This window comes from Pseudomonas sp. FG43 (assembly GCF_057809175.1).
Map to the genome: position 1 here is coordinate 169306 of NZ_JBMDJL010000009.1, position 57464 is coordinate 226769.

General features: G+C 58.0%; 53 protein-coding genes, 1 pseudogene and 1 riboswitch (2 of these 55 only partly in view). Of the genes and pseudogenes, 21 read left to right on the forward strand and 33 right to left on the reverse strand.

The genetic code is table 11. The features are described from left to right. Positions 1 to 87, reverse strand: a riboswitch (cobalamin riboswitch); it reaches 119 nt to the left of the window's first position. Between the two features lie 112 nt (positions 88 to 199). The 5 genes from ACODS3_RS13280 to ACODS3_RS13300 all read right to left on the reverse strand — a co-directional run bounded on the left by ACODS3_RS13280 (position 200) and on the right by ACODS3_RS13300 (position 5222). Further along, a complete protein-coding gene (locus ACODS3_RS13280; protein WP_489034678.1) occupies positions 200 to 2605 on the reverse strand; it encodes a TonB-dependent siderophore receptor in 2406 nt (801 codons plus the stop codon). An 82-nt stretch (positions 2606 to 2687) separates the two neighbouring features. Then, complete coding sequence (locus ACODS3_RS13285) at positions 2688 to 3626, reverse strand: FecR family protein (RefSeq protein ID WP_489034680.1); 939 nt, start codon at positions 3624 to 3626, stop codon at positions 2688 to 2690. Further along, complete coding sequence (locus tag ACODS3_RS13290) at positions 3623 to 4153, reverse strand: sigma-70 family RNA polymerase sigma factor (RefSeq protein ID WP_201005272.1); 531 nt, start codon at positions 4151 to 4153, stop codon at positions 3623 to 3625. Before ACODS3_RS13290 ends, ACODS3_RS13285 begins: the two co-directional genes overlap by 4 nt. Before the next feature lie 146 nt (positions 4154 to 4299). Continuing rightward, complete coding sequence (locus tag ACODS3_RS13295) at positions 4300 to 4785, reverse strand: GNAT family N-acetyltransferase (protein WP_201005271.1); 486 nt, start codon at positions 4783 to 4785, stop codon at positions 4300 to 4302. Between the two features lie 38 nt (positions 4786 to 4823). Then, complete coding sequence (locus ACODS3_RS13300; protein WP_201005436.1) at positions 4824 to 5222, reverse strand: hypothetical protein; 399 nt, start codon at positions 5220 to 5222, stop codon at positions 4824 to 4826. 183 nt (positions 5223 to 5405) lie between these two features. Between ACODS3_RS13300 and ACODS3_RS13305 the strand changes: the two genes are divergently transcribed. The 5 genes from ACODS3_RS13305 to ACODS3_RS13325 are packed head-to-tail and all read left to right on the forward strand — an operon-like array spanning position 5406 to position 13862. Beyond that, positions 5406 to 7373 carry a hypothetical protein gene (locus ACODS3_RS13305; protein ID WP_489034683.1) on the forward strand — a complete coding sequence of 656 codons (1968 nt, stop codon included), beginning with the start codon at positions 5406 to 5408 and terminating at the stop codon, positions 7371 to 7373. Further along, positions 7366 to 11391 (forward strand): AAA domain-containing protein, encoded by a 4026-nt coding sequence (locus tag ACODS3_RS13310; RefSeq protein WP_489034685.1) that lies wholly within the window; start codon positions 7366 to 7368, stop codon positions 11389 to 11391. The genes ACODS3_RS13305 and ACODS3_RS13310 overlap by 8 nt, the downstream gene beginning before the upstream one ends. Next, complete coding sequence (locus ACODS3_RS13315) at positions 11391 to 12185, forward strand: hypothetical protein (RefSeq protein ID WP_489034687.1); 795 nt, start codon at positions 11391 to 11393, stop codon at positions 12183 to 12185. Before ACODS3_RS13310 ends, ACODS3_RS13315 begins: the two co-directional genes overlap by 1 nt. After that, the gene (locus ACODS3_RS13320) at positions 12182 to 13363 is read left to right on the forward strand and encodes a hypothetical protein (RefSeq protein ID WP_304575079.1); all 1182 of its coding nucleotides are present in this window, start codon (positions 12182 to 12184) and stop codon (positions 13361 to 13363) included. The genes ACODS3_RS13315 and ACODS3_RS13320 overlap by 4 nt, the downstream gene beginning before the upstream one ends. Continuing rightward, complete coding sequence (locus tag ACODS3_RS13325; protein ID WP_304575078.1) at positions 13347 to 13862, forward strand: hypothetical protein; 516 nt, start codon at positions 13347 to 13349, stop codon at positions 13860 to 13862. Before ACODS3_RS13320 ends, ACODS3_RS13325 begins: the two co-directional genes overlap by 17 nt. A 55-nt stretch (positions 13863 to 13917) precedes the next feature. Here the strand turns inward: ACODS3_RS13325 and ACODS3_RS13330 are convergent, their stop codons facing one another. From ACODS3_RS13330 to ACODS3_RS13385, 12 genes and pseudogenes are all read right to left on the reverse strand, one after another. Continuing rightward, positions 13918 to 15417: a tyrosinase family protein gene (locus ACODS3_RS13330; protein ID WP_304575077.1), complete on the reverse strand. Its 1500-nt coding sequence runs from the start codon at positions 15415 to 15417 to the stop codon at positions 13918 to 13920. A gap of 106 nt (positions 15418 to 15523) precedes the next feature. Then, positions 15524 to 16024, reverse strand: a complete 501-nt coding sequence (locus ACODS3_RS13335) for a hypothetical protein (RefSeq protein WP_489034690.1) — start codon at positions 16022 to 16024, stop codon at positions 15524 to 15526. A 103-nt stretch (positions 16025 to 16127) separates the two neighbouring features. Beyond that, the gene (locus ACODS3_RS13340) at positions 16128 to 16895 is read right to left on the reverse strand and encodes a methyl-accepting chemotaxis protein (RefSeq protein ID WP_374063433.1); all 768 of its coding nucleotides are present in this window, start codon (positions 16893 to 16895) and stop codon (positions 16128 to 16130) included. 90 nt (positions 16896 to 16985) lie between these two features. Continuing rightward, positions 16986 to 18068 (reverse strand): annotated as a pseudogene (locus tag ACODS3_RS13345) (HAMP domain-containing protein); the annotation flags it as partial. A gap of 156 nt (positions 18069 to 18224) precedes the next feature. Further along, the gene (locus ACODS3_RS13350) at positions 18225 to 19019 is read right to left on the reverse strand and encodes an IclR family transcriptional regulator (RefSeq protein WP_201019188.1); all 795 of its coding nucleotides are present in this window, start codon (positions 19017 to 19019) and stop codon (positions 18225 to 18227) included. A gap of 73 nt (positions 19020 to 19092) precedes the next feature. Then, on the reverse strand, positions 19093 to 19665 hold the full coding sequence (locus ACODS3_RS13355; protein ID WP_489034692.1) for a sarcosine oxidase subunit gamma: 573 nt from the start codon (positions 19663 to 19665) through the stop codon (positions 19093 to 19095). Positions 19666 to 19667: 2 nt separating this feature from the next. Further along, positions 19668 to 22574 (reverse strand): 2Fe-2S iron-sulfur cluster-binding protein, encoded by a 2907-nt coding sequence (locus ACODS3_RS13360; RefSeq protein WP_489034694.1) that lies wholly within the window; start codon positions 22572 to 22574, stop codon positions 19668 to 19670. Further along, complete coding sequence (locus ACODS3_RS13365) at positions 22571 to 22876, reverse strand: sarcosine oxidase subunit delta (protein WP_201019191.1); 306 nt, start codon at positions 22874 to 22876, stop codon at positions 22571 to 22573. Before ACODS3_RS13365 ends, ACODS3_RS13360 begins: the two co-directional genes overlap by 4 nt. Before the next feature lie 13 nt (positions 22877 to 22889). Beyond that, a complete protein-coding gene (locus ACODS3_RS13370) occupies positions 22890 to 24131 on the reverse strand; it encodes an FAD-dependent oxidoreductase (RefSeq protein ID WP_489034696.1) in 1242 nt (413 codons plus the stop codon). Continuing rightward, positions 24113 to 25018 carry a bifunctional methylenetetrahydrofolate dehydrogenase/methenyltetrahydrofolate cyclohydrolase FolD gene (gene folD / locus ACODS3_RS13375; RefSeq protein WP_304575071.1) on the reverse strand — a complete coding sequence of 302 codons (906 nt, stop codon included), beginning with the start codon at positions 25016 to 25018 and terminating at the stop codon, positions 24113 to 24115. Before folD ends, ACODS3_RS13370 begins: the two co-directional genes overlap by 19 nt. After that, positions 25015 to 25881, reverse strand: a complete 867-nt coding sequence (gene purU, locus ACODS3_RS13380; RefSeq protein ID WP_201019194.1) for a formyltetrahydrofolate deformylase — start codon at positions 25879 to 25881, stop codon at positions 25015 to 25017. Before purU ends, folD begins: the two co-directional genes overlap by 4 nt. Before the next feature lie 268 nt (positions 25882 to 26149). Beyond that, entirely contained in the window at positions 26150 to 26755 is a 606-nt protein-coding gene (locus tag ACODS3_RS13385) for a helix-turn-helix domain-containing protein (RefSeq protein ID WP_201019195.1), read from the reverse strand. A 287-nt stretch (positions 26756 to 27042) separates the two neighbouring features. Between ACODS3_RS13385 and glnT the strand changes: the two genes are divergently transcribed. The 5 genes from glnT (at position 27043) to ACODS3_RS13410 (ending at position 32918) form a co-directional block, all read left to right on the forward strand. After that, the gene (gene glnT / locus ACODS3_RS13390) at positions 27043 to 28377 is read left to right on the forward strand and encodes a type III glutamate--ammonia ligase (protein WP_201019196.1); all 1335 of its coding nucleotides are present in this window, start codon (positions 27043 to 27045) and stop codon (positions 28375 to 28377) included. Positions 28378 to 28506: 129 nt separating this feature from the next. Then, positions 28507 to 29412, forward strand: a complete 906-nt coding sequence (locus tag ACODS3_RS13395; protein ID WP_198723726.1) for a class II glutamine amidotransferase — start codon at positions 28507 to 28509, stop codon at positions 29410 to 29412. Positions 29413 to 29423: 11 nt separating this feature from the next. Then, positions 29424 to 30107: a protein glxC gene (locus ACODS3_RS13400; protein ID WP_489034700.1), complete on the forward strand. Its 684-nt coding sequence runs from the start codon at positions 29424 to 29426 to the stop codon at positions 30105 to 30107. Positions 30108 to 30122: 15 nt separating this feature from the next. Beyond that, the gene (locus ACODS3_RS13405) at positions 30123 to 31445 is read left to right on the forward strand and encodes an FMN-binding glutamate synthase family protein (RefSeq protein WP_489034702.1); all 1323 of its coding nucleotides are present in this window, start codon (positions 30123 to 30125) and stop codon (positions 31443 to 31445) included. 147 nt (positions 31446 to 31592) lie between these two features. After that, a complete protein-coding gene (locus ACODS3_RS13410) occupies positions 31593 to 32918 on the forward strand; it encodes an ammonium transporter (RefSeq protein WP_304575068.1) in 1326 nt (441 codons plus the stop codon). A 65-nt stretch (positions 32919 to 32983) separates the two neighbouring features. On the opposite strand, the gene ACODS3_RS13415 is transcribed toward ACODS3_RS13410, so the two are convergent. After that, complete coding sequence (locus ACODS3_RS13415; RefSeq protein ID WP_201019200.1) at positions 32984 to 34021, reverse strand: LLM class flavin-dependent oxidoreductase; 1038 nt, start codon at positions 34019 to 34021, stop codon at positions 32984 to 32986. Positions 34022 to 34203: 182 nt separating this feature from the next. After that, a complete protein-coding gene (locus ACODS3_RS13420; protein WP_489034705.1) occupies positions 34204 to 35646 on the reverse strand; it encodes a glycosyltransferase family 39 protein in 1443 nt (480 codons plus the stop codon). A 454-nt stretch (positions 35647 to 36100) separates the two neighbouring features. Between ACODS3_RS13420 and norR the strand changes: the two genes are divergently transcribed. From norR to ACODS3_RS13435, 3 genes are all read left to right on the forward strand, one after another. Further along, complete coding sequence (gene norR, locus ACODS3_RS13425; RefSeq protein ID WP_201019202.1) at positions 36101 to 37651, forward strand: nitric oxide reductase transcriptional regulator NorR; 1551 nt, start codon at positions 36101 to 36103, stop codon at positions 37649 to 37651. A 125-nt stretch (positions 37652 to 37776) separates the two neighbouring features. After that, on the forward strand, positions 37777 to 38001 hold the full coding sequence (locus tag ACODS3_RS13430; RefSeq protein ID WP_038399834.1) for a DUF6555 family protein: 225 nt from the start codon (positions 37777 to 37779) through the stop codon (positions 37999 to 38001). A gap of 97 nt (positions 38002 to 38098) precedes the next feature. After that, positions 38099 to 39577, forward strand: a complete 1479-nt coding sequence (locus tag ACODS3_RS13435; protein WP_489034708.1) for an MFS transporter — start codon at positions 38099 to 38101, stop codon at positions 39575 to 39577. Here ACODS3_RS13435 and ACODS3_RS13440 read toward each other — a convergent pair. The 9 genes from ACODS3_RS13440 to ACODS3_RS13480 form a co-directional block, all read right to left on the reverse strand. Continuing rightward, positions 39543 to 39767 carry a hypothetical protein gene (locus ACODS3_RS13440; RefSeq protein ID WP_201019204.1) on the reverse strand — a complete coding sequence of 75 codons (225 nt, stop codon included), beginning with the start codon at positions 39765 to 39767 and terminating at the stop codon, positions 39543 to 39545. The two genes, ACODS3_RS13435 and ACODS3_RS13440, sit on opposite strands and share 35 nt — an antisense overlap. A 116-nt stretch (positions 39768 to 39883) precedes the next feature. Continuing rightward, positions 39884 to 40078 (reverse strand): hypothetical protein, encoded by a 195-nt coding sequence (locus ACODS3_RS13445; RefSeq protein ID WP_201005243.1) that lies wholly within the window; start codon positions 40076 to 40078, stop codon positions 39884 to 39886. Positions 40079 to 40149: 71 nt separating this feature from the next. After that, positions 40150 to 40620 (reverse strand): YqhG/Tai3 family protein, encoded by a 471-nt coding sequence (locus ACODS3_RS13450; RefSeq protein ID WP_489034710.1) that lies wholly within the window; start codon positions 40618 to 40620, stop codon positions 40150 to 40152. 198 nt (positions 40621 to 40818) lie between these two features. Next, positions 40819 to 41721: a pyridoxal-phosphate dependent enzyme gene (locus ACODS3_RS13455; protein WP_304575065.1), complete on the reverse strand. Its 903-nt coding sequence runs from the start codon at positions 41719 to 41721 to the stop codon at positions 40819 to 40821. A 199-nt stretch (positions 41722 to 41920) separates the two neighbouring features. Beyond that, on the reverse strand, positions 41921 to 42706 hold the full coding sequence (locus tag ACODS3_RS13460) for an alanyl-tRNA editing protein (protein ID WP_201019207.1): 786 nt from the start codon (positions 42704 to 42706) through the stop codon (positions 41921 to 41923). Positions 42707 to 42744: 38 nt separating this feature from the next. Further along, a complete protein-coding gene (locus tag ACODS3_RS13465) occupies positions 42745 to 43059 on the reverse strand; it encodes an AzlD domain-containing protein (RefSeq protein WP_304575064.1) in 315 nt (104 codons plus the stop codon). Beyond that, complete coding sequence (locus ACODS3_RS13470) at positions 43059 to 43793, reverse strand: AzlC family ABC transporter permease (protein ID WP_201005233.1); 735 nt, start codon at positions 43791 to 43793, stop codon at positions 43059 to 43061. The genes ACODS3_RS13465 and ACODS3_RS13470 overlap by 1 nt, the downstream gene beginning before the upstream one ends. 10 nt (positions 43794 to 43803) lie before the next feature. Beyond that, positions 43804 to 44649, reverse strand: coding sequence for a class I SAM-dependent methyltransferase (locus tag ACODS3_RS13475; protein ID WP_304575063.1), 846 nt, complete (start codon positions 44647 to 44649; stop codon positions 43804 to 43806). A 93-nt stretch (positions 44650 to 44742) separates the two neighbouring features. Then, complete coding sequence (locus ACODS3_RS13480; protein WP_201019211.1) at positions 44743 to 45462, reverse strand: serine O-acetyltransferase; 720 nt, start codon at positions 45460 to 45462, stop codon at positions 44743 to 44745. 136 nt (positions 45463 to 45598) lie between these two features. Between ACODS3_RS13480 and ACODS3_RS13485 the strand changes: the two genes are divergently transcribed. Beyond that, a complete protein-coding gene (locus ACODS3_RS13485) occupies positions 45599 to 46426 on the forward strand; it encodes a helix-turn-helix transcriptional regulator (protein WP_489034714.1) in 828 nt (275 codons plus the stop codon). 36 nt (positions 46427 to 46462) lie between these two features. On the opposite strand, the gene ACODS3_RS13490 is transcribed toward ACODS3_RS13485, so the two are convergent. Beyond that, entirely contained in the window at positions 46463 to 47083 is a 621-nt protein-coding gene (locus ACODS3_RS13490) for a LysE family translocator (protein ID WP_201019213.1), read from the reverse strand. Positions 47084 to 47248: 165 nt separating this feature from the next. Between ACODS3_RS13490 and ACODS3_RS13495 the strand changes: the two genes are divergently transcribed. After that, positions 47249 to 47731, forward strand: coding sequence for an Lrp/AsnC family transcriptional regulator (locus ACODS3_RS13495; RefSeq protein WP_201019214.1), 483 nt, complete (start codon positions 47249 to 47251; stop codon positions 47729 to 47731). An 18-nt stretch (positions 47732 to 47749) separates the two neighbouring features. On the opposite strand, the gene ACODS3_RS13500 is transcribed toward ACODS3_RS13495, so the two are convergent. The 3 genes from ACODS3_RS13500 to ACODS3_RS13510 all read right to left on the reverse strand — a co-directional run bounded on the left by ACODS3_RS13500 (position 47750) and on the right by ACODS3_RS13510 (position 49371). After that, positions 47750 to 48046, reverse strand: coding sequence for an RcnB family protein (locus ACODS3_RS13500; RefSeq protein ID WP_201019215.1), 297 nt, complete (start codon positions 48044 to 48046; stop codon positions 47750 to 47752). Between the two features lie 71 nt (positions 48047 to 48117). Next, complete coding sequence (locus tag ACODS3_RS13505; protein WP_489034717.1) at positions 48118 to 48414, reverse strand: RcnB family protein; 297 nt, start codon at positions 48412 to 48414, stop codon at positions 48118 to 48120. 99 nt (positions 48415 to 48513) lie between these two features. Continuing rightward, complete coding sequence (locus ACODS3_RS13510; protein WP_489034719.1) at positions 48514 to 49371, reverse strand: SDR family oxidoreductase; 858 nt, start codon at positions 49369 to 49371, stop codon at positions 48514 to 48516. Positions 49372 to 49463: 92 nt separating this feature from the next. Between ACODS3_RS13510 and ACODS3_RS13515 the strand changes: the two genes are divergently transcribed. Both ACODS3_RS13515 and mrdA read left to right on the forward strand, forming a co-directional pair. Further along, positions 49464 to 49886, forward strand: coding sequence for a winged helix-turn-helix transcriptional regulator (locus tag ACODS3_RS13515; RefSeq protein WP_489034721.1), 423 nt, complete (start codon positions 49464 to 49466; stop codon positions 49884 to 49886). A gap of 135 nt (positions 49887 to 50021) precedes the next feature. Further along, entirely contained in the window at positions 50022 to 51911 is a 1890-nt protein-coding gene (gene mrdA, locus ACODS3_RS13520; RefSeq protein ID WP_201019219.1) for a penicillin-binding protein 2, read from the forward strand. A gap of 6 nt (positions 51912 to 51917) precedes the next feature. Here mrdA and ACODS3_RS13525 read toward each other — a convergent pair whose 3' ends face one another. Continuing rightward, positions 51918 to 53198: an MFS transporter gene (locus tag ACODS3_RS13525; RefSeq protein WP_489034723.1), complete on the reverse strand. Its 1281-nt coding sequence runs from the start codon at positions 53196 to 53198 to the stop codon at positions 51918 to 51920. A gap of 224 nt (positions 53199 to 53422) precedes the next feature. Here ACODS3_RS13525 and ACODS3_RS13530 point away from each other — a divergent pair, with 224 nt between their 5' ends. The 4 genes from ACODS3_RS13530 to ycaC all read left to right on the forward strand — a co-directional run. Then, positions 53423 to 54334, forward strand: coding sequence for a LysR substrate-binding domain-containing protein (locus ACODS3_RS13530; RefSeq protein WP_201005214.1), 912 nt, complete (start codon positions 53423 to 53425; stop codon positions 54332 to 54334). Between the two features lie 200 nt (positions 54335 to 54534). After that, a complete protein-coding gene (locus ACODS3_RS13535; protein ID WP_201005213.1) occupies positions 54535 to 55161 on the forward strand; it encodes an antibiotic biosynthesis monooxygenase in 627 nt (208 codons plus the stop codon). 145 nt (positions 55162 to 55306) lie between these two features. Next, a complete protein-coding gene (locus tag ACODS3_RS13540; protein ID WP_201005435.1) occupies positions 55307 to 57145 on the forward strand; it encodes an amidohydrolase in 1839 nt (612 codons plus the stop codon). A gap of 56 nt (positions 57146 to 57201) precedes the next feature. Then, on the forward strand, positions 57202 to 57464 hold the 5' end (the start) of the coding sequence (gene ycaC, locus ACODS3_RS13545; RefSeq protein WP_489034726.1) for an isochorismate family cysteine hydrolase YcaC. It continues 361 nt past the right edge of the window; the window shows 263 of its 624 coding nt (coding positions 1-263); it begins with the start codon at positions 57202 to 57204; its stop codon lies beyond the right edge, outside the window.

A 57464-nucleotide genomic window follows, 5' to 3' on the forward strand; every position in this document is an offset into this window, starting at 1 on the left:
GCCGGACTGATCACTGGGAGTGACGCACCGGCTTCCCGTTTAATCCCATGCACGGCGGCATGGGACACCTGAAACTGGCGCGCATCAGATCATTGAAGCTGGAAAGCGTCAATGGCTGATGTGGGTCGAGCGTCAGGGGGTTCGCGAATGAATTCGCTCCTACGCAGCCCGTGTAGGAGCGAATTCATTCGCGAAGAGATCACCACCGATAACTGACAGCCCCCACCAGACTACGGGTATCGCCATAGCGGCATGAGTTGGCGCAGTACAGGTATTTCTCGTTGGTGAGGTTCTGTGCCTTGGCGCTGACTTGCCAGTTGTCGTCCAGGTCATAGCTGATTCGGGCATCGAACAGCGTATAGGCCGGGATCTTGCGGTCAGTGACGCTGGGCGAGGTGTGGGTGGTGCCGACATAACGCACGCCGCTGCCAATCGACAGGCCATTGAGGCCCATCGAGTCGAAACGATAATCCAGCCACAACGAAGCGTTATGGTAAGGCGTGCCTTCGATACGCGAGCCTTCGAGCACCTCATCGTTATCCTTGATGATATGGGCATCGGTGTAGGCATAGGCGGCGTTCATGGCCAGTTGCGGGGTCAACTGGGCCTTGGCTTCCACTTCAAAACCGGTGCTGCGCTCCTTGCCGGTCTGCTCGTCGAAGTCCGAGCCGGCAATCGAGGTGATGACGTTGCTCTGGGTCAACTGGTAGACCGCAGCACTGATCATCATCTCCCGGCCAGGAGGCTGGTAGCGGATACCGATTTCATACTGCTCGCCCTCGGTCGGCAGGAAGGCATCGCCATTGGCGTCGGTACCGGACGAAGGCAGGAAGGACTGGCTATAGCTGATATAGGGCGCCAGACCGTTTTCGGCCAGATAGACCAGCCCGATTCGTCCAGTAGTCTTGCTGTCGTCAGTGGTGCTGCGCGAATTGTCACGGTAGTTGCGGGTGCTGTTGTCGGCCCAGTCCTGTCGCATGCCGATCATCAGCAGCCAGCGATCATCGAGTTTCAGTTGTTCCTGCAAATAAATGCCGAGCTGATGGCTGTGCAGGTCCGAGCCGCTGTCGATGTTGCGGTTCACGTTTGGCAGGTTGCCATAGACCGGGTTGGCAAGGTCCAGCGCCGGTGCGCTGCCGCTGAAACGATGGCTGTCGTAGGTCTTGCGGTAGTAGTCCAGGCCGCCCAGCAGGGTATGTTTCCAGCGCCCGCTTTCCAGATCCAGTTGCAGGCTGCTGTCACTGGTCCAGCCGGTGGCAATGTCTTCGCGTGAGTTGTAAGTACGCGACAGGCTCGACAGATTGGCGCCGCTGATCCGGCTGTTGTTCAGGGTGATGTAGTCATAGTCGGTGCGCGACTCGAAGTAGCGTGCCGCGTGCCGCAGTTGCAGGTTGTCATTCAGGCGTTGCTCGAACAGATAGCCGAAGGTCTGCAAGGTGCCATCGTAGTCGTCGAAATCCGGCTCGCCCGCAAACAGGTCATAAGGCACTTTGTAGCCTGGGGTCGAGCTGAAAGTGGTTATGTCATAGCGCATGGGCGGCGTCAGGCTGGTCCGGGTACGCTGATGGCTGGCGAGCAGGGTCAGGCGGCTGTCGTCGTTGATCTGCCAGGTCAGTGCCGGGGCGATGTAGTGCTTGTCATCGTCGATGGCGTCGTACTGGGTGCCGCTGTCGCGCACCAGCGCTGTGAGGCGATAGCTGAAACGGCCTTCTTCATCGAGGCGTCCGCTGTGATCGGTGGAGAGTTGCTGCCGGTCATGATTGCCGTATTCCAGGTTGATTTCATGCAGCGGATCGAGTGTCGGCCGCTTGCTGATGGCGTTGATCAGCCCGCCGGGCGCCAGTTGCCCGTACAGCACCGAAGACGCGCCCTTGAGTACTTCCACACGCTCAAGGCCGTAAGGTTCCTGGCCTCCTTCAAACTGGGTACTTTGCATTTTCATGCCATCGCGCATCACACCGCCCGTGCGCGGGCCGATATCGAAACCACGCATGCGGTAGTCGTCGGCCACGCGGCTGTAGCCGTTCGGCTGGCTGATCACGCTGGTGTTGTAGTTGAGTGCGTCGGCGAGGCTGTCGTGCTTGCGCGCTTGCATTTCTTCACGGGTGATCACCGAAACCGACTGGGGAATCTCCATCAGGGAAGTGTCGGTCTTGCTCACGGTCGCGCTGCGTTGCGCGACCCAGCTGTGAGCCGGCCCCCAGGCGTCCTGTGCATGGCTGGCAGCGCTTACATTGATGTCCGAAAGCTCCATGGCCGAAGTCTCGGGGCGTGGCTCGATGCTCAAGGTGCCGCTGGGCGTGATGCTCAATTGCAGGGGCAAACCGCGCAGAACCTCGCTCACGGCCTGTTCGACACTGTAGTGACCGCGTAATGGCGCGGCTGTCAGGCCGCGAGTCAGCGTTGCGTTAAACGCAATGTTGCGCCCGCTCTGGCGAGCGATACTGGTCAGGGTTGCATCCAGAGGGCCGGCGGGCAGGTCCAGTTCCATGAGTTGCTGGCGGGCGGTCGAGGGCTGGGCCGAGCCATCGGCCGCGCTGTCCAGGGTGGTGAACGCCAGGGCAAATGCCAGCGGTGTCAGAGTCAAGCGCAGTGGTCGGTGCATGGCAGCATTTCCCGTTTGGGTAGTCGATGCCAGCTATGTGACGCGAGCGGCTCTGAAATTAAGGGGGGGTGGAAAATATTTTTCAGCGCAGGCTGATTTGCGTCCACCAGCCGAAGTGTTTCTCGACTTTTACCGGCAGCACTTCCTGCAACGAGCGCAAGGTCTGGCCACTGTCGTCCAGAGTGAAGACGCCTGTGACCCGCAGCGCTGCGGCATCCGGCTCGATGCGCAGCAGGCCGGGGTGATAGTCTCGCAAGGCTTCGATGACATCGGCCAGTGACTGGTCATGAGCTTCCAGCAAGCCATCTCTCCAGGCGTTTTCGCTTGCCAGGCCAGGGTCCAGAATGTGAATGCGTCCGCCATGCAGCCGCGCGCCCTGGCCCGCTCCCAGCACGTGAGTCGCGCCGCCCGGTGCCGTGAGTTGCACGCGGGACTCCTGCACCCAGACATGCGTCCCGTGCTCATGCAGGCTGACCGTGAAGCGTGTGCCCAATGCTCTGGCTTCGCCAAAGGCGGTGCGAATGGCCAAGGGACGTTGCGGGTCTGAGGCAACCTGAATGCTGAGTGCGCCTTCATGCAGAGTGAGGGTGCGCTGCCTGTCATCGAAGGCCATGTCGACCCGACTTCGGGCATTGAGCAGCACCTGACTGCCATCGTCCAGAGAGAAAGGACGACGCTCTGCCAGCCCGGTGTAGAGATCCCCTCGACTCCATGGCAGCAGCCCGTTGCGTTGCAGCCACCAGCCGCCGATGCCCAAACCGGTCAGCCCCAATGCGCCGCGCAGCCATTGACGACGGGTTTGCCCGGACTGGTTCAAGACCTGGCGCGACAATGGCGGAAGCCCGGTGAATGCTTGTCCGACACGCTGCTCAAGCTGAGCCCAGGCATCGCGGTTTTCCTGGCTGCTCTGTAGCCATTGCTGAAAGCGCTGACGTTGGGTGTTGCTGATGCTGCCGGAGCGTTGCAGGGCCAGCCACTCGATGGCTTCGGCGACAGAAGGCGACAGTCGCTGGCTGTTCATCGTTGCTCCAGCGCCAGGTAGCAAAGCCCCAATGCCTTGACGACGTATTGATGAACCCGTGGCGCGGAGATGCCCAGAGTACGGCCGATTTCGGCATAGGTCATGCCGTCGAGCTGGCTATACAGAAAGGCACTGCGGCCTATGGGCGACAGGCCATCCAGTATCTGATCGAGAGTGCTCAATGCTTCCAGTGCCTGTACCTGTTCTTCGGCAGAAGGTTCGTAGCCCTGAGGCTGCTGCGCCAATACTTCCAGATAGGCGCGCTCCAGATCGCGCCGTCGCCAGGATGCAAAGATCAGCCGTTTGGCAATCGTCGTCAGCAGCGCCCGTGGTTCACGAATGGTTTGGGGCTCTGGCAGGGCGACCACCTGGGCGAAGGTTTCGGCTGCCATGTCCGCCGCATCGTGATGACAACCCAGGCGCGCACGCAGTCGCTCCTGCAACCAGCCATGATGGTCGCCGAACAACTGTTGCAGAACACGGTTACGCACGCTCAGGCGCCGGGCATCGGGAGAGGAGGGTGTCATGTCACTAAAGTTAATGAAAATTATTATCAAATGATGCCGATTCGCCGCATTGATTGCAACAAACTGCTAGCGCTTGCTGAAACGGGCAGGTATTCAATTGAAGAGCCCGACATTGCGTCGGGCCTGGTTCCAGCTTGATAACGAGGTTATTCGTCACCCTTGGCAAAGCTCAGCAGCGCGTCGCCTTCCATGCGATAGCGCACCCACTCGTCCTGAGGTGCCGCGCCCAATGCCTTGTAGAACTTGATGGCCGGTTCATTCCAGTCCAGCACGCTCCACTCGAAACGGCCGCACTGATTGGCAACGGCTTCACGGGCTATATGACGCAACAAGGCGCGCCCGGCACCGATGCTGCGGTTTTCTGGCGACACGTACAGGTCTTCAAGGTAGATACCGTTGCGGCCCAGCCAGGTGGAGTAACTGTAGAAATAGACGGCAAAACCTACCGGCTTGTCGTCATGCAGACAGATCAGGGCCTTGGCAGGTGCATTTTCGGCGAACAATGAACGGTGAATGTCTTCGACAGTGGCAATCACTTCATGGCGTGCGCGTTCATAGATGGCCAGTTCAGTGATGAAGGCAAGGATCTGGCTGGCGTCGTCGGGGCGGGCAGGGCGAATTTCGAGGGGCACAACAATTCTTCCTTATTGGTATGAGCCGGCATCATAGCTCAGGCATCACGCAACAAGTCATGGGCGTTGAGCAGTTCCCAGGCAATCTCCGGGCGTTTTTCCAGACCACGGCGAATCGCCGCCGGAATCGACTGGCGGGTCTTGCGACACAGGCCGGTCTTTTCGGGAATGAAGATGCTTATCCCGCGCATGGTGCGCACCTCATTGAAGCCCGGCGCGATCTCCACGCTGATACCCAGTTGCTCGTGAATCTTGCCTTGCATGCGCTCAAGGTCGCCGAGGCTTTCGATACGCTCCAGGCGCTCAAGCAGGCGTTTTTCTTCTTCGCGGGTAAGACGCAGAATGCGCCGATCGGCATCGGGAGCGTCCAGCCGTTCGCGCTCGCAGATACAAGCACCGGGCGGACAGGGGTTGCGGATCGGGGGCGAGGTGTTCATCGGCGCAGCATAGCCATTCACGAGTGCTTCTGGCCATAGGTGGCACAGCCTTCTGTCGAGCGTTGCCTGTCGCCATGAATTCGTTTTTGTCGGGCAAAGGCTTTATCCTGCATGGCTTATTGATATTGCTTATTCAGCCTGTCGCGCGTCATTCATGGCAGGGTTGGTACGAACAGGAACATTATGCTGATTCAGGATGAAGCCCGTTTGCATGTCGATGCAACGGGAGCGGTATTCAAATGGCGTTACAAAGACCGGCAATCCACTGAAAAGCTCGACGAGCAGACATTGCGTGGAGCAAAGCTGGTGAAGGACGATTATCAGGAACCACTGTTGGCGCTACGCAATCGTCAGGGCGAGCAATACAAGGTTACCGATCTGTTGCCCGCCTGTTTGCCACTTGATAAACCTTTACGTGTCATCAGCAGAACGTACAAGGATTCCTGGCTGCTGATCAGGCTGGCCTTCGAGGGACAGCAACGCACTTTGCAATTCCTCAAGGATTCTGACTTTGCCACCGAGTTTGCCTGGGCTCTGGATCAGGACTTGCTGCAAACCGTGAGCCTGAGTAAAGGCAAGAGCGAGTTCGAGATCAAGCCTGGCGATTTCACCCGCTTCACGATGCCTGGCGCAGTGCTCAGTGACTTGACTGAAGACGGCGGGAATTATCAGGGCACGCTCAAGTACCTCGATGCCAATACGGGGCGCAGCTACTCGTTGCCCTGCCTGCTGCCACGCAAGCAGCTATGGACCCGGTGCATCGATCATTTTTCTGCAATCGGGCAGGTCAGCCTGCCGGTGATGGCGCAATGGTCGCCCAAGCAGCAATGTTACGAAGTGACGGGCATTGATCCTTTACTGCCTGCGGGTGAGCAGTGCTTGCAACTGCTGGCATTGAAAGCGCGCGCCGAATCGAAACCCTTGTTGTTGCTGGAAAGCCCGTTACCGGGCTGTCATGGCCTGGTATTCAGTTGCCAGGTCTGGGTGAATTTCATCGAGTTCGAACCTTCACCGCTGAGGCCGTTCAGGGTCAGGGTCGAAGTCAGTGAAGGTGATGGAAAGTCCCGGTTCAAGGCCAGGGTTTTCGAGCCCGATACCGAGGGACCGTACTGGGCGGATGTGTCGCTTGTCGAGGACGCTTGCTCTGACGATGACGCGGCGGCTCAGGAGCAGAAGGTCCGTATCGAGGTCAGGGGGCGGGGGAAGCTGATTATCGAGCAGAGCCTCAAGCAGAAACAGTCCATGTATCACGTCGCGTACAAAGGCACGGAGCCTCAGCGTGTGCCGCTGGTATTCAGCACCAGGGCATGTGCTTTCGAATATGCTGTAGACGAGCCTGGCACCACGCTTGAAGGCGTTTTCAAGGTCCGCGCCGGTGGTGATTCCCAGGCGCTGTATCTGCAACTGTTTGCGGGTAGCAAGGCAGTCAGCGATCTGTATTACCGGGTTGAACTCAAGGAGTGGCTGCGTTTCGGGATTGCCGGTTTGCGCGAAGGTTTCAGCCTGGAATGCGTTATCGAAAACCAAGGCAGCATGAGCAAGAAGCCATCTTCGCGCTGGCATTTACAGGCAATCAACACTGACCTGACAGGCCAGATCATGATGCACCAAGGGTTTGAGATGGAGCTCAAGGCTCTCTGGAACTGGTCCTGTTTTGAAACACCCCCCTATGCCGACGTCTTGCCTGACTTCTACCGCAAAGGTGCGATTGTCGTTGCCCAACCCACATCGCAGGTCTCCCTGGCGCTTTTTCTGTCGCCTGGCCTGTTGAGCAAGGCAGGCTATCTGGCCTTGAATGAAGGCGGCAGCCTGACGCTCGATTACGTTGTACGTCAGTCCGATGACCCAATTGGCTTTGCCTTGGTGTGTACCACCTTGTACGAGCGGCCTGCCGGTCAACAGGGTGAAGAGTGCCGCGCTCGATACGTTGGCCAGAATGCCAGCGGCGAGTATGAACTGGAGCTGCTGAAGCCAGCACCACCGGGCCTTGCGCCGGGTACGCGAGTCAATTACCGGGAATATCCGGGGCAACACCCGTTGAAAAGTATCCCGGATCTTGAGGGTGCTGTGTTCGTTGTGCGCCTCAAACGTTTCAAGGCTGGGCATCAGGTCAGCAAGGTGTTGAATGTGGAGTTAAGTGTCGATGTCTGATTCACGCCGTTATCTGAATCTGCTCAAGTACCTGTGCGCATTGCCCGGGTTTGACAAGATTGTGCCGGTTACCGGTACACGCATCCGCGATATCGAACGCTCCGATCAATTGTCGCAGGCCATTTTCGATATCCCGACCGAACCCGATCTTTATGACCGGTTCGTCACGGCGGTAACAAAGCCCACCAGGAAAACCGATACCCAAGGTATGGTTTTTCAGCCGGTGTATCTGATTTATCAGCTTGAAAGCGCCGGGCAGCCGTCATTACCCTTTCTGGCGGTGCCGGGGATCATTGGCAGCGGGCCTTTTTCAGCAAGTTCGGAGTTCTATACGCTCAGGCCCGCACTGGAATGGCCGGTGCTGTTCAATACCCAATTGCTTGAGCACGACAGCAAGGCCGAACCCGATATCGTGCTGGGACAGGAGCAGGATTGCGTCGATTTCAAACAACAGAATCTGCCGCCCATTACCGATGCCTGGTCGGTCTGGCACGAATACGCCCTTGAGCTTTGTCTGGCCACTACAGGTTGTGAACTGAGCAAGCTGCCCGCTTTGTTGAAAGCTCGCTACAAGCGCTCATTTACCCTGAGTGCGCAACTGGCGACCTACAACGAAGCAGACAATAAGGCGATCAGCGGGATTCTGGATCTTTACAACGCGTTGCAAGAGATTCCCGATGACATGCTGGTCGAGACGCCGCTGGCGCATGTCATGGCCATTCATGACGGCCTGCCAGGCGTGACGGCGAGTGAGGAAGACCGGCTGGCGAGTGACATCGAAAGCAACACCCGTTATCTGCTGGGCCATATGGATGAGCAGAAGGCCGTCAGCCTGGACAGGCTGTCGCATCGGGAAATGTTTGCACTGGATAACAGCCAGCGGCTGGTGCTGGAAAAACTGGCGCGCTGCGAGGTGGGCGATGTTCTGGCGGTCAATGGTCCTCCTGGTTCAGGCAAGACCGCCATGCTCAAGGCTGTGGTTGCCCATCAATGGGTGCAGGCTGCGCTGAACGGTGAGCCTTGTCCGATCACTGTGGCGGTAGGCTCGACCAACCAGTCGGTGACGAACGTGATCGGGGCGTTCCCGGCAGTGCTGTATCGCGCTGAATCCGATCCGCCTGCGCGCCTTCTGTATTTCAAGCGCTGGTTTTCGGCACCGCAAAGCTATGGCACCTATTTCCCCTCTGGCAAAGCCTACAAAGACCTTGAAGCCAAAGGGCAACTGGAGAACTTTGTTCTCGGCAAGCGCAGTGCCCCTAACGACCTGACAATCTTTGAGTGGAGCAATAAAAAGGACAAGGCGGCATCCGATATCACTCGCTTGCAGGCTCATATCAAAGAGTATGCAGGGCATGCCGAACGCTTTTTTGGCCAGCCAGGCCTGCAACTTGAGGACGCTATCGAGCTTTGCCGGGCATATATCGCTACCACCATCCGGAAGGTCGAAAACACTCTGGCGCAAGCACGCAGGCTGACCGGCCTGCATGCGCTGCTGGCCGATCTTGTGCCGGGTTACCCCGATAACCGGGCGCTTGAACGTGAGCAGTCATTCATTACTGCCGGGCAGTTGCATGAGATGTTTGGCGTATCCCGTGAAAAACGCAGCGCATTGTTGCGCCAAGTGCTGCGCGAGCGGATTGCCGATCAGGCACTCGACCTCGATGAGCTGAGCGATGCGGCTTTCGAGCAGTTGGCCAGTGATGCGAAAGTGTTGCTGATCGACCGCCTGCTGGATCTGACCTTACGCCCGTACGCTTTCCATATGGCGGCGCGTTATTGGGAAGGGCGCTACCTGCTGGAGTGTTCCGAAGAACTGTTGGTCACCCGTACAGCCAAAAACGTCGAGAAGGGCTTGAGGCGCTTATGCATGCTCACGCCTTGCCTGGTGTCGACGCTGCACAAATTGCCGCAATTGTTCGGGCTGGAAGGCAGTGCTCAGTCGGGCAAGCGGTTTCTGCTGGCCAAGGCCGATCTTTTGATCATGGATGAAAGTGGTCAGGCCCAGCAGCGGCTGAGCCTGCCTTCGCTGAGCCTGACCCGCAAGGCACTGGTTGTGGGGGATGTCGACCAACTGAAACCGGTCATCAACGATATCAGTATGGTGGATGAGGCCCATGCCTATCACGCCTTCGGCTATTGCTCCCAGGCGTTCATCGATGCACTCCAGCGCCGGATCACCACCCGCAACGGCAGCATGCTGGCCCTGATTCGCCAGGCGTCGCGCTATTCCCACCAAGGGCAAGGGTTGATGTTGCGCGGTCATTATCGTTGCCAGACCAACATCATTCAGTGCTGCAACGAGATGGTTTACAACAACAAACTGATGTTCATGCCTCACGATGCCATTGAGCGTGGACCGTTGCCGTCATTCAGTTGGGTGCATTCGGACTTTATCAACGAGTCGTCTGAAAGCTCCCGGATGAGCAGGAATGAGGCTCATCTGATCGCGGCTTTTCTGGCTGATCGCTGGTCGGAAATCTTCGGTTTCTACTGCAAGAAGGATGAGGCCAGGAACAAGCCTCTGCGTGGCGCAGCCGAGTTGATTGCTGTGGTAACGCCTTTCAAGCCTCAGGTAGGGGCCTTGCGTCAGGCATTGCTGGAAGTGTCACTCAAGATTGGCCAGCCGCCGGGCTTTACCGTCGCGGATATCGAGAACGTCACCATCGGCACAGTCGACTCCCTGCAGGGCGCTGAAAAGCCAGTGGTGATTTTCAGTGGCGTACACGGCTCAAAAAGCCAGGGCGAACCTTACTTCCAGGACCAGCCCTATCTGCTCAATGTGGCTATTTCGCGGGCGCAGGACTGCTTTGTCGCGTTTATCTGCGAGCACACCTATGGCGTCAATGCCGATCATGCTCAGGTCGATTTGCAGGAGTTGCGCAAGAACTCGGCTCGCTACATGGGTTACTACCTCGGGCATGCCTGTTTCGAGGGCAGTAATGGCATGCGTCGCTGTGAGCGACTGTTCCCGAAACGGCTGGTGATTATTGAAGCCGGTGGCAAGCAGAAAGCATTGGCCGAGTATCTGGGCTCAGACTATGAAGTGTGGGTGACTGGCGGGAGCATCACGGAGGTGGAGGCTTCCTGCTATGACTTGCAGAAGCTTATCGCTTCAGGTTTCAGGCTGCGTTATCAACTCAAGCCCGATGCCCATGCTCTGGTCGAGAAGATCCGCCAGCAGGCGCCTTTGTTTGAAGAGATCATTCTGGCGACGGATGACGATTATGTCGGGGAAACCATTGCCTGGCACCTGAGCATGCAGTTTCGCAACGAGCCTCTTGTACAAGCCAGGATGAGCCGCGTACGCCTCAACGCCATTACTCGCGAAGCCATTGAAGAAGGCTTTCAGATGGAGGCGGTAAAGGCTCATGAGAAACGCCTCAAACAATTGAGAAACGAGCGCAAGGCCGATGTGGCCGAGCAGCTTGAAGCCGAGCGGGCGTCCTTTCGTCAGCAACGTGCGGCCATCGACACTTCCAGAGTGCGCGCCGAGTTGTTTCGCGAACTGGTGGACGTTCTGGTGCGTACCCAGTGCCAGGGCGATTCGCAACAAGCTCATGTGGTATCGGCCCAGGTGAAGTCAATGCTGGATTCGCAGTTGCTGGTGCCAGGAGGAGAATCCTTGTCTGGCGCGGCCTTGGGGCGTGTCCGCATGGGGATTCTTGACGTGCTGTCCGACGCGGTCAAACGACGCCATCAGGCCATGGAGGGCGAGCACTTGAACGCTCACCTGACGGTTGCCGGCAAGCAGTTCTACGGCCGCATTGCAGGCGACTCGAACGAAAGCCTGGCCTCTTTCAAAGACAAGCTGCTGAAAAAGATGCAAAGCGATGGAAGCAACTCGACGGCAGGGGATTCGACCCGCTGGATCATGGCTGAACCGTCGTGCGCTGCGATCACTCGTTCTGCGCCAAGTGGGTCGACCCTCGACATTCTCAAGCTTGCGCAAACGACCCTGGATATAAAGCCCGGCATCACCATGCAATTGCTGCAGAAACTTTATGAAGGAAGCTTCTGATGGGAAACAGTGCGCACGACGATATTCGCCTGACCATCGATCAACAACAGATCGGTCTCTACCAGCAGCGGCTGGACAGTTGCCCGATCGGGCAGCGCGGCGATGCCGCCAGTTTATTGAGGCTTATTGCCCGGATCGGTTGTGCCGCCGAGCATGAGGATGCCCGGTTGCAGAAGGCCAGTCTGCATTTGAAGCATTTTCGCCTGCCGGTGTGGGCCGAGTTCGACGTGCAGGTCGTGGAGCGCAAGGGCTGGCTCGATGAGTTGCCCCATGAAGGCTCGCACTATCTGCAACCTTACGAGTATGAGGCGCTGCTGAGTGCATTGAAGGAGTCGGAGTTCGAGCTTGATTTTCGTCTGCCTGAACCGGGCCATCCAGGGTTTGGCCAGTTGATGGACAGCCTCGATCAGTTGCGGATCGGTCGGCCTTCGACGCTGGGTTCAACCCTTGAAGCCATGGAGCAGGGCGGCATGCTGGTCATCGAGGGCGATGAGGTGCGTTTGACCGCAGGTGCCTATCAGACCTTGCAGAGCATGCAGCAGCGTTATCCGGCCATGGCGAGCAAAGGCTTCTCGACGCGCCTGGCCTTGCTTCAGCAAAAACTTGAGCGTGATGCGATCAGTGTCGATGCCGCACTGGCCGAGCTGCTGCCCGACCTGCTTCAGCGCGCCGATGCCGCTTCGCTGGCGGTGGGGATCTGGGACGATATCGAGTCGCTTTACAGTCCGCTCGACGAAGCGCCTCAAGCACCGTTGCAAGGCTTGATCAGGCACCGTGCCGGAGGTGAGTCTTGAGCGGTGTCATCAGCTATCCGCGTACCGATGGCAGTGATCGATTCAAGCGTGATCTGGAGCGCATCGAAGCTCTGATTGTGGAGATCGAGCAAGCCCTGAGTGTGGAAAACATTGAAAGCATCCTGGCACTGATCGCTCTGGTCGGCTGGGATCAGTTGCCCGAGGCGTTGCGGATTCGGTATCTGGGGTTGTTGGCGCAGAAAAGCCGGGAGCTTGAACGCCAGCAGCGTTCAAGAGGCGATGCCAGGGATGAAGCAAGCCGGCTCTCTGAACAGAAACTGCACATGATGATGCAGCAGATGGATAGTTACCTGATTGAGCATTGTCCCTGGGAGGCCCGCCGCGATCAGGAGCCGCTGACGGTGGAAGGCGTGCAAAGCCGCATCAAGGATGCCCGGCAGCGTATCGACGAGAAGGGGTATCAACCGCTGTTCAGCGACGACGAACTTCTCGCACTGTCCCAGACCGATACGGTGGCCCAGGCGCGTTACAAGGTGCGCTTCATGGAGCGCAAGTATTTTGGCGACAACGGCAAGGGCAGTTTCATGGGGATGTCCTTTGAGGGCGCATCCGGTGTCGGCGTCAAATACTGGAACACCAGTTTCGGCCAGATCGAGGACGCTGACAGCGATTACAGGTTGCTCGCCAACAAGCTGGGGCTGAACTACGTAGAAGGTCGCGAATATATGCTGCTGGTCATCGATTCGGAAAAGGCTCAGGCCGTCTGCGAATCAACCAGTGTGAGTGCGACCTTTGAAAAGATCGGCGCGTTTGCCAATCAGGAATTGCCTGATCTGTATCCGCCGGAGTTGACTCGTGAAATCCTGACCCCGGAGTTTCAGACTCACTATCGCGACCTGTACGAGCAGGCCAAAAAATACTGGAGTGAAGAGTGGCGCCTCAGCGAGACTCAGTTTCATGACTTTCTCATTGCGCAGAACGTGGAGCCCGAGACCAGGATTCTTCTGCTGGAGCGTCAACGTATGCATATGCAAGTGGGCAATAACGAATACTTTCGCGGAGACGGCATGACTGAAAACCTGATTGAAGGCAGTCAGCAGCAGTACGGAGTGGTTGAGCTGTTCAGCTTCGACAAAAAGAAAGTCGAACTCGACGCCTATTTGCGCGCCGGTGCGGTTCACGTTGTCCAGGGGGTGAGTCATGTGGAAAAGAGCTGAACGTTATCCTCTAAAACCGCCTCTGGCACTGATCGATGATCCGCAGAGCCCACCGGCTGGCGCACGCCTGCTGAATCAGATCCAGAATCCACAAGCGCCCGGCGAGCACTACCTGTTCTTTGCCAATAACGGTGCTCTTTCGATTCTTCGTGGCTATGCCCGGCCGGATGGCCAGCATCAGTATGAACAGAGTGATTTCCCGCAACGCTTTCTCGACTGGTTCGCGCCAGCCCTGCGTGATTTCCGCAAACGGGCTGCGCAGGACGTTTCCAGCCATCTTTCTTCGCCGGTTCAGGAGGTGGGTGGCGAAATGCTCACCCTGGAGCGGGGTATGGCGGTGGGCGGCGATGGGGAACCGGGATATATCGTCAATAACTGGTCACGCAAGCGCTATCTTCCGGGGCTTGAAGACCATTTCATGCCGATGAACGTGGCCTGGACCGAAGACTTCCTCTTCAAGGGAGGCTTGATCCGGTTATTGGGTGAAATCAGGTTCTGAGCATGAAGTGAGGAGCCTCCTTGTTGTTCAGGAGGCTCTCGTTACCACTTCAGCGTCAGGACGATTGCAGGCTGATACTGCCCACCACCGGTTTGGCATTCACATTGTTTTTGCCAATCGGGGCGAAGGTGACGGTAGGTGCCTGGTTCATGCGCTTGGCATCGGTGAGCTTTTGCACGACATCTGTGACGACGAAGCTGATGTTTCGGGTCATGGTGTGGTGGCCGCCATGGATTGTCATGCCAAGGTTGAAAAAGCTGATGACGCCGACAAATGACGGATCTTCTGGTGTGGGAGTGACGCCCTCGGGCAGATTGAGATAAACCGCATAATCGTTGGCACCTTCTTCAGAGGCGCTGATATCGGAGAGGGTCAGGTACAGCGTGTCGCTTTGGACTGCTGAAAACAGTTTGTTGCCGAAACCTCCCTTGGCGGTGGTATTCAGTTGTGAGGCAAGAGCGACCCTGACCGGTTTTTCGCCCAGCGCGACGGCTTGGGCCTTGGCTTTTCCGCTCTCCAGCTTGCTCAGGCTCAGGGCATGCACACTGGCCGCTTTGACGAGGGGCTTGTTGAAGGGAACGCTGCCTGCCGGACGGCTCAGATAGCTGTCGTAGACATAAGGTGCAGTCAGAGTGGTGGTGTCCAGGACATCGCCCACCTTGCTGATCACCGGAGCGCCCTGGCCATTGCTGAAGGTCCAGCTCTGGCTGGTGAATGCTGTGTCCTGTGGGTTGAGGCCACCGGCCTTGTTCCAGCTTGCCCAGACGCGATCGATGTTGCAGTGGTGTAACCAGAAGATCGGATCGTTGGCGGCTGTGGGGATGCGCCCCATGTTCGTATTGTCTCCGACCTGAACATGTATGGTCCCGTGCAGGCCCATGTCCAGGTTTTCACAGAAGCCCACGTCGCTGCCCGATTCGCGGTAGCGAGGGGACTTCATACTGTCCAGGCTCAACAGGCTGGGGTCGATAGGCGTACCACCATTGATGCCGGGATTGCGGTTGGGTCGGTACAGTGAGCCCCAGAGCGGATGATTGGGCTGGCGGAACTCCTCAGGTATCACCGAGCACTGACCGGCTGGCGTACAGGATGATCCGACGTAATCCCAGTAGGGCAGTGTGAACGACTGATCACCGGATACGTCGCGCACGATCTGTTCCAGATACATGACATACATGCGGTGCCAGGGCAGGAAGGCATCGCTGTTGTTACTGGCGTGAGGTTCGCAGGTGTACCACATGGCTTCGGCCATCTGCCTGTGGGGGCCTGTTGTACTGCCGAAGACCTGCTGGAGCGCGGTCTGCTTGGGAATCGGAGTGGCATGGGTATACCACTGGAATTTCCAGGACAACGGATCGGTGTCGGGCTTTTTCATCATCAGGGCGACAGCGCGAGCATAAATCGCCAGCATCAGTTTGCCTTGTGGCGTACTGGCCGAGTAGCGCGTTTTAGTCGTGTTGGATGCTGCCAGTGCCCGTTGCATGACGTCTGGCAGGATCATTGCCCCGCCTGCCAATGCACTGAGTTTCAACAGGGTTCTACGACGAATGGTCATGCAGTTCACTCCTGAACAATCCTGGGATGCCTCATGGCGTACCGTTTGACGGCAGACCGAGTGTAGCTATGTGCTACTACATCTCAAGGACGCAGGAAATATTTTGTCATGGGTGAATTCGATAGATTTCAACGTGCTCGATGCGCAAGTGTTGTTCTGCCTGTACCGGATCTATCGGCAGGAATGTGAGGCTTGTCACTGCCTTCAATTGCCCGCTGGCTTGCAGGCGAGCGAACACTGGTTGCAGGTCGTAACTGATCTTGCGGGGGCGTTGCGGGTCGTAAACGATGGGAATGTCATACGTACTCAAGGCACCTACATAACCCGGGTCCTGAGGTGTCGGTTGAGCATTCGGTGCAAGGTTCAGATAGAGGGCATAAGTACTTGAGGGGGGCTCGCTGGCCCAGATACCGGACAGTTTCAGGTTCCAGCGTGAGTTCGGGTCTGGCTTTACCGTTTCTGCTCCGACAGTTTTCAGGTGAATCGTGTAGGAGCCTGCACTCAGCTCGGCAGGCTCTGCTGCCCGATACATCAGGTTATCGGATGCCGGAACGGCACCCGTCAACAGGGTCAATGCCAAAAGCAGCCAGCGTTTGCCAATGTTCATGAGAGGACTCGGATTCATGTCTCTGCGGTAGTGTAGCTCCCGCAACTTCGCGACTGAAGCCGCTCCTGCAGATCCCAAGGAGCGGCTTCAGTCGCGAAGGGCATCAGGTCTTGAACTTGCGAACCAGCGCATCCAGCTCGCTGGAGAGCGAAGCCAGGCTATGCGAGTCGCTGCGGGCCGAGTCGGAGAGTTCGGCAATCAGTTGCGCGTCGCCATGGATCTGGCTGATGTGGCGGTTGATATCTTCCGCCACCTGATGCTGTTCTTCGGCCGCCGTGGCGATCTGGGTGTTCATGTCGCGGATCACGTCCACCGATTCGCGGATCTGCCCGAAGCTGCTGCGCGCCTGGCCGATCTTGGTGACCGACTGTTGCGATACATCCAGGCTGGCATGCATCTGTTGCGCCACGGAAGCGGTGCGTCTGGCCAGGTTGCCCAGCAGGGTGTCGATCTCTGCGGTCGAGTCGGCGGTGCGTTTGGCCAGAGCGCGAACCTCATCGGCCACTACCGCAAAGCCACGGCCCTGTTCACCGGCGCGAGCCGCTTCGATGGCGGCGTTGAGCGCCAGCAGGTTGGTCTGTTCGGCGATGGAACGAATGGTGTCGAGGATCGACTGGATATCGTTGCTGTCTTTTTCCAGGTCCGACATGTCCTTGGCCGAACGGGCGATTTCCGAACTCAGTTTGTCGACGCTGTTGACCGCATCGTCGATCTGGCGCTGGCCTTCGCGAGCCTGCTGCTGACCGTTGTCGGCCGATTCAGCGGCCTGGCTGCAGGAGCGGGCGACTTCGTTGGCAGTGGCGACCATCTCATGGAAAGCCGTGGACACCATATCCACCGCTTCACGCTGACGGCCTGCTGCTTCTGCCATGTCATTGGAGACACGGGTAGAGCTTTGCGAGGTGTCGAGGATCTTGTGCGCGGCCTGCCCGATATGCTGGATCAGGCTGCGGATCGCCGTCAGGAACTGGTTGAACCAGCCCGCCAGTTGCGCAGTTTCATCCTTGCCACGCACGGTCAGGTTCTGTGTCAGGTCGCCTTCACCTTGAGCAATCCCTTCAAGGCCGCTGGAAACACTATGGATCGGACGCACGATGACGCTGGCGAAGCTGGCACCGACGATAGCGAAGACGACCGCCAGTACGGCAGCGATGATGCCGATCAGCCAGGTCAGGCGGGTGGCGGAGGCCATGACTTCATCTTGTTTGATCAGGCCGATGAAGCTCCAGCCAAGCTCTGGCGATGGATAAACGTTGGCCATGTAGCGCTCGCCGTTGAGCTGCACTTCAACCATGCCTTTGTCGGTTTTGGCCAGTTGCGCGAAGCCATCACCCAGGTCGCCGAGTTTCTTGAAGTTATGCTCCGGCTGCTTGGGATCGACCAGCACATTGCCGTTCTTTTCCAGCAGGATCAGGTAGCCGCTGTCGCCCAGCTTGATGTCTTTGACGATGCCGGTCAGTTGTTTGAGCGATACGTCGATGTTTACTACACCGCCAGGATTGCCCAGGGTGTTGGGGATCGCTCGTATGGTGCTGACCAGCACGGCGTCATCGCCAGCCCAGTAGTAGGCATCGCTGCGCACGGTCTTGCCCACGTTATTCATGGCCGTCTTGTACCAGGGACGAACACGCGGGTCGTAATTGCTCATCTTCGGATCTTCCGGCGTCATCACGTAGCTGCCGTTGATCAGGCCGTAGGAGACGTAGGAGTAGGCCGGGTGGGCCTTGGCGATGCTGACAAGGAATTCGGTGGTCAGCTTGTCGTTTTCAGACTGGGGTGTCGGGGTTGCACCTGTGTAGTTTCTCAGGTCGCCACCGGCGCCTGCGATCAGTGGATGCGAGGCAATATAGTTGACGTTCTGGCTGATGCCATCGAAGAACAGCTGCATGGCGTTATCGACCTGACGGATTTCGCGACTGCTGCTGTTCACGAAGTTATCGGTCGCATTGTTGCGCAGGTTCACGATAACGATAGTGGCCACGACGACTATGGGCAGGCACGCAATGACTGCAAAGGCCCACGTCAGTTTCTGTTTGATATTCATCCATGCTCCAGAATTTTTTTGTATATCGTTATCTGACGACGGCAGGCAATAAGCAGACTTCAGACCCGGATCGAGCCTCAAAGCTTCGTCTTATGGCATACCGACAATTTCGGCAGTCCACATGGAATCTTTAGCAAACTGAATGCCATCGAGCCTTTATGAATGATAAGTAACATTTTTATGACCAAGGTCACGGCTGATCGTGGCGCTGCACTCCAGCAACAAGGCCTGAAAACGCTCCCTTGCACCTTCCGGGTCCATGACTGCATCCGGGCCGGAGAGGTTGATGGCAGCGGTGACTTGCCCCGTGTGATCCTTGATCGAAGTGGCAATCGCTGTTGAATAATCGGAGCGATGCAGCACCCAGCCGCGCTCCCGATCGCTCTGAATCAGGGCTTGCAGTTCGGGCAATGTGCGCGGGGCCGGTGATGGGTAATCATCCAGCCGGATGTGCTGATAGAGCGCACCCAGTTCCGCTCCGTTCAAGGCTGTCAGCAACATACGCCCCATCGCGGTGCAGTGGCAGGCGATGCGGGTGCCCACCGGGATATTCACCGACAGGCGTTGCGCCGCGAATGCGCGATACAGGTACAGGCTGTCAGTCTGCTCCCGAATGCTCAGATGGCATGACAGCGAAGTGCGGTCGCGCAATTGGTTCAGGTGCGGCATGGCGACTTCGACGATATCGCGGCTGGCCAGGTAGCTGAAACCATCGCTGATGACCCTGGCACCCAGTTCGTACTGGGTGTTGATCTTGTTCAGATAGCCCATGTGGGTGAGGGTGAACAGGATTCGATAGACAGCCGAGGTACTGACACCCAGGCGCTCGGCGATGTCATTGATGCTCAGCGAACGGGTCCGGGCATTGAACATTCCGAGCACGCTCAGGCCCCGTGCAAGGGCCGGGACGCTGTAGTCGGTGTCTTTGTCAGGGGATTCGATAGTGCTCATGAATGGGCTCCTACTGGGTCATGCTGATCAGTCAAGGCACACAAAGTGATTTATTGACCTCAACTGATCTGCATTACTCCTGCTTTGTGTTGAACTCGGTCATGGCATCCAGCACCGCGCCTTTGAAGTACTCCAGCGAAGCGCGGTCGCAGAGGATCTGGAAACAGGGCGTTGTACCTGCACCCACATTGATCACGATCACATTGATACGCGCTGCCGAAGTCTGGGCCACTGCGCCGGGGCCGAATGCCTGGGCGCGCAGGTCCACCCCACAGAGCTTGGCCATCACTTCGGCGATACAGACACCGCTCAGTTGCAGCCAGGCATGGCTGTCCTGGCGTGGCAGCAGGTAGTTGGCGCTATGGTCCAGCTCCCAGCGGGCCTCTTCATCGGCGATGCGTTCGCCATGATCGTTGAGGCTGCCCAGGATCAGGTACTCGGTCTGCGACAGGCGCGCTACATGGCTGCCGTCGGCCTGGGTTACAGCCCGGTTCGGCGTATCCGGCAGCGTGAAGCCACGGGCCTGCAAGTAATCGGCACTTTGTACTCCGCGAAAGCCCACACGTGGGGTATCGGTCAGATCCACCAGCGCGCACGATTGAACAGGGCTTAGGCCGATAGGGTTTTCGGCATTGAGGCTGGACATGATCAAAGCTCCTGGCGCTGGTTTTCAGGGTCGAAGAAAGGCAGTTTCACCACTGTGGCCTGGACCACGACACCGTCCTCTACCCGAATCGGGATCTGCTGGCCGGGTGTGCTCTGATCGAAGGCGGCGTAGGCCAGGCCAATGATCTTGCCCAGGGTCTGCGAGTATTCGCAGGAGGTTACGTTGCCGCTGATATCCGGCCCTTTGAGCACCAGATGGCCTTCCAATGGCTGCGGGCTGGCCTTGGGCAGGGTGAAACCCACCAGCTTGCGTGTCTGCGGTTGGGCTTCAAGGATGTCCACCGAGCGGCGACCGACAAAGAACGGCTTGGTGCGGCTCACCGCCCAGCCCATATCGATCTCGGCCGGATGGGTCATGCCGTCGGTGTCCTGGCTGATGATCACATGGCCTTTTTCCAGGCGCAGCAGGCGCTGGGTTTCGACACCGAACGGGCGCATGTCGTACTCTTTTCCGGCCTCGACCAGTGCATCCCAGAGTTGCAGGGCATGGCGCGCCGGAACGTGGATTTCATAACCCAGTTCACCCACGAAACCCACCCGCAACAGACGTGCCTTGATCCCGGCCACCGTGCCTTGGCGCACGGCCAGGTACGGGAAGCCTTCGGCCGAAAGATCCAGGTCGGAGCAGACTTTCTCCAGAACCTTGCGCGAGTCCGGCCCGGCCACGTTGACTGCTGAAATCGCCGCGGTGACGTTGGCGATGTCCACATTCAGGCGCCATTGGGCGTTCCACTTGAGCATCTGCTGGTAGATACGATCCACGCCGCTGGTGGTGGCGGTGACATAGAAATGGTTGTCGGCGAAGCGGGCACACACGCCATCGTCGATCACCACGCCATGTTCGTTGGTCATCAGTGCATAACGCGAACGGCCCACCGGCTGCTTGAGAAAGGCGAAGGTGTACATGCGATTGAGCAGCTCGGCGGCATCCGGGCCACGTACATCCAGGCCGCCCAGTGTCGAGACATCGATGATGCCCACCTTGGTGCGCACATGATGGGCTTCGGCCTGCATGCAGGCGTCACGCTGCGAGGGCTTGCCGTAAAACGCCGGGCGCTGCCAGATACCGGCAGGCATCATCTTTGCTCCGGCCTCCACATGACGGCGGTGCATGGGTGTCTGGCGATACGGGTCGAAGGCGCGGCCGGCCACATGCGCGAGCTTCTCGGCCTCGAACGGCGGGCGAGCGGTGGTAACGCCGGTTTCGCTGATGCTGCGCTGGGTCGAAGACGCTACCAGACGAGCTGTCGGCAGCGCCGAATGCCGACCTTGTGACGGCCCCATGCCGACCGTGGAATAGCGCTTGACCAGTTGCACGTCGCGATAGCCGATGCGCGTGGCATTGACGATGTCGCGCACTTGCAGGTCTTCGTCGAAGTCGACGAAATCCTTGCCTTTGGGATGAGGGAAGATCGGCCAGGGAAAGTTGACGCGGGCCTCGCTGCGCAGCGGCAGCGGGCTGGTGTTGAGTTCCAGGCCCAGCGCGGCAACGATTCCGGCGCTGGCATGGATGGCATCGGCCAGTACGTTGTCCAGCGCATGGTAGCCATGAGCCGAACCGGCCACACTGAGGTTTTTCGGCAAGCCGCTCAGGGTGAACTCCGAGAGCTGATCGTCATAGCTCAACTTGCCGCCCGCCTGGCACAGCAACTGATAGACCGGCATATAGCCGCCTGACATGCACAGCAGGTCGCAGTCGAGTATCAGGCCGTTATTGGCGACCTGACCCTGACCGGTGATTTTGCGCAGGTCCGCGCCACTCACATGGCGCATGCCTTTTTCATGTAACGCTTCATAGACGGTGGTGCTCGGGTGGCAGGGGATGCCACGTTTTGCCAGTGCGCTCAGCAGGGTGCTGTCGGCAGGGTTGGCGCGCATGTCGGCCACGGCAACGACTTCTACGCCCTGATCATGCAGATCCAGAGCGGCCAGATAGCCGTCGTCATTGCCGGTCAGGACCACGGCGCGTTTGCCGGGCTTGACGGCATACAGCTTCATCAGGCGCTGTGCGGCGCTGGTCAGCATCACACCGGGCAAGTCGTTATTGCGGAAAATCACCGGCTGGTCGAACGAGCCGCTGCACACCAGGCAGTGGCTCGCCCGCACTTTGTACATGCGCTTGCCCTGAATCACCGGCAGGTAGTTGTCGGTGAACCAGCCATTGCAGGTGGCTTGCTTGAGCACGCGAATATTGGCGTGACCTTCCACGGCATCGATCAGGTTGCGGCGCAGTTTTTCGGCCCGCTGGCCTTCGATATCGAAGCGGGCATAGGTCAGCGAGCCACCGAGAATCGGCTGCTGTTCGATCAGCAAAACCTTGGCACCAGCATTGGCGGCAGTCAGTGCCGCCTGCAAGCCGGCCGGGCCTGCGCCGATGATGGCCAGATCGGTGAACAGATAAGCCTTGTCGTAATACTCGGGCTTGAACTCAAGGTCCAGCACACCCAGCCCGGCTTTCTTGCGGATGATCGGCTCCCAGACCTTCCACATGCCCTTGGGTTTGTAGAACGAACGGTAATAGAAGCCCACCGGCATGAACTTCGAGAACTTGCCCAGGTAGGCGTCCTTGTCGTTATCCAGCGAGCCGTTGAAGTTTTGCCCGGTCACTTGCAGGCCCGCTGCAAGTGCATGGGTATCGGCCAGCACGTTGGGTTCGCTGGGCAACTGGATCAGGGTGTTGGCGTCTTGCCCGGCCATGGTCAGCGGGCCACGCGGGCGGTGGTACTTGAACGAGCGCGACAGCAGAAAGCGGCCGTTGGCGAGCAGGGCGCTGGCGATGCTGTCGCCTTGCAGGCCCTGATAGGACTTGCCGTCAAAGCTGAAGGTCAGCGGCTGATTGCGATCAATCAACAGGCCCATGGGGGCCGGCAGGCGGGTCAGGGGGCTCATCCTGCGATCTCCTTGGACGGGGCAGGGGTGAAGTCGACGCGGGCGGTAAAGACTTCCCGGGGATCGAAGGTGCGGATGATTTCGTCGCTGGCGGTATGGCGTTCGGCCAGGAACCAGTAGCTGGACGGGTTATGCATCCACCATTCGCGCACTACGCCCAGAGTGTCCTCGCTGTTGAACACGTAATCGGCCCATTCGGCATCGGTGCAGGTCTGAGGATCAGGCATGTGCTTGAACTCACCGCCGTAGGTGAACTCGCTGATATTGCGTGGCCCGTTGAGCGGGCATGTCATGACTTTCATGTGTCGCTCTCCGTCAGTGGCTGGCCGCTGTCGCGCCCATTTCGTTGACTTGCCGGAAGGTCGAGAAGCGCTCCAGGCCAAAGGGTTTGATCAGGTCCGGCACCTTGCCGCCACTGGCTACCAGCTCGGCCATGGTCTTGCCGCAGATGGGGGTGGCCTTGAAACCCCAGGTGCCCCAGCCTGCATCCAGGTAGTAATTCTTCACCGGTGAAAGCCCCATGATCGGGCTGTAATCCGGGGTCATGTCGGTGATCCCGGCCCATTGGCGCATCAACTTGGCGTTGGCCAGGAACGGGAACATCTCGATGGCGTGTGCCAGCAGGCTTTCCTTCAGGTCCAGCGTGGAGCGGGTGTTGAATAGCGGGTAGGGATCGGAGCCGCCGCCAAACACCACTTCGCCGCGGCTGGTCTGCTGCACATAGCAATGCAGGGCCGACGAACTCACCAGCGGATCGAGAAACGGCTTGAACGGCTGGGTCACCATGGCTTGCAACGGGAAGGTCTGGATCGGCGAGCGAATCCCGGCTTTCTTCATCAATTGCGAACTCATGCCCGCAACTGCCTGCACCGCGCAGCCACATTTGACGGTGCCACGGTTGGTCTTCACCGCCGTGATGGTGCCGTTTTCGATGACCAGATCCTGAACCTCGGTGAGCTGATGGATTTCCACACCGCGCTTGGCGGCCTGTTTGGCATAGCCCCAGGCCACAGCGTCATGCCGGGCGGTGGCGCCGTCGATGTGCCACAGACCGGCGATCACCGGCAGATGGCCCGGATCGAGGTTCAGGGAAGGCACCAGTTCGCGGATCTGCTGGCGGTCGATCATCTCGGTACGGCCACCGAAGTGCTTGTTGACCTCGGCCCGCTGGCGGAACGAACGCACCGTTGCGTCGGTATGGGCCAGGGTCAGTTGCCCGCGATGGGAATACATGATGTTGAAGTCGAACTCGTTGGACAGCCCTTCAAACATCCGCACCGATTCGGCGTAAAAACGCACGCCTTCGCTGGTGAGGTAATTGGAGCGGATCACTGCCGTATTGCGCGCGGTATTGCCGCCGCCCAGATAGCCTTTTTCCAGCACGGCGATATTGGTGATGCCGTGGTACTTCGACAGGTAATAGGCCGTGGACAGGGCATGGCCGCCACCGCCGATGATCACCACGTCATAGGAGGGTTTGAGTTCCTTGGGAGCGGGCAGGTCCACTTCGACCGGATACTCCGAGCTGAGCCCGTACTTCAATAGATTGAAAGGCATACGGCCTCCGATTGGCTACGTTGCGCTTGGGCCTGCTGACGGGCAGCGGTCACGGTGTTTTTCATGAGAAAGGCAATGGTCATGGGGCCGACGCCACCGGGTACCGGGGTGATGGCCGAAACGCGGGACAGCGCGCTGTCGAAATCCACATCGCCGACCAGACGGCTGCGGTCGTTGTCCTGGATACGATTGATACCGACATCGATCACCACTGCGCCGGGCTTGAGCCAACCGGCATCGATCATGCGCGGGCGACCGACAGCCGCGACCACGATATCGGCCAGTTGACACAGGGCCTTGGCGTCGGCACTGCGCGAATGCACGACAGTCACCGAGCAGTGAGCCTTGAGCAGCAGGGCGGCCATGGGTTTGCCGACGATATTGGAGCGGCCGATCACCACCGCATGCTTGCCAGTGAGATCACCGCAGGTGTCCTCCAGCAACTGCATGCAGCCACTGGGCGTGCAGGGTGTCAGCACATCGCGGCCCTGGCTCAGACCGCCGACGTTTTCACTGTGAAAACCGTCCACGTCCTTGCACGGGTCGATGGCCTCCAAGGCCAGGGTTTCTTCGATATGGGGCGGCAGTGGCAGTTGCAGCAGGATGCCGTTGACCTTCGGGTCTGCATTCAATTCGCTGATCAGCGCCAGCAAGCGGGCCTGGGAGCTGTCCGCAGACAGTCGGTACTCCAGCGAATGAATGCCGGCTTCCTCGGCGCGCAGGATCTTGTTGCGAACATAGACCTGACTGGCCGGGTCTTCACCCACCAGAATCACCGCCAGTGCAGGTTCGATACCCTCGGCCCTGAGGCGCTGGACATCGGCTTTTACCTGTTGCAGCACGCGACCGGCCGCAGCCTTGCCATCAATCAGTTTTGAAGTGTTCACCGGAAGATCACCGTTCTGTCCGTGTTGAGGAACACACGATGCTCCAGGTGGTATTTCACCGCCCTGGACAGCGCAATGGTCTCGTTGTTACGGCCAGCGGCCACAAGATCGTCAGGCAGATAGACGTGATCCACACGCTGCACTTCCTGCTCGATGATCGGCCCTTCGTCCAGGTCGCTGGTGACGTAGTGCGCGGTCGCGCCGATCAGCTTCACGCCACGCTCATAGGCCTGGTGATAAGGCTTGGCGCCCTTGAAACCGGGCAGGAAGGAGTGATGGATATTGATCGCCCGGCCTGAAAGTTGCTGGCACAGGTCATCGGAGAGAATCTGCATATAGCGGGCGAGCACCACCAGTTCGGTGCCGGTTTCATCGACCACTTTCATCAGCGCCGCTTCCTGCTGGGCCTTGGTTTCCTTGGTGACCGGCAGGTAAATGAAACGAATGCCTTCACGCTCGGCCATCGGGCGCAGGTCCAGATGGTTGGAAACGATGGCGGTGATGGTCATGTCCATCTCGCCCTTGTGATAGCGGTACAGAAGGTCGGTCAGGCAGTGGTCGAACTTGCTGACCATCAGCAGCACGCGCATGGGCTGCCGGGTGTCATGCAGCTCCCATTGCATGGAGAAGTCACTGGCGACGGCATCGAAGCCAGCCTTGAGTTGCTGGATATCGCCCTGATGGCCATCGTTGAAGCGAAACACCGCACGCATGAAGAATTTGCCGCTGAACTCGTCATCGAACTGGGCCATTTCACCGATGTAGCACTTGTTGTCAGCCAGATAAGAGGTCACCGCCGCGACAATCCCGGAAGTCGCCGGACAACTGATCTTGAGGATGAAATGGTTCTTTTCGTGTTGCATGGCTTGTCCTCTGGAAAGTGGCGGCAGCTCAGCGCAGAGCGAAAGATTCGGGGGTGAAAATTATTTTTGCGGATGAATAAAAATTCCTGCTGGGAATTAAATATTCACAGATGGCGTTTTATAGGCGAAAGAATCTGTAGCGTCCAGAGATTTCTGGAAACTTTTTTTACTGGTGGGAATTTTTTTGCTTGGAGCTTTCGCGAATGAATTCGCTCCTACCTGGCCTGCGCAGGAGCGAATTCATTCGCGAAAAGGCATGACCGCTAGCTCACTCGCCCTGCGCACCATAGTTCATGATCGACAGCAGGCGAATCGGCACCTGCACCAGCTGCTCCGGCCCGTGAGGAATCTCGCCATCGAAGGTCAGGCTGTCCCCGGCTTCCATCCGGTAGAGCTGGTTGCCATGGCGATAGATCAACTCGCCTTCCAGCAGATGCAGGAATTCAGTGCCGGGGTGGGAGAAGGTCGGGAACTCTTCGCTGGCATCGTCCATGGTCACCATGTAGGCCTCGAAGCTCTTCTTCGGCCCGCGTGTGTGGTTGAGCAGGTGATAGGTGTGGCCTTTCTCGGTGCCGCGCCTCACCACTTCCAGCCCTTCATCGGCCTTGACCAACAGCGCGCTGCTGCCTTGCTGGTCGTACTGGCTGAACAACTTGGACATGGGCATGCCCAGCACGTCGCACAGGCGGCTGAGGTTATCCAGGCTGGTGGAAACCTGAGCATTCTCGATCTTGCTCAGCATGCCTTGGCTGATCCCGGCGATACGGGCCACGTCGGCCAGTTTCAATTCCTGGGCCTGACGCTGGCGTTTGATCTGGATACCCAGGTATTGCTCAAGCTTCAGCTTGGGTTGGGGTTCGTTCGGCATATTCATCGGCTTTGCACGGTTTCCGCTCAATAATTTTTATTTCGCACCATGAATGTGCGAGATCCCTGTCCGCGCAGTGGCGTGCGTCGGTTTATTCCCTCAAGGAAAACGAGTTTCCCATATATACAGCGGAAATTCCGCCTTTGGCTGAATTCGACTTTTGGTATACCAAGCTGGCAAGGGCTTTGCATTCCTGTTGGGAAATTAAGTTTCCTGCTTGGAATAACGATTCCGGCAGGAAGCGAAACAACGTCCTCACCTCAACGTTTTGCTTTCGCCAGGAGACAAGTCTCATGTTGCCAACAGAAACACAGCGTCTGATCGAGGAGCACGGTATCAAGTACGTGCTGGCTCAGTTCGTTGATATCCATGGCTCCTCCAAGACCAAATCGGTGCCGGTGTCGGGCCTGGAAATGGTGGCCGAAGATGGCGCCGGTTTTGCCGGTTTCGCCATCTGTGGCATGGGCATGGAACCCCATGGCCCGGATTTCATGGCCAAGGGCGATCTCTCCTCGCTGACGCCGGTGCCCTGGCAGCCGGGCTATGGCCGGGTGGTGTGCATCGGTCATGTCGAAGGCAAGCCGTGGCCTTATGACAGTCGTTACGTGCTGCAACAACAGGTCGAGCGCCTCAGCCAGCGCGGCTGGACCCTCAATACTGGCCTGGAGCCCGAGTTCAGCCTGTTCAAGCGCGATGCCACGGGCAGCCTGCAACTGGTGGACACCAGCGATAGCCTCGACAAGCCGTGCTACGACTACAAAGGCCTGTCACGTTCCCGGGAGTTTCTTGAGCGCTTGACCGAAGCGTTGCAACCAGTGGGTTTCGACATCTACCAGATCGACCACGAAGACGCCAACGGCCAGTTCGAGATCAATTACACCTACAGCGATGCGATGGAGTCGGCGGACCGCTTCACTTTCTTCCGCATGGCGGCCGGCGAGATCGCCAATGACATGGGCATGATCTGCTCATTCATGCCAAAGCCTGATCCCAAGCGCGCCGGTAACGGCATGCATTTCCACCTGTCGATCAGCAGCGCCACCAACAAGAACATGTTCCATGACGCCAGCGACCCGAGCGGCATGGGCCTGTCGAAGATGGCTTACCACTTCGCCGCTGGACTGCTGGCCCACGGCCCGGCCTTGTGTGCCTTCGCGGCGCCGACGGTCAACTCCTACAAGCGGCTGGTGGTGGGGAACTCGCTGTCCGGCGCGACCTGGGCTCCGGCTTTTATCGCCTTTGGCGCCAACAACCGCTCGGCCATGGTGCGAGTGCCTTATGGCCGCCTCGAATTCCGCCTGCCGGACGCCGGTTGCAACCCGTATCTGGTCAGTGCCGCAATCATCGCAGCAGGCCTGGACGGCATCGACCGCAAGCTGGAAGTCGACCAGGTCTGCAATGAAAACCTCTACAAGCTGAGCCTGGAAGAAATCGCGGCACGAGGCATCAAGACCCTGCCGCAATCCCTCAAGGAAGCCTGCGATGCACTGGAGGCCGACCCATTGTTCGCCGAAGTGCTGGGCAACGAAATCGTCGGTGAATTCATCAAGCTCAAGCGCATGGAATGGGTGGAATACAGCCGCCACGTCAGCGATTGGGAAGTGAAGCGGTATACGGAATTTTTTTGAATTCAGCTGCAAGTTTTTAGCTGCAAGCTGCAAGTAAAAGCAGTCGGCGGCGGACACAGGATTTTCAATTAACCCGGACAGCTTGCAGCTTATGGCTTGCAGCTTTCCTCGCGAAGTGAGACTGCCCCAATGTGCGGAATTGTTGGTTTATACCTGAAAAACCCTGCGCTGGAATCCCAGCTTGGCAAACTCTTCGAGCCCATGCTCGAAGCCATGACGGACCGTGGCCCTGACAGCGCCGGGTTTGCCATTTATGGGGATGAAGTGACCGATGGCTGGGTCAAGCTGACCTTGCAGGCCACCACCGAAGGGTACGATTTCAAGGCGCTGATCGCGGCGCTGGAAGGCAAGCTCGGCGCGTCACTGGACTGGTTCCAGAATGCGAGCGCCGTGGTGCTGAAGATCCAGGCTGAAGAAGCCGTTGTGCGTGCGGCTCTGGGTGAGCTGGCACCGACCGTGCGCATCATGAGCGCGGGCAAGAGCATCGAAATCCTCAAGGGCATGGGCTTGCCGAAAGAGATTTCCGAGCGTTTTGGCCTGGGCAACATGAAAGGCAGTCACATCATTGGCCACACGCGCATGGCCACTGAAAGCGCCGTGACCATGGAAGGCAGCCACCCTTTTTCCACCGGCGCCGACCTGTGCCTGGTACACAACGGCTCGCTCTCCAACCACTTTCGTCTGCGTCAGGAACTGCGCCGCGAAGGGATCAACTTCGACACCGAGAACGACACGGAAGTCGCCGCCGGTTATCTGGCCTGGCGCCTTCAGCAGGGCGACTCCCTGAAGACCGCGCTGGACAGCTCGCTGGAAGCACTGGATGGCTTCTTCACCTTTGCTATCGGCACCCGCAACGGCTTTGCCGTGATTCGCGACCCGATTGCCTGCAAGCCGGCGATTCTCGCCGAGACCGATGATTACGTCGCGATGGCTTCGGAATATCAGGCGCTGTCGAGCCTGCCGGGGATCGAGAAGGCCAAGGTCTGGGAACCTGTTCCCGCCACCATGTACATCTGGGAACGCGAATCGGCTTAAGGAGCACGCACATGAAAACCATCGATCTTTCCAACGCCACCGTGCGTGATCTCAATCAGGCCCTGCACGATCAGGTCCAGCAACTGGAAGACCGCGAGTGGGTGGTCACTCATCCCAATGGCGCGCACAACCTGGCCGTTGGCGTGAATGAAGCGGTTTCCATCGATATTCAGGGGCACGCCGGTTACTACTGCGCAGGCATGAACCAGAAGGCTTCTATCACGGTACACGGCAATGTCGGTGTGGGGTGCGCCGAGAACATGATGTCCGGTTCGGTGCGGGTCAAAGGCAGTGCTTCCCAGGCTGCGGGCGCTACTGCGCATGGCGGCATGCTGGTCATCGAAGGCGATGCGGGTGCCCGCTGCGGCATTTCCATGAAGGGCATCGACATCGTGGTCGGCGGCAGCATCGGTCATATGAGCTGCTTCATGGGCCAGGCCGGTCGGCTGGTGGTGTGTGGCGACGCAGGCGATGCGCTGGGCGACTCGTTGTACGAAACGAAGATTTTCGTCAAAGGCAGCGTGGAGTCCCTGGGTTCCGACTGCATCGAGAAAGAGATGCGCCCGGAGCATCTGGAAGAGTTGCAGGAGCTGCTCAATCGTGCGGGCTTCAATGAAAAGGCCTCGGATTTCAAACGCTACGGGTCAGCCCGTCAGCTCTACAACTTCAAAGTCGATAACGCCTCCGCGTACTGATCCAGGAGCATCATCATGAGTGACAAACCAACTCCAGTCCTGCGCGAGTCCGCGACCTTCGACCGCCTGACCATCCAGGAAATCCAGCGTGCCGCGGAAACCGGCATCTACGATATTCGCGGCGGCGGCACCAAGCGCAAGCTTCCGCATTTCGATGATCTGCTGCTGCTCGGCGCCAGTGTTTCCCGCTATCCGCTGGAAGGCTACCGCGAGAAGTGCGGCACTGACGTGATCCTCGGCAACCGCTTCGCCAAGAAGCCGATTCATCTGAAGATTCCGGTGACCATCGCAGGCATGAGCTTTGGTGCCTTGTCGGCCAATGCCAAGGAAGCACTGGGGCGCGGCGCGACCATCGCTGGCACCAGCACCACCACTGGTGACGGCGGCATGACCCCGGAAGAGCGCGGCCAGTCCCAGCACCTGGTCTATCAATACCTGCCATCGCGCTATGGCATGAACCCCGATGACCTGCGCAAGGCCGATGCCATCGAAATCGTGCTGGGGCAGGGCGCTAAACCGGGTGGTGGCGGCATGCTGCTGGGCATGAAAGTCACGGAGCGTGTGGCGGGCATGCGTACCTTGCCGGTGGGCGTCGATCAGCGTTCTGCCTGTCGTCACCCGGACTGGACCGGCCCGGACGACCTGGCGATCAAGATTGCCGAGATCCGCGAGATCACAGACTGGGAAAAACCGATCTACGTGAAGATCGGCGCGAGCCGTCCGTATTACGACGTCAAGCTGGCGGTCAAGGCCGGTGCCGATGTGATCGTGCTCGACGGGATGCAAGGTGGTACGGCAGCGACTCAGGAAGTGTTCATTGAACATGTGGGGATTCCGATTCTGCCTGCCATTCCTCAGGCCGTTCAGGCTTTGCAGGAAATGGGCATGCATCGCAAGGTGCAACTGATCGTTTCCGGCGGCATTCGCAATGGTGCCGATGTGGCCAAGGCCATGGCGCTGGGCGCAGATGCGGTGGCCATCGGCACGGCGGCGCTGATTGCACTGGGCGACAACCATCCGCGTCTGGACGAGGAGTTGAAGAAGATCGGCTCTGCAGCCGGTTTCTACGACGACTGGCAGAACGGCCGCGACCCGGCAGGCATCACCACTCAGGACCCGGAGCTGTCCAGACGTCTGGATCCGGTCGAGGGCGGGCGTCGCCTGGCAAACTACTTGCGTGTATTGGTGCTGGAAGCCCAGACCATGGCCCGCGCCTGCGGCAAATCGCACCTGCATAACCTTGATCCCGAGGATCTGGTGGCGCTGACGGTGGAGTCGGCGGCCATGGCTCGCGTGCCATTGGCGGGCACCAGCTGGATTCCGGGCTCGCAGTACTGATCTCCCCCGTAGGAGCGTATTCATTCGCGAACATTTTCGCGATTTAATTCGCTCCTACGAGGCTATAAAGAGGCCGCAAAGGCCCGCCGTTTCAAGCCACTCTGCTTTCTGCCAGACACTTTCCATTCCTTTGCAGGAGCTTTGATAATGGTTAACCGTCCTATCGGCAAATCCCTTCTGGCTTTACTTGCAGTCGGCGCTTTCTCTCCTCTGGCCCAGGCGGCCGAAACCCCTGTTCTCAATACCGGCAGTACCGCCTGGATGATCACTGCCGCCGTACTGGTGTTGTTCATGTGTCTTCCTGGCCTTGCGCTGTTCTATGGCGGGTTGGTACGGGCCAAGAACATGCTTTCGTTGTTTACCCAGTGTTTCGGTATCGCTGGCGTGGTCGGTGTGTTGTGGATCATCTATGGCTACAGCATGGTGGTCGATACCAGCAACATGGTTGAAGGTGAAGTGACCTTCAACAGCTTTGTCGGCGGCTTGAGCCGCGTTTTCCTGGCGGGTATGACGCCGGACAGTCTGGTGGGCGAGATTCCTGAAGGGGTATTCGTGACCTTCCAGATGACCTTCGCAATCATTACTCCGGCGCTGATTGCAGGTGCCTTTGCCGAGCGCATGAAATTCTCGGCAGCGCTGCTGTTCATGGCGATCTGGTTCACCCTGGTCTACGCGCCGGTGGCACATATGGTCTGGGGCGGAGCGGGGGCCTTGATGCATAACTGGGGCGTGCTGGATTTCGCGGGCGGCACCGCCGTGCATATCAATGCCGGAGTTGCAGCACTGGCAGCCTGCCTGGTGCTGGGCAAGCGCAAGGGCTATCAGAACACACCGATGCCCGCGCACAACCTGAGCCTGACCATGGCCGGTGCGGCGATGCTCTGGGTTGGCTGGTTCGGCTTCAATATCGGTTCGGGTGGCGGTTTGAGCGGTACGTCGGGCATCGTCATGCTCAACACTCAGGTAGGCGCTTGCGCCGGTATTCTGGGCTGGATGTTTACCGAGTGGTTCAAGGTCGGCAAGCCCAGCGCACTGGGCCTGGCCAGCGGTGCCTTGGCCGGTCTGGTGGGGATTACTCCGGCTTGTGCCTATGTCGGTGTTGGCGGAGCCCTTGCAATCGGCTTGTTGTGCGGTGTGTTCTGCTACCTGAGCGTGACGGTCCTGAAGAAGCGTCTGGGCTATGACGACAGCCTTGATGTATTTGGCCTGCACGGTGTTGGCGGCATGATCGGTGCGGTGCTGACCGGCGTGTTCTGTGTCCCTTCGATGGGCGGCCTGGTGCCGGATGTGAGCATGGGCGCTCAGGTCATCGCGCAGATCAAGGGCGTGCTGTTCACCACGGTTTATTGCTTCGTGGTCAGTTGGGGCATTCTCAAGCTCGTCAACGCCCTGATCGGCTTGCGTGCTCATGAATCGGTGGAAGAGATGGGGCTGGATCTGGCCGAGCACAATGAGCGTGCCTATAACCATTGAGTGAAACCTTGTCGCGGCCAAGGCCCCCCACATTGACCGTGGGAGGGGCCTTGGCCGCGATGCCTTCAGCGAAACGCTGGCACTACATGCTTGATGAACAGTTCCAGCGATTTCTTCTTCTCGGCGTGCGACAGGCTGTTGTCACACCAGAAGCTGAACTCGTCGACACCCAGTTCCTGGTAGTAACGGATGCGCGGGATGATTTCTTCCGGGGTGCCGATCATGGTGTTCTTGCGGATGTTTTCCAGCTCGAACTCCGGGCGTTCCTTGAATTTCTCTTCCGGGCTTGGCGCCAGGAAACCATTGACCGGTGTCTGCTTGTTGCCGAACCAGGCATCGAAAGTGCGGTAGAACTTCGAGATCGCGGTCGCACCGACTTTCCAGCCTTCGGGCTCGTCAGCAGTGTGGACGTGGGTGTGGCGCAGGACCATCAGTTGTGGGCGAGGGACGCTTGGGTTGTTGTCCAGCGCGGCCTGGAACTTGTTCTTCAGGTCCAGGACTTCTTCATCACCTTTCATCAGCGGCGTGACCATCACGTTGCAGCCATTCTGTACCGCAAAGTTGTGGGAGTCCGGGTCACGGGCCGCTATCCACATCGGTGGCGTCTTGATCGGTTTTGGCACGCTGGTGGAGGTGGGGAATTTCCAGATATCGCCGTCGTGAGCATAGTCGCCTTGCCACAGGGCCTTGACCACCGGAACCATCTCGCGCAAGGCCTTGCCACCCTCCGATGCAGGCATGCCACCGGCCATGCGATCGAATTCGACCTGATAGGCGCCACGGGCCAGGCCTACTTCCATGCGGCCATTGCTGATGACATCCAGCAACGCGCATTCGCCTGCTACCCGCAACGGATGCCAGAACGGAGCAATGATGGTGCCTGCACCCAGATGGATGGTGCTGGTTCTGGCGGCGAGATAGGCCAGCAGCGGCATCGGGCTTGGAGAAATGGTGTATTCCATTGCATGGTGTTCGCCGATCCAGACGGTGCTGAATCCGCCTTTTTCGGCCAGCAGCGTCAGTTCGGTCAGGTCCTCGAAAAGCTGATGATGACTGACTTGCTCATCCCAGCGTTCCATGTGCACGAACAACGAAAATTTCATGACACTCACCTCGGTTCAATCGTGGCGCCCCAAGAGGGCGGAGCCGATATTTTTTTGGTATACCGCAATGCTTTGGGGTGATGTAGATCAAGCAGTGTGGGAAAGCTTGTTTGTCTGATGGTATACCGTAATACTTTATGTGCAAGCGTTTTTTGGTGAGGTCTGTTTCTGGCGGCGCGATCTCATTTCATATGCAGTGCATACCCCGGCGTCCAGCTTTCCAGTCTGTATTGCCCGGCGATCAGGGTGCAGTAGCTCAGGCGTGCCAGGTACGCCCCGGCACTGTCGAGGTAGGTCTGGATTTGCGCGGGCTCACTGCACATCGCCAGTTTTCGGCCGCGTAGCAGCCCGAGAGTCTGTGCCGAGCGCATGGCACCCATGGGCTCAGGGTCGGCAATGATCAGCGCGCCTTCGGGCACCGACGCTTCATAAGCCTGCACGAAGCGTTCGGCGGACCGGTCCGGCAGATAAGGTGCCATGAAGTAATGAATGTCGTCGCGAAATGGCAGCGCTTCGATGTGCGTCGGCAAGCGGATCAGGCCGCTGTTGTAGAGCGAATAGACAGACAGGATCGCGATGGGTGAGGTCAGCGCCGAAAGGCTCAGCAAGGCATTGCCCATGCGGGTGCGTGCCACTATCGCCTGAAGCTGGATCACCCCGAGGATGCTCAATAGCGCCACGCCCGGCAGGAAGAAGACAAAGCGATCAGTCACGTTATACGAAGCCGCAAACACCATGTTCAGAAATGCTGCGCTCCACAGCAGGCGCAGCCGAGGGGCGCGAGGAAAGATGAGCAACCCCACCAGTTGCGGCCCCAGCAAAGAGAGCAACAGCAGGCCCACCGACTTTTTCTCGTACCACATGATGTCGAAGCGCAGCAGGCTGCCTTCCCGGTTGACGTCGGTCAGGATGGCGGACGAACCCGTGAGGTAGCGGCGGCCAATCTCCGGCAGGCTCATCGCGCTCTGCAGGTCGTGAGCGATGGCTGGCAATGCGACTGCGATACCCGCGATGAAGCCGGGCAGGGTCATCAGAATCCGTAGCTTGTGCTGGTACAACAACTGGATATACAGCGGCAGCAGCACCACAAACGTCAGTTGGTGAGTGGCGGCACCAAGCCCGGTCAGCAGGCCGATGACAAGCAGCTTTTTCAGTTCGCCCAGATGCGGCTCTGCACGGAGTTGCATCCAATAGGCCAACAAGACGAACAGCGTGTGCAACAGATAGACATCGGCCTTGGTCGAGACCCAGAACACCGCATGGGACAGTACTGTCACCACGGCGGCGAGCACGGCCTGTCGTGGCGTGGCGCCTGCACTCCCGGCCAATTGGTAGATGAGCCATGCCAGTGGCAGCAAGAGCATCGAGTTGAGCAGGCTTAGCGCTTGCGGGCCGAACAACTGGAAGAACAATGTCGTGACGAATTGATAGAACGGATGATCCACCGGCCCGAGAGACTGGCTGAAGTACTGACCCTGGCTGGCATCGACCAGAAACATGCCGTTATCCCGCCACTGGACCGGGCCGCTGGAGGCGATAAAACTTGCGACGATAGCGCCACACAACATCAAAAGGGGAATGAGAGGGAGTAACGATGAAGCGCGTGGGTCTTTGTCTTGATTCATGTAGAGCTCTCTGGGGAGACGTCTGCATTCGTTTCATTGGGGCATTTTTTCCAGGGGCGCAATGCCCGCAGGAATAATGAAGCAACTCCGGATTTAATGAATTGCCATTAAGGCCCGCAACTAATGGAGAAGCGATCTGAAACCGACCCTGATGTGCGGGCGTTGATAGCGCTCCGGCCAGTGTCGGGGGCACTATGGAACGAAAGTGGACAATTGCCACTTCAATAAAGTTAAAGGGCAGGGGTTATATCGTCATCGTGCTGGCGTCAGAAAAGTCAGGAGCGGTTACGGTGCCGTGAAACACTGTTTATGTGTTTCATTGGTTTAACAGTTATCGGAATCAGTGGCCTCTAATTTGCAGCTATATAACCTGTCCTTTTGAAGAATATAAATGTCGCATTGACGCTGAACGAAGTCATAATGACTCGTTTTTCTCGAGCGTTCAGGAGTCGCAATGCCCAATCTCTTGCTGTCGGCGCTGGTCCCTCTGGTGGCCGACCTTACCCGCGAGCTGCCGCAAGAGGAGCGCTATCGGCGTTTACTGCATGCCCTGCGGCAATGGTTGCCTTGTGATGCGGTGGCCTTGCTCAGGCTTGAAGACGATGTGCTGATCCCGCTGGCTGTTGATGGCCTGAGCCCTGACACGCTTGGGCGTCGATTCCGGGTGCAGGAACATCCCCGGCTCAGGATTCTGCTGGAAAGCGAAGGGCCTGTACGTTTCTCCATGGATTGCGATCTGCCCGACCCCTATGACGGTCTGGTGGAAGGTCACGGCCAGCTTGAGGTGCATGACTGCCTGGGATGCGCGCTGTATTTTCAGGACAAGCCTTGGGGGCTTATCACCCTTGATTCCCTGGACCCATCCAGTTTTGGCAGTGTCGATCTGGAGAACCTCCAGGCCTTTGCCAGCCTGGCGGCGGCGACGGTCATGGCCAGTGACCGGATCAGCCAGTTAGGCCGTAACTATGAAGAGCAGCGGCAGCTGGCCGAGGTCTACAAACGTGTGGCGGGTGGTCGTGCTCCGCGTGAGCTGATCGGCCAGAGTGCCGTACACAAGCGCATGCAGCAGGAAATCCAGTTGGTGGGCAACAGCCCCCTGACTGTTCTGGTCACCGGCGAAACCGGGGTTGGCAAGGAGCTGGTTTCCGAGTCGATCCATCTGCATTCCCCCAGGGCGCACAAGCCGTTGATCAGCCTCAATTGCGCGGCCTTGCCTGAAACGCTGGTGGAGAGCGAGCTGTTCGGGCACGTCAAAGGTGCGTTCTCTGGTGCGGTCAATGGTCGTAGCGGCAAGTTCGAGCTGGCGGATGGCGGCACGCTGTTTCTGGATGAGGTCGGCGAGTTGCCGCTGCCGGTGCAGTCAAAGCTGCTGCGCGTGTTGCAGAGCGGCCAGTTGCAGCGGGTCGGCTCGGATCAGGAACATCATGTGGATGTGCGCATCATCGCAGCCACCAACCGGGATCTGGCCGAAGAAGTCCGTTCAGGCCGTTTTCGCGCCGATCTCTATCATCGGCTGAGCGTTTATCCGCTGAATGTGCCGCCCTTGCGCGAGCGAGGGCGTGATGTGCTGTTGCTGGCGGGTTACTTTCTGGAAGAGAACCGCATGCGTATGGGCTTGCGCAGCCTGCGGCTCAATGCCGAGGCCCAGAAACTTCTGCTGGCTCATGCTTGGCCCGGCAATGTTCGTGAGCTGGAGCATCTGATCAGTCGTGCAGTGCTCAAGGCCTTGTCCGCACACCCGGAAAGGCCACGCATTCTGACAATCGAAGCTCATGCACTGGGGCTCGATGACCAGCCGCAAGCTACACCGGCAGTTGCCATATCGGGTGCGAACCTGGCGATCAGGCCGGGACAGGGGCTCAAGGAGTCGGTGGACGCCTATCAACGTGCATTGATCGTCGAAGCCCTGGAGCGGCATCAAGGGAAATGGGTCGATGTGGCGCGGGAATTATCGGTGGATCGGGCCAACTTGAGTCGTCTGGCAAAGCGTTTGGGAGTTCGCTGAAGGCAGCCTTGATTGCAGGCGCTATTTGCTCATTGGTCGCCTGTTATTAAAAAAGACTGAATTTTTTTGCGCGGTGTTGTGTCCTCTATAGTCCATGGACACAACACAAGAGGTATAGCCTAATAATGGCACTGCCCAAGCACTACCGCATTGATTACTTATTAAACGGGACGTTCAAAAGTTTTTATATTCGTGCCGATAATATGGATAACGCCGAGGCATGGCACCACGCAAGTGTAGACGCCGGTCTGGCTCGTATTCCCAAATACCGACTGGAGAAAGTACCCCGTGTAACGAAGCCACATGCTGAACATTTTGGCATCACCAATGTTGAGTGGGTAAAAACCTGATAGCCCGCTTAGTTGTCGTTATTGCTGCATCGGGCGGGTTTTGATCCTGCCTGATGCGCTTATCCTGATGCATGAATTTCCTTGAGTGAAGTCGGCCATGACCACCATTCCGCAATCCCGGCAGGGGCGTGTCTTCGAGACGGATCTGCCTGCGCGGCTGGATCGGTTGCCGTGGGGCCGGTTTCATACCTTGCTGGTGATAGCCCTGGGGATCACCTGGCTGCTTGACGGCCTGGAGGTGACCCTGGCCGGCTCTGTGGCGGGCGCTCTGAAAGACAGTCCGGTTCTCAAGCTCTCCAACAGTGATATCGGCCTGGCCGGTGCGGTGTACATCGCCGGTGCGGTGCTGGGTGCGCTGTTCTTCGGTTGGCTGACCGACCGCCTCGGGCGTCGCAAGCTGTTTTTCATCACCTTGCTGCTGTATTTGGGAGCCACAGCCGCCACAGCGTTTTCATTCAACCTGTGGAGCTTCCTGCTGTTTCGCTTTTTGACCGGCATGGGGATTGGCGGTGAATACACCGCAATCAATTCGACCATTCAGGAGTTCACGCCCGCCCGCTACCGTGGCTGGGTGGACCTGAGTATCAATGGGACGTTCTGGCTGGGCGCAGCCCTTGGCGCCGGTGGTTCGATCCTGCTGCTGGACCCGCAGTGGCTGGGAAGCGAATTGGGTTGGCGGCTGTGTTTCGGCATTGGCGCCATTCTCGGCCTGTTTATCCTGCTGATGCGTCTCTGGCTGCCGGAAAGCCCGCGCTGGCTGCTGATCCATGATCGACCTGAAGAAGCCAGGCGTATCGTGGAGCAGATCGAAGCCGATATGCGTCGTCAGGGGCATGTACTGCCCGAGCCACAAGGTCGACCGTTGCGTTTGCAGGCACGAGATCACACGCCGCTGGGGGAAATAGCCCGAACCCTGCTGGTGACTTTCCGTCAGCGCTCACTGGTCGGGCTGACCCTGTTGACGGCCCAGGCCTTTTTCTACAACGCGATTTTCTTTACCTACGCCCTGGTGCTCACCGAGTTCTATGGTGTCCCATCAGCACAGGTCGGCTGGTATGTGCTGCCTTTGGCGCTGGGTAATTTCTGCGGGCCGCTGCTGCTGGGGAGACTGTTCGATGTCATCGGGCGGCGCATCATGATCAGCTCCACTTACGCGATTGCCGGTGTGCTGCTGACCATCAGTGGTTATCTGTTTGCTCAAGGGCTGCTGGATGTCAGGCAGCAGGCCATTGCCTGGATGGTGATCTTCTTTTTTGCCTCGGCCGCTGCCAGTTCTGCTTACCTGACCGTGTCGGAAACTTTCCCGCTGGAGATTCGTGCCTTGGCCATTGCCGTGTTCTATGCCTTTGGCACTGGCCTGGGAGGCATCATCGGCCCGACGCTGTTCGGCCAACTGATAGAAACCCAGGATCGCGACAATGTGCTCATCGGCTATCTGATCGGGGCTGGGCTGATGATGATCGCCGCTCTGGTGCAGGCCATCTGGGGCGCGGCGGCCGAGCGCAAGTCGCTGGAGGAGGTTGCCCGGCCCCTGTCACAGGTCAGAGAGCAGGAGGCGTCTGATCGATCAGCCTGACAACGCCGCGCAGGTCCTGGACCGAAGCCTGCAAGCCTTCGATCTTGTCGCTGACTTCCTGCATTTCGGTCGGGCGAAAGGTATGTTGCAGGTACATGACGTGGCCTGCCAGGTTCATTGACACACGTTCCAGATCATCCGCTGTCTGCTGCAAATACTCCTGAATGTCTTTCAGTGGTTCTATTTGCACCAGCCTTTACTCCGGCAATTGCGCATCATGGGTGTGATTGTGTTTGTCTGCGGATCAACATACACCTGCTGTGTCGGCAGTGATGGCATTATGCTTTAGAGTATTTCGTCGAAAAATCACTGCTCGTCGGATTCCGAATAAGAATCCAGCAATTCAGCCAGCGCACGGGTACGTTCAAGGCCGCTGGTGGTGGACATGATCCGGGCCACCGCTTCAATCGCTTGTGCCTTTGCTTCGGCGCGTTCGGCATCGGTGTTATTGGGCGTGGCGTCCTGCGCTGCTTCAATAATCGATTGCTCAAAGGTATTCATGGTTGTCGCTCTTTGGGGGCAGATGTCTGTGATACCGATAGCGGGTCGTTATTTCAAGTCTCAGGCGTTGCTCAGTCACCCTCGTAGGGGAAGTCTTGCAGGGTTTGAACCAGATACACATCGTCCGGACTCTGGATATTGTCCAGCACCCAGCATTGGCTGCCCGGATTCTTGATCAGCAGCAGGATAGTGCTCTGGGTGCTTGCGCCCAGCGGAGAAACCATCTCGACCACTGCCTGTTTGTCGGAGCTGGATACCTGCTTCCATTCAACAGCCTTGATCACCTCATTATCCTGAGTACCGGTCCATGGATCCGCACTGATGGCGCACTGGTCGCCAGGCTGCTGGCAACTCCAGTCCTTCTTCAGCAAACCCAGCAAGTTCTTGGACAGATACTCGGGCCCACCTTTGCCACTGACATAGAAATCATGGTGGTTGGTGTAGATCCAGCGTGCCGTGTCAACCGGTGTACCGGCAGGGCAGGCGGCTTGTGCGGCAGTTGAGAACAGGCAGGCAAGAATGATCGCAAGGGGTCTGGACATGGAACGAAACTCGGCAAATGGGTGGTCGGTGAAGATGTAACGTTGATGACACGCATTTGGAGGCCAAGCGCGGGAAAAAGCAATGGGTCTGGCTGCTGAAAAGCGGTGGCGCGGTGGCTGTCGAGCCGTGAAATCGACCCGGCCCGATCATTCCTTTGGCTGATCGGGCCGGGTCTGGAGGTTTGCCTTCGCAAGCGCCTAAGCGACTTTACTCACCAGCGAGTTCTCCAGGTCCTGATACCAGAGGCCGGCGTCGTAAGCGATCGTGACAATCGTCGAGTCGGCATAATCCTTTTGGTTCATCATTTGCCGTGCCACGGCAATGCAGGCGGCAGCGGTATTACCGACGAATGCGCCATTCTGCATGAAGAACCAGCGCTGGGCGGCCAGCATCTCGGCATGGTCTACATTGAAGCGTCTGTTGACCAGCGACCAGTCCAGAAACGGCGGGCAAACCCCTACGGCCATGCCTTCGAGCCGGTGGTCCGAGAATACGCCTTCCCTAGAGTCGCAACCCTGTGGGTCGACCATGATTGTCGAGACGTCAAACCCATGGTCTTTCAGGCCGAGAGTGATGCCGGTAAAGCTGGCGCCGGTACCTGCGCAGCCAATGAACAGCAGCTTCTTGCCTGACTTGGCTTCTTCCAGCTGGCGGGCCAGTTCGGGCGCAGTCTGGTAGCGGTGTGCTTCGACGCCCACCAGGTTATTGAACTGGTCTGTGTAGTAGTAAGACTTGCCCATGGCTTGCTGATTCTGCAGATGAAAGTTGACCACTTCCTTGGGGGACAGGCCGTCTCTGAGCATCTCCTTGCCGATCAGTTTGGCGCCGAAGCATTCCAGCAGGTTCCTTTTGGTCTGGCTGAAGCCCAGGCCGATTGCCAGCTCTATCGGAATACCATGTTTGTGGCAGGCTGCGACCAGGCCGAAACCGAAGTTGCCGCCAGTCTTCTCAATGACAGTGGTCACGCCAGGAATGATTTCACCGCTGCGCAAGGCGGCATCGATGATGACGCTGGCAGCCCGGTATTTATGGCTGCCACCAGGGTTGTTCATTTCCATTTTGGTGAAGAAACGTTCACCGCTTTTAATGAGTTTGCTCACGTCTGGCTTCCTCCATGGGGTACTTCTGAATCGGTTGTCCGCTCAGTAAACCGGCAGTTATCTCTAACTATTGAAAGCCACAGCAGTTGCTCTTGATTTCACTCGAACAGGCAGGACAAAAGGTCCTGAGCGTTGCGAAACATTACTGCTGTGGTCAGCCGGGTAAGTTGCGCATTCGTTTTCCGGGCTCATGAGGTTGTCATGAGGTGCGTTGGTGATAACGGGAGAGGTCGATCTGTGCCTGGGGGAACTCACACACCAGTCTTTCCTTGCCTTTGCCGAGGCGCTTTCGGCGCACATTCAGGCGTCCTATGCGATCCGGCGTGTGCAGGTGCGTGCCGCCACAGGGGATTTCTATGCCTTGATAGCGCCACATGCGGGCGTCCTCCAGCCCCTGGACCGCGTGATGCTCGATGACTTCATCCAGAACAATCAGCTCATTTGCCCGACGTTCTATTTCGATGACCTCATCGGTACTGAATGCCTCTTCGACCAGAAAGTCGAAACGGGCGGATTCTTCTTTGATGTGGCAGCCGATGGTCCACTGTTTCAGCTCCTCACGCAGACCTGTCGCGGCGGCATACAGAAAGTGGCTGGCGCTGTGCGACAGGGTCAGTCGTTCACGACGCTGGATATCTATCGTGACCCTGGCTTCCATTCCCGCCCGGATATGTTCCAGCATGAAGAAATCGTCAGGGTGGATCATGTGCAGGATGATGCCGCCCAACTTGCCACCCTTGAAACCTTCCAGCTGGATGGGCGTGCCGTAGAGCTTTTTGGTCCATGCGAATCGCACGGTACCGATGGGCAGGTCTATCGTGCCCTGGTCAGCCTCCTGACCGCCGCCTTCCGGATACGCCACCGTACTGTCCAGCTCGATTGCTTCTGGATGAACGCGAATAACTTTTGCGTTCGCGGACATCAGGTACTGGTCTTTGTAATACAGCTTTTCGGTATTGCGCAGCACTTCGTCGACCGTGGTCATGCTATTCACTTCCTGAGGTTGAGCCTGTCGATCCATGGCTAGTTGATGGCGAACCACATGAGGTAGAAACCCACACCCCCGAGCACTGTGGCAAAGAGGCTTCTGGTTACAACGGCAATAACCGTTGCCGCCAGCGCTGAGGCAAGCGGGGCCATGAGCCCGCCGTCCTGGGTGGAGTGGTTGGCAAGCTCCAGGGTGATGATTGCAACCATGATTGCGGAGGGCACAAAACCGAGCCAGTCCAGTACGAATCGCGGGAGGTTCACGCCGGCGAGAAAAACGATCGGGAGCGCCCGGACGGCGACGGTGATGATCGCGCAGGCAATGACCGTCAGAAGAATCGATGAGCCCATCACTGACCTCCTTGCATCGGGTAAAGACGCATCAGGACCGTACACAATGTCGCCGCGACGGCCGTTGCCACGAGCAGTGAAACGTTGACATCGAAGGTTCCCAGTGATGCAAGTACCACGGCTGTCGAGGCCACGATGGCGACGATTTCGAGGCGCTTCTGTTTGCTGCCGAAGTAATTGAGCACGACCAGGCCGATAAACATTGCGGTCAGGCTGAAAACCAGCCTGTGCGAGATGTCGGCTGGAATCGATTTGGCAAAAATGGCACCCACAAGATTTGCAATGATCCAGTTCACGTAGGCGACACTGTTCAGCCCGAGCATCCACCAGTAAGCAATCCTGCCGTGTCTGGAAGCCTGTTGAGCCGCTATGCCGAATGTCTCATCCGTCAACAACATGCCACTGATGAACTTCTGCGAACCGGTCAGCGTTGCAAAGTAACGGGCCAGGTACGAACTCATCAGTAGATAGCGGATATTCACCAACAGAACCGCCAGTACGATTGCAATCGGCCCGGCACCACTGATCCACAGTGAATAGAAAAGAAACTGCGCGGACCCTGCGTAAAGCAGCATCGAGAGCAGGGCTACATCAACCAGTGAAAACCCTGAAATGGCGCCTATGGCACCGGCCGCGAAACCTATGCTCCAGTAGCCCAGAATCGTCGGGCCACAAGCAATGGCGCCTTCAAGAAAAGCCGAGCGTTTGAATGCGAGAGTCTCTGACATGGACATGGGCGGGCCTCTAGCTTTTCAGGGCTGATATGACATAGGCAGCCATGGGCAGTGCGAAGCCCTCGGGTGTCGACCAGTTTTCGCGGATGGTATACGTCATGGTCCGGTTGATTTCATGCAATACCGCTTCCGGTTGCTCTCGCAGACGCGCACCGGAGCGTACCGAACCAATGAGTTCCGACTGGAACAACTCGGCAGGACTTTTCATCAGCCAGGTGTATTGCGTCAGTTCGCGAGAAACGGATGCCGCTTCGAAACCGGCATTTTCAAGCAGCTTTACCAGCGAATCGAAATCGTCGAGTTCGTGATAGGCCGGCCCGGCGGGAACTGGAGATACGCCGCTGGCATGCAGGTCCAGAGCCCGGTTCAGTACTTCTCCCGCCTTGTTGAAATGATCGGGTGCCCAAAGCGTGAAAGCCCAGGTGCCGTTCTTGCGCAGGACGCGCGCGACTTCCGAGAAAGCCCGTGCCGGGTTGGAAAAATGCTGGACGCCGAAGTTTGAAAAGACACTGTCGAAGTAGCCTTGTTCAAAGGGCAGGGCATGCACATCGCCAAACTCGAAATGAATGTCGGGGTGCAACTGGCGAGCGTGTTCAAGCATGGCTTCTGAAAAGTCCACACCCACAACGGATGCGCCGATGCTTGCCGCAATGGAGGCTGCATAACCCGGCCCGGTTGCTACATCCAGCGCCCTGGCTCCCGGAAACAGGCAGGCCATATCCAGAAGAGGCGCCGCGAACGGGCTTGTTGTATGGCCCCATGCCTGATGATAGGCGTCGGCCACTTTCTCCCAGCCATCATATTCGAACTGCTCGAAGGCCGTTCTTGTTTCATTACCTTTCATTTTGGAGTTCATTCAGTATTCCCGGTGTCCGGATTTCTTCAGGGCTGTCTTGCGAAGGGCAACAGGGTGCGCTGTGCTCCTGTCTTTCTGTCTGTGGAGCATGCGTCAGGCTCTGCCGACACCGAGCACGGCTTCGGTCCGGCTCTTTATATTCAGGCGCTCACGCCGGATATAGACATGTTGTTGGGCAGGTACGTCTTCGGTAATGGTTACGTCCGAGCCAATGATCACATCGTCACCAATATGGACCGGGCCAAGTATCTTGGCGTTGGCCGCGATCTGGACCCGATGGCCTATGGTCGGATGGCGCTTGCCGTCCGGTGCATCGCCAATGCTTCTTCCACCGAGGATGATGCCGTTGAGCAGATAGGCATCGTCGCCGATCTCCACGGTCTGACCGATGACCGTGCCATAGCCATGGTCAATCACGAATCTCTCGCCCAACCGGGCCTCGGGGTGGATGTCTATGCCGGTCATGCTGCGCGCCACAAAGCCGAGTTTCATGGCCGCGACCACATGGGCCATGGGGGCATTCACTGCTGAGATGAGAGAGTGAGCGACGCGATAACACAGGACCGCGAAAAATGCCGAGTGCATGGACAGATGGCACTCCAGCGGTTTGAATCGTGAAGCCGGGTCTCGTGTACATTGCGCGATCAGGTCCTGGTTTGCCCTTTCGATAACGGACGAAGTAATCGCGTGGCTGTCCGTATCGGACAGTTCAAGTTCGGACAACTGCAGGGCAATGGACGCCAGTCTGGAGAGTTGCTGCCTGTAGCTGGAGTTTTCGTTGTGGAATAATGTAAGGCGCTTATCTGGTTCCATGATATTCAATCGCCTTGTCCTCCGCTTACCCGATGAGTTTTAGGTAAGCTACTCAGGCGAATAACTCTCGTATTGGATAATCCTGCGCATGTGTACACCACTGACTCCATCGCACGATTCTGGAAAACCTCTCCCTGTGTCCGAGGAAATCGTGCTGTGGCGCGACAGCGACGTGGGGGGCGGCATGGAATTGCTTCGGGCAGTCTGCTGTTCTCACCGCTACTCGGCGCACTCCCATGACGAGTTCGTGATTGCTGCATTCGAGCGCGGCGCACAGCGCCACTGCATCGCCCGGCACAAGGGCGTTGCTGTGCCCGGAACAGTGATGATCATCCATCCGGGTGAGGTGCATACAGGGGAAGCGGCAGAGGAAGCAGGGTTGTGGGCCTACCGTGCGTTCTACCCACGTGCTGACATCATGGGGCAGGTCGCAGAAGATGTGTTTGGCTCTCCTGTGATCGAACTCGATTTCGGCCGCGATGCTCTCAGGGAAAACCTGGGCCTGGCGAGGCAGTTGACGAAGGCGCACAGCATCATCGAGACATCGCCCGACCCGCTGGAGCGTCAGGCTGCATTCCTCGACATGCTGGCACTACTGATCAGGCGCTATGGCCAGTCGGTGAACGGCACGGTCGTGCGCGAGCAATCTCCCGCCGATGTGCGTCGCGCACAGGATCTGATCCAGTCCTGTTTCGGCGAGCGCCTGACGATTTCCCAGGTAGCTCAAGCGGTCGGGCTCAGTGAATACCACTTCATGCGCTCCTTCCGGAAAAAGACCGGCATGACAGTGCATGCCTACATCACCCAGACACGCCTGCGTGCAGCGAAAGACCTTCTGGCACAGGGCGTGACGCCGGCACAGACCGCAATCAATGTCGGCTTTTTCGATCAGAGTCACTTCACCAATCGTTTCAGGGACAATTTTGGTGTGACACCCAAGCGATATGCCGAGGCTTGTCGTTGATAGCTGTATGGCATGAGTATGAAAGTGCCAGGTGCTTCAGCGAATCAGCATCGACGCTGCTGCTATTACCATGATTGTTGCTGCCCCCCGGAACAGTTTTTGTTGAGCCTTCTGGCCCGACAGCAGGTGACGAATACGTACAGCGGCGAGAATGAACAGTGCCCCTACAGCCAGTAACACCAGGACAGTTAGCGGTACCAGCACCAGCGCCCAGGTCTGTAGAGAGACGGCTTCCAGATTGATCGCCAGCGGCAGAAGTGCCAGGTAGAACGCGATGGTTTTCGGGTTGCTCAGGGTAATGGTCAGTCCGCAAGCGGCTGCTGAAAACAACTCCTTCTTCTGGGCTGTCTTTCCCGGTTCTATGGGCTGGTGATCGGCGAACCAGAACTGCCACGCCAGATAGCAGAGATACAACGCTGCGCCCCAGCGTACGACTTGAAACAGCGCGTTGAAGTGTTCGGCAATGATTGCCAGCCCAAAGACCGCAAAAGACAGGTAGGTCAAATCCCCCAGGATCAAGCCAGACAGCACGCAAAAGCCCGAAACCGTGCCGCCACTGACGCTACGCGCTACCAGCGCTGTCATACCGGGGCCGGGAACGGCAGCGGCAATGCCCAATGCGGCTGAATAGGTAACTATCTGGGTCATGTCCAGCATGTTGCTCTCCTGAGGAATAGTGCCTGGTATCCAGACCTCGGAAGTCGTGTCGTTCTGAGGTTGAAAAATGCTACACCTCTTACTCAGGGTGAAATTGTCTGTTTTTATTGCTTGTGGCACTTAAAAGGGTAAAAACTACCTTTTTTATCTTGTGGTGTGGAATTTATGACCGAACAGGTGCTGAGTCTGGCAGACGCCAGAATTCTTACCGCTCTGCAGCAGGATGGCAGGATCACCAACCAGACTCTTGCAGACCATATCGGCATGTCCGCTTCGCCTTGTTGGCGTCGGGTAAGGCAACTGGAGGAGCATCGCTATATATTGAGTTACAAGGCGGTGTTGGACCGACGCAAGATCGGGCTGGGAGTCATGGTGTTCATACGTGTCAGCATCGACAGCCATAGCGAGGCCGAAGCGAAGAAGTTCGAGCAGGAGGTCATGCAGCTGGAAGATGTGGTGGCGTGCTATAGCATTGGTGGCGATGCGGATTTTCTGTTGCAGGTTGTAGCTCGGGATCTGGATTCGTTCGCTGATTTTGCCATGACTACCATTCGGCGCTTGCCCGGCATCAAGGAAATGCAGAGCATGTTCGTGCTCAAGGAAATCAAGCCTTTCGTGTCTTTCCCGGTCAAAGGCCCTCAAATCTGAAGGCCTGTTTCAACGCTCTCAGTTTGGCGCTTGAACAACCTCGACGACTTTTCCGTTGCTGACCTGTACGCGGGCGTATTTGTCCTGGATGCGTACCCACTGGCTGCTGACACCCGGCGCAGTGAGGCCTTTGGTTTTCCAGTCGGTCATGGCTGCCTTGGTGCTCAGGAATCTCTCTGGCAAGAATGAGCCGACGTCGATTTCCCGGTAGGTACTGCCAGCCGCTTCGACGGTTTGTGCCGCCTGAGCGGGCAGGGTTGCGATTGATGCACAGCCCAGCAGCGCCAGGCAGGCGATCAAGGATTTGCTTTTCATGTCAGGTTCCCGGTCCATTGAATGGTGGTTTTATGCACCGGGAGTTCCTGCATTGCAAATCATTCGGTGGGTTATTTTGACGCTGGAACGATATCGACGATCTGCCCATTGGTCACTTGCACGCGAACATACTTGTCATTGATGCGTACCCACTGGCTTTCTTTGGCGGGAGCGGGGAGACCTTTACTTTTCCAGTCCGTAATAGCGGCCTCGGTACGCTGGAATTGCTGCGGTGCCCGTGAGCCCAGTTCCAGTTCGTGCATGTTGTCTGCAGACTCTTCGACCTTCTGTTCCGCCTGAGCAGGCAGGGTGACAACAGAGAAGCAGCCCAGCAGGGTCAGGCAGGCGATCAACGATTTGCCGTTCATGTCAGAGACTCCCAGTCTATTGATTCATGGCTTTATGCCGGTTACATAGACTGGGACCCTGGTCACCGTAAAACATTCGATTGGATATGACGCCCTTGATTATCCAGCCAGGGCAGCAGCAATGCTCACCGATACCGGCGTGGTGGCTCGGCCGATGAGTGCGCTTAGCTGGTGGCTGTCATCGTGGAGTGCGCCTTTGGATGCGCCGGTGTCCGAGTCGGCCAGCAGATGCGCGATCGGTTGTGGCAAACCGGCTTGCTCCAGTGCGCCTTGATAATCGGCTTGTGGAAGGTTCACGTAAGGCAGGGTTTTTCCGCTCTGCTGCGACACCTGGGCGGCAAAGTCGGCCAAGGTGTAGGACTCATCGCCAGCCAGTTCGTAGACTCGACCTGCCTGACTCTCGTTTGAGGTCAGTACCACAGCGGCGGCTTCTGCGTAATCGTTGCGGGCTGCCGAACTGATGCGGCCATCGCCGGCACAGCCGTAGACCGAGCCAAGGCCCAGAGCGGCTGGAATGCCCGCGGTGTAGTTTTCGTGGTACCAGCCATTGCGCAGAATGACGGTTGGCACACCGCTGTCGCGCAAGGCAGCTTCGGTTTCGACGTGCTCCTGAGCCAGACCCAATACCGATGTATCGGCGTGGAGAACGCTGGTGTAGGCTAGCAGTTTGATACCAGCGCGTTTGGCAGCGTCGATCACGGCTTTATGCTGTGGCAGGCGCTGACCTATTTCACTGGAGGAAATCAGCAACACCTTTTGCGCACCTGTCAGGGCGCCGTCGAGCGTAGAGGGTTGCGAGTAGTCCGCTTGGCGGATCTGAATGCCCAGTGCGGCGAGGTCGGCAGCTTTTTCAGGGCTGCGTACGGCTGCGATGATCTGTGAGGAAGGGACGCGCTTGAGCAGTTGTTCAATGACGAGACGGCCAAGCTGGCCGGTAGCACCTGTGACGACGATCATGAGTGGGTCCTTTAAGCTCATTGAATTAGAAGTGAAAGATCAGCATAGACATTAAGCTAACCTTTCGTAAGTACTAACAAAAAGGTAAGTATATGAGCCACCTCATTGGCAATTCTGGTTCAAACTCCGGGTCATTGAACGCTTGCGGGCGTCAGGGTGAACTGATGGCTGCCGAATGCCCTTCGCGCAGTGTGCTCAGCCATGTATGCAGCCGTTGGGGGGTTCTGGTGCTGGTGGTATTGCGTGACGGCACGCATCGCTTCAGCGAGATTCGCCGCAAGATCGGCGGTGTAAGCGAAAAAATGCTGGCACAGACCCTGCAAAATCTGGAATACGACGGCTTTGTCGATCGCAAATCGCTGCCGGTGGTGCCACCTCATGTCGAATACAGCCTCACTCCCATGGGCGAAGAGATAGCCTTGCAGGTCGAGACGCTGGCCCGTTGGATAGAAGGCAACATGCCACGCATCATGCATGCTCGTGAAGCCGTGGCAGAGCCGCTGCTGGAGGAGTAGCTTCTTTCGCGGGTTGTCTCGCTTCCTCTCGGCAGACAATCCCCTGCAACCCTTCACTTCTTGGTATCGTGCGCGCCGAAATATTTACTTACATATATCGTCCGCGTCGTTCGTCATTACCGAGAAGCTGTAGAAATGCCCAATCCCATTCCTCTGAAGGATCATGAAAAAGAGAGTCGCCTGGTCAATCTGCGTGTCGTCGCCTGCGCGCTGCTGGTCACGGTACTGAGCGTTTGTCTTGTCGCTCGCATGTATTTCCTGCAAGTCATCGAGTTCGACTATCACTCGACCATTTCCGAAAACAACCGCGTACATGTGCTGCCGATCCCGCCTGAGCGCGGTTTGATCTATGACCGCAATGGCGTGGTGCTCGCCGATAACCGTCCCAGTTTCAACCTGACCCTGACCCGTGAGCGTGCCAACGACTGGCATAAGGTAATCGACGAGTTGATGAGCATCCTGTCGTTGCCCGACGAGGACCGCATCCTTTTCGAGAAGGAACTCAAGCAGGTACGCCATCCGTTTGAACCTGCGACCTTGCTCTACGAGTTGACCGAAGAGCAGATCGCCTTGCTGGCAGTCAATCAGTTCCGTCTGCCGGGCGTGGATGTTGCGCCACAGTTCATTCGTCATTATCCGCTGGGCGCGCATTTTGCTCATTCCATCGGTTATGTCGGGCGTATCAACGAGAAAGAGTCCAAACAGCTGGACACCGATTACCGTGGCACTCAGTCGATAGGCAAGACCGGCATCGAGCGTTTCTACGAGTCAGAGTTGCATGGGCATGTGGGCTATGAGGAAGTCGAGACCAACGCTCAGGGTCGTGTGTTGCGTGTGCTTAAACATACCGACCCGACTCCCGGCAAGAACATCACCCTGAGCCTGGATGTGCATTTGCAGGAAGCGGCCGAGAATGCTCTGGGTGATCGTCGTGGCTCGGTTGTGGCGCTGGACCCGGCTACCGGTGAAGTGCTGGCGATGGTCAGCAAACCCAGTTTCGATCCCAATCTGTTCGTGACCGGCATCAGCTTCAAGCAGTACGCCGCATTGCGGGATTCCATCGACCGGCCGCTGTTCAATCGGGTGCTGCGCGGGCTGTATGCGCCCGGCTCGACGGTCAAGCCGGAGGTGGCCATTGCGGGGCTTGATACGGGTGTGGTCAGTGCTTCTACAAAGGTGTTCGACCCCGGTTATTTCCAGTTGCCGGATTTTGATCACAAGTACCGCAACTGGAACCACAGCGGCGATGGCTGGGTAGACATGGACACTGCGATCATGCGTTCCAACGACACCTATTTCTATACCTTGGCACATAAGCTGGGTATCGACCGCCTGCATGACTACATGGCCATGTTTGGCCTGGGTCAGAAAGTCTCGCTGGACATGTTCGAGGAGTCCGCTGGCCTGATGCCTTCGCGCGAATGGAAGCGCGCCACGCGCCGTCAGGCGTGGTTCCCCGGTGAGACGGTGATTCTCGGCATCGGCCAGGGTTACATGCAGGTCACGCCGCTGCAACTGGCCCAGGCGACTTCACTGATTGCCAGCAAAGGCGTGTGGCATCGTCCGCATCTGGCGGTTGAAGTCGGCGACACGGCACCTGTAGATGAGCATCCGATGCCCAATATTGTGCTTAAAGATCCAAATGAATGGATTCAGGTCAATCAAGGCATGCAAATGGTTATGCATGATCCGCGTGGCATCGCTCGGGATGCTGCCAAGGGAGTGCAGTATCACATCGCTGGCAAGAGCGGCACCGCACAGGTGGTTGCGATCAAGCAGGGCGAGCGTTACGACCGTCTCAAGACTCTGGAGCGCAACCGGGATAACGCCTTGTTCGTCGGCTTTGCCCCGGCTGAACATCCGAAAATCGTTGTCGCGGTGATGATCGAGAACGGTGAGGCGGGAGGCCGGGTGGCCGGGCCAGTGGTCCGGGAAGTTCTCGATGCCTGGCTGCTGGACGACGCAGGCAAGCTCAAGCCGCAATACGCAGCGCCCAGCAAGGCTGATGGCGCTCCGCATGCGTGATGGCGTTTATTGCAGTGGATTATTGCCCTTGCCTCGCGGGCCGGTTTCCTTCAGGAAAAAGGCCAGCACAATAGCAATCACGATACCCGCCAGCAGGTAGTCGCCTGCCTGCTGGAAGACCGAAAGGTTCAGGCTTCCACCCGCAGCGAGCCGGTTCAGCAGATGGCCGAACACCGGTGTCAGCAAGGCACTGAAGGTAAACACCAGAAAGTTGATGGCACCGGTTGCGCTGCCTTTCACGTTGTCCGGGTTGACCTCCTTGATGACGGTGTAGGGAATCATCGCGGCTCCGGAGCCAATGCCCATCAGCAGGCCGAACAGATAAGGCGGGGCGATGCCGGCGGGCAGATACAGAATGGCAGTGCAGGACGCCAGGATCAGCAAGGCGCCGCCGATCATCACAGGTTTGCGTCGTCCGATACGGTCAGAGATATAGCCCAGCAACGGGCAGCCTATCACCCAGCCCAGTGGCACCATGCTGCTGCGATTCACGGCCTCGGTATAGTCGATGGACAAGCCTTCTCGCAGGAACGGAACGCCCCAGATCATATCGCCGATGGTGGTTGGCAGAAACAACAGGCCCGCGCTGAAGCCGCACAGGTAGGACTGCGGATTGCTCAGCACTTGTCTGTATGGCGTGAGTATCGAACCTGCCGAGCCACTGCTGCTGACCGGCCTTGGGTCATGCCCTTTGGGCGTTGCGATCAGCACCATGATCGCAACGACAAACAGGCAGGCTGCGGAGATGAACCAGAACTGCTCCCAGAGAATCGTGCCATGGATCAACGGCCCGACTCCGAATTGCCCGGCAAAGCCGCCCAGCATGCCGAAGCATTGGGTAAAGCCCACAGCCGTTGCCAGATAGCGCGATGGAAAACCGTGAGTGGCCAGATAGACCGCTCCGATAAAGGAACAGGCCGAGCCGGCACCTTGCAGCAGGCGTCCGATCTGCGCGGCCTGCAATTCACCCAGGCCGAACAGCGCGGCCCCGAGAGCAACCATCAGGATGCCGAGAGGAATCACATACTTGGCGCCCAGACGATCCAGTGCGGCCCCCGCGATAATCGAGAATATCGAGTAGGTGTAGTAATAAAGCCCGATCAGGGCGCCGATGGCCACGACGTCCCGATCGAACGCATGGGTCAGCTCCGGCATCATCACGCCAGGCGCGGAGCGTAATGAATACTGGATGAAGTAGAACAGGGCGCAGAACAGCCAGGCAATGACGAAGCCCGGATGCAGCCGCTCGGCGCGCATGGACAGGGTTCCGGAGGAGGCTGGTGGCATGGTATCTGGCTCGCTTGCAACAAATGGAGATTCCATACCATAGTCCGCTTTGGCGACCACAGGCCTGCGGCAGGTCAATAAAAAACGTTGGAACACCTGTTGCAGAGCGGTCGAAACAGCACGGGCACTCGGGGTTCAATATTTAAAGGCACAGGCGTACAAGGTTTGAGCAGGCCTGTCATGCCTACTTGAACCAGACTGTATCCAGCCTCTGGAGCCCTTGCATGAACCGCAACGACTTGCGCCGCGTCGACCTGAACCTGTTGGTGATTTTCGAGGCATTGATGTTTGAACGAAACCTCACCCGCGTCGCCGAAAAGCTGTTTATCGGCCAGCCAGCGGTGAGTGCCGCGCTGGGCCGCCTGCGTGATCTGTTCGACGATCAATTGCTGCTGCGCAATGGCCGGGGAATGGAACCTACTGCCAGGGCCCTGGATATCCTCAAGGAAATACGGCCTGCGCTGGATACCATTTCCGGCGCGGTCAGCCGTGCCAAGGAGTTCGACCCGTCCACCAGTTGCGATATCTTCCGTATCGGGCTTTCCGACGACGCCGAGTTCGGCCTGTTACCGCCGCTGCTGACGCAACTGCGCGAGGAAGCGCCCGGCATTATCGTGGTCATTCGTCGGGCCAATTACCTGCTCCTTCCAGCCTTGCTGGCTTCCGGGGAAATCTCGGTGGGCGTCAGCTACACCGTGGACCTTCCCGCCAATGCCAAACGCAAGAAGCTGCGCGAGATCGGCTGTAAGGTGATCCGTGGCGACGCCCGTCCCGGTGCCCTGAGCCTGGACGAGTACTGCGAACGTCAGCATGCAATGGTGTCGTTTTCCGGTGACCTGAGCGGCAATATCGATCTGGATCTGGCCAGAGTCGGTCGTGCCCGCAAGGTGGTGCTGGCGGTGCCGCAGTTCAATGGCTTGCGGGCCTTGCTGGCGGGCACCGAGTTGATTGCCACTGTGCCGGATTACGCGGCCTGTGCGCTGGTGGAAGGCAGCACATTGCGCGCCGAAGATCCGCCATTTCCCATCGTGCCTGCCGAGTTGTCGATGGTCTGGAGCGGCGTTCACGACAATGATCCCGCCGAGCGCTGGCTGCGTTCGCGCATTGCCCAGTACATGGCCATGCCGATCATTTAAGGCCTGCCTTCGCGAATGAATTCGCTCCTACGCCGCCCGCGTAGGAGCGAATTCATTCGCGAAGAGCGAAGGTATCAATCCAGATACAAGACAGCACATACGTTCAATTTTTGGCCTGTAATCAACGGCACTATCTCTATTCGGTCAAGCATGTCGTCTGACCTGGAGATTTCCATTCGGTGTTTACGGAGTTGCAGGCCATGTCTGATCCCATTCGTCTCGACGCACAAGCCCGTGTCTTGAGCAGTTCGGTCTTCAATGAAGTTGTCACGCTGGTCATCAAACACCGGATCAAGGCCGGACAAGAGGCGGCTTATGAAGCCTGGCTGCGGCGCATCGTCACGATTGCCGGTGGCTACCCTGGCCATCTGGGCGTGGATGTGATCCGTAGCAAGTCCGGTGGCTTGCAGTTGTTTACCTGTGTCCTGCGTTTTCATTCCACCGAAGCCATGCAGAGCTGGCTGGACTCCGATGAGCGGCGGCAACTGGTGCAAGAGGCTGCGCCTATGCTTGCCGATGGTGACCAGACGCAGGTCAACCCGCATAACGAGTTCTGGTTCACCCCAGTGGGTGATGACGTCGGACCTCCACCACGCTGGAAGCAGGCGTGCGTGACCTTTCTGGTCATCTTGCCGCTGAGTCTATTGATTCCTCTGCTATGGAAGCCGGTCTTTGCACTCAATCCATGGCTATCAGGTTATCTCGTCAGCAACGCGCTGGTGACGGTAACCATCGTTCTGCTGGTGGTTTATCTGTTGATGCCTGCGGCCACACGCTTGTTTGCGCCCTGGCTGAAAGCTTCCACCAAGGATCCACAAGGAAAGTGACCCCATGAGTGATGACAAAACCGATTTGCAGCGCAGGCGTTTCATTGCCAAAGGCTCATTGCTGAGCGCCGCTGCGGCGATCCTGCCTGCCTTGCCATTCTCCGGTTATGCCGGTGCTTCCCAAACTTTTGCCAAAGGTGCTGCAATGAATGTCGAACTGATTCTCTTCAACGGTCAATTTCATACAGTCGATCGTGAAAAGCCCAAGGCCAGTGCCGTGGCGATCAGTGGCGGACGTTTCGTCGCTGTGGGCACCGAGGCTGAAGTCATGGCATTGCGCGGCAGCGCCACTCAGGTCATCGACTTGCAAAAGCGCACCGTGATTCCCGGCCTCAATGACTCGCATCTGCACCTGATTCGCGGTGGTCTCAATTACAACCTGGAACTGCGCTGGGAGGGTGTGCCGTCTCTGGCCGATGCCTTGCGCATGCTCAAGGAGCAGGCTGACCGCACGCCGACGCCACAATGGGTGCGTGTAGTGGGTGGCTGGAATGAATTCCAGTTTGCCGAAAAGCGCATGCCAACCCTTGAAGAACTCAATCAGGCAGCGCCCGATACCCCGGTGTTCGTCCTGCACCTCTACGACCGTGCCTTGCTCAACCGCGCTGCGTTGCGTGTGGCGGGCTACACCCGCGATACCCCGAACCCGCCCGGTGGCGAGATCGTTCGTGATTCACAGGGCAATCCCACCGGCATGCTGGTGGCCAAACCCAATGCCATGATTCTGTATTCGACCCTGGCCAAAGGTCCGAAACTGCCGTTGGAATATCAGGTCAACTCGACCCGCCAGTTCATGCGTGAACTCAACCGACTGGGTGTTACCAGCGCCATCGATGCGGGCGGCGGTTTCCAGAACTACCCCGACGACTATGCGGTGATCGAACAACTGGCCCGTGAAAAACAACTGACGGTGCGTATTTCCTACAACCTGTTTACCCAGAAACCGAAGGAAGAGCTGGCCGATTTCAAGAACTGGACCAATACGGTCACTCTGCATCAGGGCGACGACTTCCTGCGGCATAACGGGGCAGGGGAGATGCTGACCTTCTCGGCTGCCGACTTCGAGGACTTTCTTGAGCCGCGTCCTGACCTGCCGCCTGGCATGGAGCAGGATCTTGAACCCGTGGTTCGGCACTTGGTCGAGCATCGCTGGCCGTTCCGTCTGCATGCGACCTATGACGAATCCATTTCCCGGATGCTGGATGTCTTCGAGAAGGTCAACCGCGATATTCCGTTCAATGGCCTGCCGTGGTTCTTCGATCACTGCGAAACCATTACTCCCAAGAACATCGAGCGGGTCCGGGCGCTGGGCGGCGGTATTGCGATTCAGGACCGCATGGCGTTCCAGGGCGAATACTTCGTCGACCGTTACGGTGCCAAGGCCGCCGAAATGACCCCGCCGATCAAACGCATGCTCTCCGAAGGCGTGCCGGTGGGTGCCGGTACTGACGCCACGCGGGTTTCCAGTTACAACCCCTGGACTTCGCTGTACTGGATGGTCAGCGGTCGCACCGTCGGCGGTCTTGAGCTGTATCCCGAAGGCCTGCCTCGTGAAACCGCCCTTGAGCTGTTCACCCACGGCAGCGCCTGGTTCTCGTCCGAGCAAGGCAAGAAGGGCCAGATCAAGGTCGGCCAGTTGGCGGATCTTGTTGCCTTGTCGGCGGATTATTTCAGCGTCGAGGAAGAGTCCATCAAGTGGATCGAGTCGGTGCTGACCGTGGTCGACGGCAAGGTCGTATTCGGTTCCGGTGATTTCGAGAAGCTGGCACCGCCGGGCCTGCCCGTCCTGCCGGACTGGTCGCCTGTGGCCAAGGTCGCCGGTCACTGGCGACCCTCTTCACCGGTACTCGCCCAGGTTCACCAATGCAGCGGCCCTTGCGCCGTGCACTCCCACAGCCATGAGCGAGCGCGGCTTTCCAGCGTGCCGGTCAGCGACTTCCAGGGGTTCTGGGGCGCGTTTGGCTGTTCGTGTTTTGCGTTCTGATTGTTTCACCCTTGCATGCAAACGCCGGATATCGATAAAAAACCAAGGAGTCAACCATGAGCACCCCGTACAAACGCTTGAACAAAGATGATGCAGCGGTTCTGTTGGTCGATCACCAGACGGGCCTGATTTCTCTGGTCCAGGACTTTTCGCCCAACGAATTCAAGAACAATGTGCTGGCCTTGGGCGATGTGGCCAAGTTCTTCAACCTGCCGACCATCCTGACCACCAGCTTCGAGCAAGGCCCCAATGGCCCGCTGGTGCCGGAGCTCAAGGAAATGTTCCCGGATGCCCCGTACATTCCGCGTCCAGGGCAGAT

Coding starts and splice junctions, on each gene's coding strand:
- norR (WP_201019202.1), top strand. CDS start 36,101: ATGCCCAATCTCTTGCTGTCGGCGCTGGTCCCTCTGGTGGCCGACCTT.
- ACODS3_RS13325 (WP_304575078.1), top strand. CDS start 13,347: ATGTGGAAAAGAGCTGAACGTTATCCTCTAAAACCGCCTCTGGCACTG.
- ACODS3_RS13445 (WP_201005243.1), bottom strand. CDS start 40,078: ATGAATACCTTTGAGCAATCGATTATTGAAGCAGCGCAGGACGCCACG.
- mrdA (WP_201019219.1), top strand. CDS start 50,022: ATGCCCAATCCCATTCCTCTGAAGGATCATGAAAAAGAGAGTCGCCTG.
- ACODS3_RS13540 (WP_201005435.1), top strand. CDS start 55,307: ATGAATGTCGAACTGATTCTCTTCAACGGTCAATTTCATACAGTCGAT.
- ACODS3_RS13290 (WP_201005272.1), bottom strand. CDS start 4,153: ATGACACCCTCCTCTCCCGATGCCCGGCGCCTGAGCGTGCGTAACCGT.
- ACODS3_RS13500 (WP_201019215.1), bottom strand. CDS start 48,046: ATGAAAAGCAAATCCTTGATCGCCTGCCTGGCGCTGCTGGGCTGTGCA.
- ACODS3_RS13315 (WP_489034687.1), top strand. CDS start 11,391: ATGGGAAACAGTGCGCACGACGATATTCGCCTGACCATCGATCAACAA.
- glnT (WP_201019196.1), top strand. CDS start 27,043: ATGTTGCCAACAGAAACACAGCGTCTGATCGAGGAGCACGGTATCAAG.
- ACODS3_RS13490 (WP_201019213.1), bottom strand. CDS start 47,083: ATGCTGGACATGACCCAGATAGTTACCTATTCAGCCGCATTGGGCATT.
- ACODS3_RS13385 (WP_201019195.1), bottom strand. CDS start 26,755: ATGAATATGCCGAACGAACCCCAACCCAAGCTGAAGCTTGAGCAATAC.
- ACODS3_RS13505 (WP_489034717.1), bottom strand. CDS start 48,414: ATGAACGGCAAATCGTTGATCGCCTGCCTGACCCTGCTGGGCTGCTTC.
- ACODS3_RS13285 (WP_489034680.1), bottom strand. CDS start 3,626: ATGAACAGCCAGCGACTGTCGCCTTCTGTCGCCGAAGCCATCGAGTGG.
- ACODS3_RS13305 (WP_489034683.1), top strand. CDS start 5,406: ATGCTGATTCAGGATGAAGCCCGTTTGCATGTCGATGCAACGGGAGCG.
- ACODS3_RS13395 (WP_198723726.1), top strand. CDS start 28,507: ATGTGCGGAATTGTTGGTTTATACCTGAAAAACCCTGCGCTGGAATCC.
- ACODS3_RS13370 (WP_489034696.1), bottom strand. CDS start 24,131: ATGCCTTTCAATCTATTGAAGTACGGGCTCAGCTCGGAGTATCCGGTC.
- ACODS3_RS13515 (WP_489034721.1), top strand. CDS start 49,464: ATGAGCCACCTCATTGGCAATTCTGGTTCAAACTCCGGGTCATTGAAC.
- ACODS3_RS13355 (WP_489034692.1), bottom strand. CDS start 19,665: ATGTCCAGCCTCAATGCCGAAAACCCTATCGGCCTAAGCCCTGTTCAA.
- ACODS3_RS13405 (WP_489034702.1), top strand. CDS start 30,123: ATGAGTGACAAACCAACTCCAGTCCTGCGCGAGTCCGCGACCTTCGAC.
- ACODS3_RS13300 (WP_201005436.1), bottom strand. CDS start 5,222: ATGAACACCTCGCCCCCGATCCGCAACCCCTGTCCGCCCGGTGCTTGT.
- ACODS3_RS13415 (WP_201019200.1), bottom strand. CDS start 34,021: ATGAAATTTTCGTTGTTCGTGCACATGGAACGCTGGGATGAGCAAGTC.
- ACODS3_RS13400 (WP_489034700.1), top strand. CDS start 29,424: ATGAAAACCATCGATCTTTCCAACGCCACCGTGCGTGATCTCAATCAG.
- ACODS3_RS13420 (WP_489034705.1), bottom strand. CDS start 35,646: ATGAATCAAGACAAAGACCCACGCGCTTCATCGTTACTCCCTCTCATT.
- ACODS3_RS13525 (WP_489034723.1), bottom strand. CDS start 53,198: ATGCCACCAGCCTCCTCCGGAACCCTGTCCATGCGCGCCGAGCGGCTG.
- ACODS3_RS13465 (WP_304575064.1), bottom strand. CDS start 43,059: ATGGGCTCATCGATTCTTCTGACGGTCATTGCCTGCGCGATCATCACC.
- ACODS3_RS13470 (WP_201005233.1), bottom strand. CDS start 43,793: ATGTCCATGTCAGAGACTCTCGCATTCAAACGCTCGGCTTTTCTTGAA.
- ACODS3_RS13280 (WP_489034678.1), bottom strand. CDS start 2,605: ATGCACCGACCACTGCGCTTGACTCTGACACCGCTGGCATTTGCCCTG.
- ACODS3_RS13340 (WP_374063433.1), bottom strand. CDS start 16,895: ATGGCAGAAGCAGCAGGCCGTCAGCGTGAAGCGGTGGATATGGTGTCC.
- ACODS3_RS13435 (WP_489034708.1), top strand. CDS start 38,099: ATGACCACCATTCCGCAATCCCGGCAGGGGCGTGTCTTCGAGACGGAT.
- ACODS3_RS13535 (WP_201005213.1), top strand. CDS start 54,535: ATGTCTGATCCCATTCGTCTCGACGCACAAGCCCGTGTCTTGAGCAGT.
- ACODS3_RS13495 (WP_201019214.1), top strand. CDS start 47,249: ATGACCGAACAGGTGCTGAGTCTGGCAGACGCCAGAATTCTTACCGCT.
- ACODS3_RS13450 (WP_489034710.1), bottom strand. CDS start 40,620: ATGTCCAGACCCCTTGCGATCATTCTTGCCTGCCTGTTCTCAACTGCC.
- ACODS3_RS13530 (WP_201005214.1), top strand. CDS start 53,423: ATGAACCGCAACGACTTGCGCCGCGTCGACCTGAACCTGTTGGTGATT.
- ACODS3_RS13350 (WP_201019188.1), bottom strand. CDS start 19,019: ATGAGCACTATCGAATCCCCTGACAAAGACACCGACTACAGCGTCCCG.
- ACODS3_RS13510 (WP_489034719.1), bottom strand. CDS start 49,371: ATGATCGTCGTCACAGGTGCTACCGGCCAGCTTGGCCGTCTCGTCATT.
- ACODS3_RS13460 (WP_201019207.1), bottom strand. CDS start 42,706: ATGACCACGGTCGACGAAGTGCTGCGCAATACCGAAAAGCTGTATTAC.
- ACODS3_RS13360 (WP_489034694.1), bottom strand. CDS start 22,574: ATGAGCCCCCTGACCCGCCTGCCGGCCCCCATGGGCCTGTTGATTGAT.
- ACODS3_RS13335 (WP_489034690.1), bottom strand. CDS start 16,024: ATGAACATTGGCAAACGCTGGCTGCTTTTGGCATTGACCCTGTTGACG.
- ACODS3_RS13310 (WP_489034685.1), top strand. CDS start 7,366: ATGTCTGATTCACGCCGTTATCTGAATCTGCTCAAGTACCTGTGCGCA.
- ACODS3_RS13480 (WP_201019211.1), bottom strand. CDS start 45,462: ATGGAACCAGATAAGCGCCTTACATTATTCCACAACGAAAACTCCAGC.
- ACODS3_RS13410 (WP_304575068.1), top strand. CDS start 31,593: ATGGTTAACCGTCCTATCGGCAAATCCCTTCTGGCTTTACTTGCAGTC.
- ACODS3_RS13365 (WP_201019191.1), bottom strand. CDS start 22,876: ATGAAAGTCATGACATGCCCGCTCAACGGGCCACGCAATATCAGCGAG.
- ACODS3_RS13330 (WP_304575077.1), bottom strand. CDS start 15,417: ATGACCATTCGTCGTAGAACCCTGTTGAAACTCAGTGCATTGGCAGGC.
- purU (WP_201019194.1), bottom strand. CDS start 25,881: ATGCAACACGAAAAGAACCATTTCATCCTCAAGATCAGTTGTCCGGCG.
- ACODS3_RS13430 (WP_038399834.1), top strand. CDS start 37,777: ATGGCACTGCCCAAGCACTACCGCATTGATTACTTATTAAACGGGACG.
- ACODS3_RS13475 (WP_304575063.1), bottom strand. CDS start 44,649: ATGAACTCCAAAATGAAAGGTAATGAAACAAGAACGGCCTTCGAGCAG.